The following is a 47,907-nucleotide window of genomic DNA, read 5'->3' on the forward strand; positions in this document are numbered from 1 at the left end:
TCAGACAACCCATTATTACCGAAACATTATAACCGAAAGGCCAAAATGCTTCTTGATGAAGAAATGTGCTTCCATACTCTTCCTGATGCTGTATTATGCCGCCCAACTGTATGCTAACCACATTCGAGGAGGAGAATTGTATTATAAATACATTGGCCCCGGGAACGCCCCAAATTCTTCAAGATATGTTGTCACTTTAAAATTGTACATCGACTGTTTTCAAAACAATCCCGGACAGAACGATGAGGCCGAAAATTTCTCCATTTACGAGAAGGGCCAAACAACCCCGTATACTACAGTAAATGCGCCTAAGATAAAAGAAGAGCAAATAAGATACGACCCCGCTTCAAACCCCTGCATTACGAACCCTCCAACAGATGTTTGCTATAATTTACGCTATTATGAAACCACAATAGAAGTACCTGATAGCAGAGTTGGTTACACCATTGCATTTCAGCGCTGCTGCCGCCTTGACGGTATTCAAAACGTGAGCAACAGTGGTCGTACCGGAGTTACCTACTTGTGTGAAATACCGGGAACAGATGTATTAGCGGGTGCTCAAAAAAACTCCAGTCCAACCTTAATCGCCGGTGATGCAGTCGCCATTTGTATGTCTTCTGCATTTCAATTTAATTTTGGCGCCACAGATCCTGATGGTACAGACTCACTATCGTACGCATTGTGTGATGCCTATGACGGCGCCGGCGAGAGACAAGGAACCTGTTTTACTTGCGTAACACCTAACCCCGCACCTCCTCCGCCATACAGCGCACTGCCTTACAGACCTGGTTTTTCAGGAGGCGTGCCGATGGATCCTTCTGCCTCCATAAATCCCAAAACAGGCTTATTTTCAGGCATTGCCCCTTCCGCTATTGGCCAATATGTTGTTACCGTTTGCGTATCGGAGTACAGGCAGGGAGTACTTATCAATGTGCATCGCAAAGACATTCACATAAAAGTTTCTGATTGTGTTCCACTGAACGCATTGCTTTCTCCTGAATATCATTTCTGCGACGATTTCAAAGTAGCGATCAGAAACAATCAGAACAATCCGCCCGGCACCATGTATGTATGGAACTATGGGGACAAATCAAAGCTTGATACTTCCTACGACCCGATGGGAAATGTCACACATACGTATGCTGACACAGGCGTGTACCAGATAAAATTAACCGCGTTGCTTTCTGCAGGCCAGTGTATTGATTCAACCACCGCCATTGCAAAAGTGTTCCCCGGTTTTTTTGGTGGCTTTACATCGGTTGGAACGTGTTTACTGAATCCAATACATTTTGTCGATACCACGAAAGCGAAATACGGCGCTGCAAACAAATGGACATGGGCCTTTGGAGATGAAACGGCCACCAACGACAGCTCAAATCTTCAAAACCCATCGTGGAAATACAGTACAGCCGGGTCAAAGCCGGTACAACTTATTGTTGAAAGCAGCAAGGGCTGTATTGATACGGTGCTCAGCGCAATAGATGTGAAGGAAAAACCCACCATCGCTTTGCCTTTCAGGGATACGTTGATTTGCAATATTGATACGCTACAACTTTCGGCAACTGGTTTTGGCATTTTTAACTGGACGCCGAATATTATCAATCTTATGCGAAATGGTAATACCGCCACGCCGCTCGTTTTCCCTAAAGCAACAACTGTCTTCTATGTACAACTCAACGAAGATGGCTGTATCAACACTGATAGCATTAGAGTAAGAGTTGTTGATAGAGTAACATTAAATGCCGGAAATGATACAACCATTTGCCTGACTGATGCGATCGTATTGCATCCACAAACTGATGGCTTACGGTATGCCTGGACGCCAGCTGGAACGCTTAGCGACAGTACAAAGCTAAACCCGACTGCAAGGCCAACGGGAACAACAACATATCAAATCACTTCGATAATAGGAAAGTGTACAGTAAAGGATGATGTGGTAGTGACTGCCGTTCCTTATCCTCTGGCAAATGCAGGACCTGATACAGTTATCTGCTACAGGGACACCGCATATCTTCACGCAACAGTCGACGGAATTTCCTACACGTGGTCACCAACAACCACGCTTGTTAATCCTCAATCGCTAAATCCGCGGGCCTACCCGATCAGAACGACTGTTTATACGCTAACGGTTCGCGATAACAAAGGCTGTCCAAAGCCTGGCATCGGAACTGTAACAATAACAGTTCGTCCGCCAGTAATTGCATCGGCGGGAAACGATACTTCTATCGTAATAAATCAACCATTACAATTGAATGCGACAGGGGCCGAATTTTACCAATGGACTCCAGCAACCGGATTGAACAATCCCAACATTCAAAATCCTGTTGCCAGTATCAATCAGAACATGACTTATGTAGTTAAAGCATACACAGTAGATAAATGCTATGACTATGATACCATCAACGTAAAAGTATTTACTTCACTTCCTGATATTTTTGTTCCGAATGCCTTTACTCCCGAAAGAGCATCCAATAACTTGTTCAGGCCAATTCCTGTGGGCATAAGCAAGTTGGATTATTTCCGGGTATATAATCGCTGGGGGCAGCTGGTATACAACAATGCTGATCCTGGCAAAGGCTGGGACGGAACAATCAACGGCAATCTGCAGGGACCAGATACATTCGTCTGGATGGTGCAGGGCACTTCTTACACGGGGCAGGTGATTTCCAGGAAAGGAACAGTGGTGTTGATGCGATGAAAGAGGGAACGCAGATTCTCATGATCGTCATGATTTTGATGATTTGAGATTTGAAATTTCCAGTGCGTTGCTCACCACTGAATAGAGAACTAAAAGTACAAGTGTGCGACGCAACAATGCTCAATAGTAGCACTATCGCCTGGTTCATAAAAACCATCGCGCAACAAGCAAACGCCAAATTTCTTATCGGAGATGTAGACAAATTTCAAAATCATAATCTGCGTTCCGTCTCACAAACTGTTTTACCTTCATCAAAACTTCGAATAACATGAGCAAGATTGTTTTGGTTACGGGCGCCACTTCAGGCTTTGGAAAAGCAACAGCGGAAATATTTGCATCGAACAAACACAATGTGATTATCACAGGAAGGAGAAAAGAAAGACTGGACGAACTGAAAAATGAACTTGAACAGAAATACGGCATAAAAGTGTATTCGCTTAGTTTTGACGTTCGCAACCGGGAAGAAGCATTTTCATCGATAAACAGTTTACCGCAGGAATGGAGAGCTATTGATGTACTGGTAAACAATGCCGGTCTGGCGGCAGGAAGAGATCATTTTGACGATGCTTCAATGGAAGATTGGGAGAACATGTTGGATACCAATGTAAAAGGACTGTTGTATGTAACAAAAGCAGTGTTGCCTTTTATGACGGAAAGAAAAAAAGGGCACATTATCAATCTTGGCTCAACGGCGGCAAAAGAAGTATATGAAAAAGGAAATGTTTACTGCGCCACGAAACATGCGGTAGATGCCCTGAGCCAGTCGATGAGAATTGATCTGCTGAAACACAAAATAAAAGTGACCGCCATCCACCCTGGAGCCGCCGAAACGGAATTTTCGATGGTTCGATTTAAGGGCGATAAGGCACAAGCCGACAAAATATATGAAGGTTATCAACCACTTAGCGCCGAAGATGTGGCAAATGTTATCTATTACACCACCAGTTTGCCTGAACATGTTTGCATTAACGACCTTGTTTTAACCTGCCTGGCGCAGGCCAATTCTTTTTATACGCACAAATAATTTTTGCACTTATGCAATAGTCTGAAAAAACATGCGTTATTTCTAGAGAGATTACGTAAATTACAGTAGTAGTTATACAACTCTCTTAAACCTATTTTCCTATTAGAAAGATTAACCAGTTAGTTAATATCTTAATCCAGTCCAGAGACCATTACCATGAAAAAAGTTAAATTTTTCAGGTTCTTAACCTTATTACTATGTTGTTGCATGTCTTTTGCAGTAATTCATGCACAGGAAGACGTGATCAAACAACGCAGTTTTTTGAATGAATCTTTTAAGCCACAAATAGATAGCTTAAAAAAGTTATACGCTTCACAAGGTTTTGCCCTCGTTCGTGAAGCCTCGATGGCGATGGAAAGTGAATATGAGATGCCGGTGATTATGCCACTACAGCAAGGAGGAAATTATCAGTTTGTTTTTATTGGCGAGCCCGACTCCAAACTTTATGAAGTAAGGATGTATGATTGGAATGAAAAGCAGGTTATTTACAAAAAGAATTTGTGGGGAGATGTTGACGGTAATATAATCTCTTTCAATTACACATCCCAGTTCTCGGAATATCACATGCTCAAACCCGTACAAGTGAACAAGAACAAGAAAAAAACATTGAGCGGTTATGTGATGATGTTCAGGAGAACACAATAAACAGTCTCTGGTAAATTTTAAGATAAAAAAGAACAACGAGGTGATAGGTCTCTATCGCCTTTTTTTATGCCCATAACTGAGTACCTGAATGACTGAAGGTCACATTCGATCAGTCACGACAGACTTTAACCACTCAGTCATTCAGTTACTCAGTTATTTGTATTTGCTCCCTCCAGCCACAATGTAAACAACTTATACCCCAAAGACATTACTACGGCTCCTGTAAACAATCCCATAAAGCCTGAAAGCACGAAGCCGCCGACAGCTCCGAGAAACACGACCAACATTGGCACCGGTGCGCCTTTACCCAACAGCAATGGTTTCAACACGTTATCAGATAAGCCCACAAGTAACAGCCATATTGTAAGTAATGTAGCCGTGAGCGTAGTACCGGTGCTCCAGATATACACTATGATGCAAATAGAAATAGGCAATATCCCTATTTGAATAATGGCAAAAATCAAACACAACAATGTCCACAAGCCTGCGGCTGGAATGCCGGCTAAAACAAGACCCACGGCAGCAAGTATTGATTGAATAAATGCAACCCCGAGGATGCCTTTCACTACGTTTCGAATGGTTACAACTGCAATCGAAGTAACGTCGATGGTACTGTTATTTCCCATCAGCCGGCTAAAAAGACTCCGCGCAAACCGCCCGGACGCTTCTGCATAGGACAGAAACACACCGCTGATAATGATGGAAAAAGTAAACAAAAGCAAACCCTTGCCTGTACTTGCCAGCAGCCCGATAATAGATGCAACTGCAGAACGTGTTTGCGCCGGATATTTTTTTGCAACCTTATCGAGTCCTTCTGATGCCTGTGACCATAACTCATGTGCCTTGTCGCCAATGAACGGCCAGCCTTTCACATCTTCACGCGGTGGCGGAAGCTGCACGTTGCCCGCCCTGTAGTCTGCGACAAATTGCTTCAATTCGTCAACAGTAGTGAAGCTTAACCATACCGCGGGCACTATAAGGACACATAATAACAGTACTGTAATGATGACCGCTGCACGTGTGGATTTCCCATTCATTTTTTTTGTGAGTTTTTGATGCACAGGGTATAAAACAACCGCCAGTATTGCGGCCCACGCAATGGGATTTACAAACGGGCTCAGTATGCGAAAACACCAACTTATTAAAAGCGCTACAAGCAATAGCTGAATAATGGTGTTGAACAACTGTGAAGTTGAAACAGACTTATCAGGCCTGGAAGTATCGTTACTCATATCCATTTATACCGGTTTTATAAGAGAGTTGTTAGTTGATGGCGGTTAGTTGTTAGACGAAACATGCCAGATGCACTTCTGGTAAAAAGAGCGATAATCAAATAAAAAAAGGCAGCCGCACAAAAAAGCCTAACAACTACGAACGAACAAAGCCCACAAACTAAAACTACAAAACACGCGGGAAAGCAAATTGGTTCGGGGACATGTAACCGTTAAATGCCGGGTTAAATGCCTGAGCAATGACTGAATAACTGGTGGTTGTTAAAAATAGTTCTTAGCTGATAGTTGTTGGTTGTTAGAGAATTACTGATTGTTGATGTGGATTTATAAGTATGTCAGATATTTGTTCTGAAAAATGGTTAGAAAGTTTAACAACTAACAGCCCCAATAACTAACAACTACACTACACATGAAGAAAGCTCTCATTCTACTTACATTGTGCATTGCTGCAGTAACGCTGCGGGCACAAAAATTCCCTACTGTATTTGAAACCAGTAACGGCGAACAAACTGCTACTTATTTTGAAACAATTGGCTACTATAAAAAATTAAAAGCCGCATTCCCTACTCTTTCCATTAAAACATTTGACACTACGGATGCTGGTTATCCTTTGCATCTTGTGCTTTTTAGCAAGGATAAAAAATTTGATCCAAAGCAGTGGCACAGCCAACACAAAGTGGTGGTGCTGGTGAATAACGGCATACATCCCGGCGAGCCCGATGGAATCGATGCCAGCATGATGCTGATAAGGGACCTGGCAGCCAATAAAATTGCGGCTGCCGATAATGTTGTGTTTGCCATTATTCCTGTGTATAATATTGGTGGTTGTCTTAATCGTGGGAGTTCTTCAAGAGTCAATCAAAATGGCCCCGAGCAATACGGTTTCAGAGGCAACTCGGAGAATCTTGATCTCAACCGCGATTTCATTAAAAATGACTCACACGATGCCGTTTCATTTACCCATATTTTTCAATGGTTACAGCCGGATATCTTCATTGACAACCACGTGAGTGACGGCGCAGATTACCAACACACGATGACCTTGCTCACTACACAATACAACAAGCTAGGCGGAGAAACAGGAGCATTTGTTCACGCTACATTTGAACCGGCCCTGTACAAAAGCATGTCAGCAAAAAAATGGGACATGATTCCCTATGTGAATTTTGAAGACGGTAATCCTGATAAGGGTTGGGATGCTTATTACGATCCTCCCCGCTACAGCAGTGGTTATGCGGCGCTTTTTCAAACCATTGCATTTGTTCCGGAAACACATATGCTAAAACCTTACGCGGACCGGGTAAAGAGCACTTATGCATTTATGCAAACCATCATGGAGCAATCATCTTTATACGCCAATGATATTGTTGCAAAAAGAAAAACGGATATAGAAAATAACAAAAAGAAAAACGACTTTGTCGTTAGCTGGGCCGCTGATACGACTAAGTTTGAGCAAGTGCTTTTCAAAGGCTATCTGACCAATACCAAAACAAGTGATATAACAGGACAACCCCGCATGTTCTACGATCACACAAAACCTTTCGAGAAACAAGTTAAATTCCACAACACCTTTAATCCAGTTGTTACCATACAAAAGCCTTCTGCGTATATCGTTCCGCAGGGCTGGCGGGAAGCAATAGATCGTTTGAAAAATAACGGTGTAGAATTAAAACGATTAACAAAAGATACAACGATCACGGTGGAGTTCTATCATGTTGATGATTATAAAAGCATGACTAAGGCGTATGAAAAACACCATCGCAATTTTGATCTTGTGGTAAGCAAGCGCATGCAGCCGGTTCATTTTGTAAAAGGAGATTATATCATTTACACTGGTCAACGCTGCGACAGATACATTGTTGAAACGCTTGAGCCACAGGGCGACGACAGCTTCTTTAGCTGGAACTTCTTTGATGCCATTTTACAACAAAAAGAATGGTACAGTGATTATCGTCTAGAAGATGTTGCGGACTCACTTTTCCAACAACATCCCGAAATAAAACAAGCATTGGAAGAAAAGAAAAAATCAGACGCGCAGTTTGCAACAAATGCAAAGGCACAGTTGCAGTTTGTTTATATGCATTCTCCTTATTATGAACCGGCGCATTTGCGAATACCCGTGTTTCGGGTGATTTAGAAGGCACGCAGATGACGCTGATTAGGCTGATTTCCGCTGATTTTTCTAATGGCACACGGATGACACGGATTAGGCGGATTTACACGGATTTTTTGCTATCATTTTTCATAAAACAAAGAGGTTGTCTCAAAAGTAAAAATGAGAATCTGTGTAAATCCGCCTAATCCGTGTCATCCGTGTACTCTCTCTATTGAGCCAGCGAAATACGAATCTGCAAGCCGCCTCTTGTTGTCGTTATTGGAACAGATTGTGAAACCTTCGGTTCTGTTCTTCTCTGGTCGAAATACAATTTCACGTTTATACGATTGTTCAACACGTAATCTATCGACGGTGAAATGGTAATCACCTTCTGTCCTGATGTTGGCAAGGCCGTGTTCTGATCCAGACGGCTATTTGCGGTAGCATCATCACGAATACTGAAATCTATACGCAGGTTCAAATCATTCTGCAATTTCTTCGACGATTCTTTTTGGCCCGGCAATTTCAATTTGAATGGCATTGGCAGTCCTCTTTTTCTCCAACCAAATCCGAATGTAAATTCAGTTGAACGTGCTTCTGCCAGTTGATAATCCACAAGACTCAAACTGAGGCTGCGGCTCTTCTTATAACCGAAGCTCGTTGACACCTGGTTGACCATCTGCACATCAACATTGAACAATGGCGCAAACGCTTCCGAGATCGTAATATTAGGTACAAGGAAATAAGGAATAAAGTTTCCGCTCAAAGTATCAATAAATCCAGGATAATTAAAATTCCGTGGATCCTGGTACAGCAAGTTACTGTTAAAGCTGTTCATGCTTAGCGTACCGTTATAAGCATGGTTGATCGTAACATTTGAGAATATTTTTTCCAGCCCCGGAATACGTGTTAAACCGTTGTAAGTAACCGACCAATTTGGCTTTGGTATATAACCACCAAACGGATTCGATCGTATGTTCGGGTTGTCAGTTTTTACCAACGCGATACTCATAGGATCCTTTTTCGTGTAGGCGGCTACAAACGCTGGGATCAATACATCCTGTGAATATTTTCCGTACCCTTTATAATAACCATCCGGTTGCTGCGAACCAGAGTAAGGGTTTTCCGTACCCAAACGTTTTGAAATGATGATACGATTGTTCTCAAATGTTTGGAAGGCTTCGGTAATCTCATTCGGTTTAAACGGTTCGAACAACGTTTGAAACGATATAAACGAAACACTAAAACTACCGGAGTTGTATGGACTCAATCTTACAAAGTTTCCATTTCCTATTGTATCCTTATAAAGCTCGCTGTATGTTTTACCAAATGTTTTATTAAGGCTCACATCAATAACAAGATCACGCACTGGAATTAACTGCGCTGTAATATTCAATCGCTGGTTAAAATCCTGACGGTTCAAATTGTTGAATAGCGGATCTTTTGTAAACAGGCCCTTCTTCGCAAAATTATTCACAAAGGTTGTATCCGGCTGTTGACCAAACACAAATCCCCATCCCGGCGCAAAATTGTTCTTCCAGTTCATACCGAGGAATTGAGTGCTATCCGTATAACCTGCCAATGTTGTATTACCTATCTCAGAGTATTGAACCGATACCTTTTTAACAGAAGTAATGATTCTTCCAATCACTTTCACAAACGTGTTCAGTTCTGGCAAATCATTCTGAGCCGGTTTGTTTATCGTTCTTCTCCTCGTTGTATCATTTGGATTTCTCGGTGCCTGTGGTTTGTTATTGCCTGGTTTTGGCGCATTCCAATCCAGTGCCCGCAAGAATCTCGACTTACTGTAAAGCTTTGTAAAATCCATATCCCCGGTAAAGTTGATATCCTGCGTATTGGATATCATGTTACCCATGCTTTTTGCAAACGGATCGAGAGATGCAGCCAGCCAGTTATACTTGGCGCTGTAGCTGGCACGAACGGTTGTCCAGTCCAACGCAGGTATTTTAGCCATCGGCAAAGTATAAGTCAGCGTTGCTGCCTGGTTGTAAGAAGTGTTTCTTCCTCCTTTCCAGAAGTTGTTCCACATGCGCTCTCTTTCATATTTAGAAAGGCGTCCGCTATCCTCATCTACCCTTGCCCTGTTTACAGCAGAGAAGTCAAGATTCAATGATCGCGTAAAGTCCCAACGCAGATTATAATATCTGTCAAACGTAAAATATTTGTTGAAAGTCTCCGGAATCACATTCTTTGGACCACCCACGTTTCTCGGGCGGAACGCAGCAAATTGCCTGTTCACATCGGCTCTGAAACTTAACAAAGATGGAGTGGGGTTCAAATTGAAATCCCTGATCAAACCATACCAGTTGCTCTTAGAGCGGAACTCTTTTTTAAACGGCTCCCAATATTTCGGTTGTCCGGCATAGTTATATCCAAGTCCTGCTCTGTGTTTTATTACTTCGTCACTTTCTACAAGAGGACTATGATGTTCTTCCTGTGTGTAAGAATAACTTACGTCAAAGTTTTCAGGGCTCCATATATGTTGCTTCTTGCCGGTGAGGTTCATCCTCTTTACGTTGGTAAAGCTGATCGTTTTCAACGTTCGAACCTCTACGGCATCTTCTCTGATGGAATCTTTCTGTGCCGGTGCAGCTGCCCCGAGTTTGTCTTTCAGTTTTATATCAAGATCATAAGGATCGTATTCCGGCATGCTCACTGTTTGCGAATAACCGGCATATACAGGAATTGACATGGCCGCTTTTTTCGGCAGCATTTTACCCAACTCAAGATTTGTGGCGGCATCAAACTGTGTCGTCTGGTTCATTGATCGCTCATTCACTCTTTGCTCCAATGTACCAAAGCCAATGCTTTTGACGCCTCCTGAAACAGACAATGTTCCAAGGTCAGCCAGTTTAATATCAACCCGTCCCAGGGCTGCATAACCACCTTTCTCATTTAATTTGGAAAGTCTTAATTCGTTTACCCAAACTTCCGTAGAAGCATAGTTAAGGTTAACGTTATTTACCCCAACGAAGAACCCTCTCACTTCACCTAAGTTCGGATTACCTATAATCGCATATACTTGTCCGTTAGCTTGCACCTCTTTGTAGTAAGTGTCAACGTTTGAGTTATTGTTTCGATTAATCTTAAGTTTGGTTAATGCATTAAGATCGATATCCAGATTATTCAGCGTTGGCCACACGAGAGAGTCTATTCCAGGCGTGGTTGCTGTTATACCCGGTTTTGTAATTTTCAACGGAATTCTTACTTCATAATAGTTGCTTACAAAATCGGCACCGAGTCTGATTACCGCGTACAGATCATTATCAACAACAGGTACGTTTTGAGAAGCTTCTGCGTGAATGAACATTTCCAGGCGACCATATTGACGCAAATCCATGTTCATTGTTTTGAAAACACCTCTGGATTCTCCTTTAGGCAGATTATAAACCTGCATGCTCAATGCCTGCTCGTTTTGTAACAGGGTCACGTTGTTGTTGCTCAAGGTTTGCTGACGTACAACCCCGGGAGGTGTTACATATGGAATGGGTAATCTGTTGCTATTTTCTTCCACGTTTACTGCCAGTACATTAAATACAGTTGAAGAGTTTACCGGCAAAGGATTGTATGTTCCTGTTGTGTCAATTACATAGGAGAATCCGCGCCATTGGTTACGTACCAATTCCAGTTTTGCAAAGCGGCAAACCAATGAATCATCAAAACCAGTCATGAACATACGAATGAAACGTATAGATTTGAAGTCAGGTATATCACCAACTTTTTGCTGATATTGGTCAATCGGAATGCGGAACAAATACCAGGTTTCATCCATTGAACCGGGAAGACCATTTGCTTTGACATTTCTTGTGTCTGTGATAAAGTTTTGTCCAACTACGAATGAACTTTTTTTCAAATCGACACGGTATTGGAAATATTCCTCCAGTTCATTCAAAGTGTTATCCTTGTTCAAATCTTCCTGATCAGGGGTAAGGGTGTAAGCCGCTGTGGTAGAACCGGTGGCGATCGGCGAGTTACCTTGCGGACTGTTGATATTTTTATAACGTGCAAGGATATCCGATTTCGCTTTATCATAATCGGCATCACGGTAAGCTTTAAAATTATCTCCCGCAGGATCATTGAATGCCATTTGGAAAACAGGAGAACCCGCACCAAATTGAGCCGCTAACTGGTCGAGATATGGCTGGAATTTTGTTCGTTCCTGATCATCTGTCAAACCGTCAAAACCAACATCCTGGAATGCACGGTCGTTGGGATCATTGCTAAACGCATTTGCAACCTGGATAGGATTGCCCGGAACATGTCCCCAATTACTTGAATCAAGCTCTGCAGGAATATTGGGTGTAGGTAAACCATTTTCGAAGAAACGTTTACCATCTTTCAAAACATCTTCTGAAATATTACCAAGGTTAAAATACAACTGACCGCCGGCACTTGTAGGATTTTTAAGGAATGGGTCCTGCATCCAGAATTCAATGTATTCAACGTTACCTGTTTCAAAATCAGTTTGATCAATACTACGCATGATGCCACCCCAGCGCTGTTTTGGATTCGGCAACTTGCCGGCAGATGTCATGTTTGGATCGAAGTTATAAGGACCTTTATCAGTTGGGTAATAGGCAACATCGAAAGTGATCAATTGAGATTGGCCAAAGTCAACCGTTTTTGCCGGATAAATATCGCCTTGTAATACGGCACGCACTGTCGGGTCGCCAAGAGCAGTTCCTTTCACCGGATTATTTGCGGCTTTCGGATCCTGCAAATTTGGTTCAATATTATACCATGCCATTTTTGCGCGGTTATATCCGTACCTGAGATCGTTTGTCAAGCCTGATTCAGGGAACAAATTATTTCCTTGCGGCGTAGAAGCCAATGCCCAGTTGGTTAAAGGGAAACGCAGGTCAATGCTGTTGCGTGTGCCTTCAAAGTCATCGATATAAATAAGTCCATTATTTCCTTTACCAATTTGCGGCGGGTGGCCGGGTTTCAATAAAGCACCTTCTCCATAAGCTGTAATGGTACTCATTTCATTACTGTTATAGAACGGCAGCTTATTCAGCCACTTGGTTATCTTAGGAACTTCGGATCTGTAGTTAAAGTCGAGTCCGTACATGGTATTTCGTATCGGATCCTCACTGTAGGTCATTTTATTAAAATATGGACGCTCACCCAATCGCACCAACGAACCTCCAATGTTGAAAGATTGCTTGGCGGTGTTTTTCACCTGGTAATCCAAACGCAAACCAAGATAATTCCGCTGTTGTAATCCAAAGTTGGCGTTGTTCTCAAACTGCACATTTACCGGAATACCGGAATTGGTAATGGCATTATTGATAACCTTAACCGTTCCAAGATTGTAGTCTACGACATAATCGACATTTTCTACCAACGTACGACCACCGGCGGTTACAGTTACCGAACCTTGCGGCACGTTGAACGCACCCAGCGAAATGTCTGATGAAGCTGACCCTTTTGCCGAACCACTAATGAGGAAGCGGTCGAGGTTTGCATACGTTTTTGCAATTTCTTTGATCGTATCGTACAGTGGTTTGAAAATGTATTTATCCTTCATCTCCTGCGGGGCACCTTGAAACGCAATGCTATCCAGGTCACGACCAAAAGGCTGAAGGAATGGGAAAATAATCCTTGCCTGGCTCGAAATAATGGTAAATCCTTCGATATAGTCAAACATACCATCTGGTTGCGGATCGCGGTTATTGTTTAATCGATCGAGGTTTAGCAAGGTAATAAGTGGCAAACCTGATTTGGGACCTTCGGGCAGATATCTTTTCTTACCCAAACTTGGTTGCTCGTACAAAACGTTCAGGGCAAAGTCAGTCGGTTGCACGCTCGACAGATAGCTTCCGTCTTTTGTGCGCAGCGCATAAACGTTTTTCATCATCAACTGCCACAAAGGAATATTTGTTCTTTGAGAAGTTGCTTTCAATAATTTCAGGAACAAAACTTTCTGGTTGGCCTTTCCTGCAGTTGTATCCGGAGGAACATCTGTAGAAAATTCACCGACCTGGTAAGTTTTTCCGTTGTAGCTATATTGGAAAGCCAGACCCAATACTTCGTCCGCCTGCAAGGGTTGATTTAATGACAAAAACCCAACTTGCGGGTTGAAGAAATATTCGCTTGAATTTAGTTTACGGGCAAATGTTTTTTCAAAATCCTGAACCGGCTGCAATCCCATTCCGGATAAAACAGTGGTTACTGTTGATGAGTTCCGGCTGTTTGGATTATTTATGATATCTCGGTACAAATTGTTGGCATCGTTATAAGGCAAACTGTCGGTAGAACTTGGAATAGCTGGATAATGATAAGGATGTCTTTCTGCAAGGTCGGCCAGGCCAACGATATCACGAGTGTCTGTGGTGGAACCGTTTTTATTGGTTACCCAAACTTCTATTCTTAAGATCTGAACGAGTGAATTTACCGCAGGCAAACTCGCCATTGCCACATTATACCGGCTGCGGAAATATTGCGCCATCAGGAAGTGCCTGTTTTCCTCGTAATCATCTGCACGGAATTCGTAAGTGGTTGTTGCGGCGCCGCCCTGCAAACCTAGTGACTGGCGTTGTGATCTTTCGTTTGCCAATACTCCGGTTACAAAGAGTTTACCAAACTGCAGTTGGGTTTTGATACCAAACAATGATTGCGCTCCCGGAATCAAAGTTCCTTTAGAAGAAAAGGATACGTTACCTGCTTCGATCTTTTTAATGATCTCATCGGGGCCGCCGGTATAATCTAGTTTTAATTGGTTTTCAAAATCGAAGTTTGCTAGCGTGTTATAGTTGATGGGCAATTTCAACTTGTCACCAATGTTTGCGATAACGCTCAGGTTGGCATTCATGTCAAAATCAAAACCACCATTCTTTCTTGCATTTTCCGGCAGCGTGGGATTTTTGATATTTTGTCCCTGGTAACCTGCAAGGATGTCGACGTTACCTTGTGGACGGATATCTATTTTTCCGTTTCCAAAAATGCGGTTGAAAAGATTATCGGTTACACTGAGCTTGGGTCTTGGTAATTTCTGGTTAAGCCCAAAAAGAACGTTGGCTCTTTGTCTGAAATATTCGTCTTCCTGCTCCTTTGCTTTTATTTTCAGGTATTCATCAAAGGTGAGTTCAGTTGGAGTACGATAATAGTTCTCTCCTATCTTTTCAATGATATAATATTTCCTTGTAATAGGATCATACTCCACCGTTCTTCGCAGATTGGCTGGATCTTTAAGATTGAAAGCATTTTTTTCCGGGTTGGTGATTTTATCACCACGTCTGTCTTTAATTGGGAAAGGGAGGGTATCAGGAGTTCTGGGCACCTGTGTTTGAGGCACCGACTGCGGAACTTGTTGCGGTTGCTGTGGTACAGGTTTCGTGGGAACCTGAAGAGCAAATGAATTTACTGTACCGGATGCAGTGAACACGGCAACGCCAACAATGATCCGAAGTCTCCGTATGATATTAGAAAGAAGAGTGCGCAATGCTTTTCTCACAAATTAGTTAGGTAGATAAGGTTCTATAGGCTATAAGGTTTTTAAGGCTTTTTTAATTATATCTTCGATTTTTTCTAAACCTGATTCTGCAGCAATTACTTTCTTCACAGCGAGCTCAGCATTAGGGCGGGATATGCCAAGGGCAACTAGCGCATTTAACGCGTCTGTTTCCAAACTATTGTTTGCGGTATTCAAAATATTAACAGATGCTGCCAGCGATTGTTTATTCAGTTTGTCTCTTAATTCCAGGATAATTCTCTCAGCAGATTTCTTGCCAATTCCTTTTATTCCTTCCAATTGTTTTGCATTTCCGTTTACAATAGCTCTCACAATTTCCTCGGGACGCATTGATGAAAGCATCATTCGTGCAGTGCCTGCACCAACGCCGCTAACACTTATTAATTGTATAAACAGTTCCTTCTCCGCCACTTCATAAAAACCATAAAGTATGTGTGCATCTTCCCTGATGTGTAAAAAAGTATGCAAAAGTCCTTTATCAAGGGGTTCTATACTGGAAAATGTATTCAGGCTTATTAACACCTCGTAGCCTACGCCATGCACATCTACATGAACCACTGCTGGAGTTTTATAAACGAAATCGCCTTTTACATATGCTATCATAGAGTGCGAAAATAAGGGAATATATGTATGAATCCGATAACGTTTTTTAGAATATGGCGAAAAACATCAGTTATAGTAACAAAATCATTGTCAACTGTTTAGTAAATGAAATTAGCAAATGAAATGAGGTATTTTTTTTGCACAAAAAGCCATTTTTTTGAACCATCAATCGTGAATCGTGAATGGTCGTTTATTGTCTACGTCTCAGATAAATAGCCGGCTCATTCACGATTGACGATTGTCGTTTCGCGATTGACCATTCACGATTCACCCGTTACAACCTATCAATCTGATAACATTTTCCCTTACTTTTACGGCCCAATTAGAATAAGAAAGATCATGATTTCAAAAACAATAGCCGCTGTTACAGCCGTAGCGGGACACACTCCTGAGACCGTACTCACAAATTTTGACCTGGAGAAAATGGTAGAAACAAATGATGAATGGATCAGAACAAGGACAGGTATTTCCGAAAGAAGAATTTTAAGAGGCGAAGGAAAAGCGACTTCTGACATGGTCGTTCCTGTTATTCATCAAATCTGCGAAAAAAGAGGTATCAAACCTACTGATCTTGAGTGTGTAATTGTTGCAACAGTTACTCCCGATATGGTTTTCCCTTCTACAGCTAATATTTCCTGTAATAAAGCCGGAGCAACAAACGCATGGAGCTTCGACATCAGCGCAGCATGTTCGGGTTTTCTATATGCACTGGCCACCGGCGCAGCATTTATAGAAAGCGGCCGTTACTCAAAAGTGTTGGTTATTGGCGCAGACAAAATGAGCGCCATTATCGATTATACGGACCGCAACACTTGCGTAATTTTCGGCGATGGCGCTGCGGGTGTTTTGCTCGAACCAAACAATGAAGGTTATGGTGTAAAAGACAGCATTTTGAAAAGCGACGGTAGCGGCGCAGCATATCTGCACATGAAAGCAGGTGGTTCACTGAAACCTGCTTCTATAGAAACCGTTACAAAAAGAGAACACTTTGCTTACCAGGAAGGTCAAACCGTTTTCAAATTCGCGGTTACAAGAATGGCCGACGTGTGTGAAGAACTGATGCAAAAACACAATCTTACTGCAGATAACATTAACTGGCTGGTGCCTCATCAGGCTAACCTGCGCATTATTGATGCCACAGCAAACCGTATGGGATTGCCTAAGGAAAAAGTAATGATCAACATTCAACGTTATGGCAATACTACTGCTGCAACCATTCCTTTGTGTCTTGCAGATTGGGAGAGCCAATTGAAAAAAGGCGACAACCTTGTGTTGGCTGCTTTTGGTGGCGGGTTTACGTGGGGCTCTACGTGGTTGAAATGGGCGTACTAATTCAATTAATAATTAATAAAGAATAATTAATAGGGTCGCGTTCGTTAGTGAACGCGACCCTATTAGATTTTCGGGATTACAAAATTCCATTTCCCTCGCATTGGTGCTGCACTTATTAATTCTTAATTATTAATTATTAATTTGTACTCGAACATTACGATAGAGCACATTGTTGTAAAACCCAATGAAAAAACGCCTATCAGCAATCTGCTTTATTTTCTTGCTCCGTACCTCCGGGGGATTATTTGCTCAGGCAACCAAACAGGTTACACATCAGTATCAAACATGGCTGGGATATATGACATCTGCGCAAATCAGTGAAAAGTGGTCACTGTGGAACGATGCGCATTGGGTGTTTAATCACGGCTTTTTTATTGTTCGGACAGGGCTCACTTACAACTTTCCTAAAACCGCCATTACTGGCGGTTATGCATATGCGAGATTACCCATTAGCGGTCAGGATGGATTGCCCCGCCAGGAGCACCGACCCTGGGCGCAGGTTGTTTTCACCGTCCCATTGTCGCATAACTTCTCCCTCACAGAACGAGTTCGGTATGATGCAAGATTCCGGCAAGATGTGGAAAATGGAAAGACAACTGACAGTTACTCGTTTGTAAATCGCCTAAGATTTCAAATCAATCTTCGCAAATCTATTCCCCAATGGAAATTTGATGGAAACGAACCTTTTGTTGCATTAGCAGACGAAGTATTAATCAACTTCGGAAAAGAAATCGTGTACAACACTTTCGACCAAAACCGCATTTCATTGATGGTGGGCCTTAAGAGAAAAAACATTCAGTACATGACCGGCTATATGAGCAGATTTGTGCAAAACTCAAGTGGTAATTCTTATACTCAAAATAATACCTGGGTGGTGTGGGTGGTGCAAAAATTCTCCTTCCGCAAAAAGAAACCGAACGACCAGATGGATATGCCAGGCGCAGACTAATTGAAAATTGAAAGGATGCTTTAGACTGAGTGCATCATAGAAAACAACCATATTCAATTTTCAATTTTCAATTAAACTTAGCTTTCTTCCTCATAGTACAACTTATAAAATTTCTTCCCTACCATTTCATCGTAACCTTTTTCCATCAAATCCTTGCGGCCGTGAATGTAGAGATGGAAGTTTTTATCGAGCTTGATAACGCTTTTGAAATTTTTGTCTTGTTTTTTTACAGCAGATAAATTGATATCGAACTCGTCTTCTATTTCGAAGTTTCTTGACTTTTGATATTGCTGCTTGTACTCCATGAAAGTATCAACCACTTCCGGGTGGTGAATCACTTCTTCCGCAAACTCCTGGATATTGAATTGATCCTTGGTTTTAAAATATTCCATCGAACGGTTCATCAGATCAACCTGGTCGCTTTTACTTACATCAAATTTTTCTGCATACTCGTTATCAATGAAAAGCTTACACAATCCAAGATATTGATCAGTATTATGATAATCGTTGGCTGTTGGTTCCACCTGCAGGAAATCTGTAATCCAGTAGCGTGTATCGTTTTGCTTATTTGTTTTATCTACCACACAAACGGTATAACCCTCATTTTGATTGGTGTTGAAAATAAGACAACCTTTATCGAGCTTGTTGATATCGATACCTTCATCCTGTATCACTTCCCAGCTTTGACCATGCGGAAATACTTTCAGGAAGGTTTCTTTTGTTTCTGATTTAAATAAACCAATCGCCTTATGCGTTTCGTTGCCCAACATCACATTATCAAAAACAGCTACATATAACTCTCCTTCTTTTACTTTTACGTGTGTTGATTTGCTATACAAAAAGCTCGCTATTTTTATAGATTCTTCATTAAAACTTTTGGAGTCTTCAAAAATATTGGTGACGTAATTGTACACTTCATTCATGCTCAGATCGCTCAGGTGAGTGAAATGATAATGTTCATTTTCGTTAAAGGGAGACAGAAAATATTTTGTCAGCATCGCACTTACCACATCATCATTCAGCGTCAATGCATTGGCAGAAAATTTCAACTCCTCATTGCGGCTGGGGTTACCCACTTTGTGCACGATAACTTGCTGTAACGTTACGTTTTCAATTCCGGTCATGCGGCAAAAGTAATTGAAAATGGAAAATTGAAAGTTGAAAATGAGGGTTTCCTGGCCAGTTGTTAGTTGTTTGTTGATAGTTGTCAGGATTTATGTGTACAACGCGAAAGGGCTAATGCAATTCGCCCCTACCATTTTCAATTTTCAATTTCTCATCATCTCATTGCTAACACTCTGCCATGAAGGATATGCTTCATCCGTTCCCAAAACTTTTTTTGCTGTATCAAGGAACGCTGGATGGAAATATGCTGCCAATAGCAACACATTTACGCCATGCTTCGGATCAAACGGAGCGCCTATTTTAAATCCTCCTTCATTGTTGGCTGCACGCTTTCTGTCAAACTCTACTTTACTGTTGGTGTATTCACCGTGCGTTTTCTCGCCTGTAACGTAGGGCAGCAGCCATGTAACAGACTTTTCCACAGATGTTCCTGAGGGAGACGTGAATGAATAATAGTCTGTATTTGTCGCACGCCTTAGCACGATGCAGAGCTTTATTAGAGGTTCCAGATCATACACGTGATAATGCAACGCATCACGTTCTTCAAAGTCTATGCTTGAACCATCAGCTTTAAGATTTACTTCAAGATGTTTCTTGAAACCCTCGATGGCATATTGTTTCAAATGCTCATCATTAATCGACCATGCTATTTCTCCAATTATTTTCAAACGATGTGCGTTCCAGTTGTTTTTGGATGTCATTCTTTCCGGGTTGTTGTACTTGGCGGTAATTTCCAGTTCGCCGGTTTTTCTCCACCATTCTTTTATAACAGCAGCATCACTTCCCTTTATGTCTTCTTTTATTAAATCATATCCTTCTATTGCTCTGTCCAAATTCGTATCATCAATAGGATCTCCGTTGGGCGTAGTTTTCGTGGCCCATGCTTTAAAATACTCTATTGCTTTCGCAAGATATTTTTTGTCACCATTTATTTTATAGACAAGACTAAGCGCATATATTTTCGGCATATCCTTCAATGCATTTTGCGTAGCCGTTTTTTTAGGATCGCCTTGTAGCAGCCCTTCCGAGCGAATAGTATCAATAGGGTTGGGAGATTCATTCAATGCAGCATTCGCCGCGTTTTGAAAAGACACATAATACTTTTTAATTTCTGCATTACTATTGATAGCAGATTTCAAATTGGATATTTCCTTTCTATTAAAAGATGTGTACTGTGCATTGGAAGAAATTCCGGCGAGCAATACAAAAGCGGATAAAATTAGTTTTTTGTTCATGTAAATGTGTTGTATTCAAATGTAAGGAAATAGTTGTTTGTTGCTAGTTGATAGGCTTCATGTTCTGTTTTCCTCCTAATAACGAACAACTATTAACTAATAACTTTTCAATAATTTGCACTCATGAGCATAACAATAAGAAGGGCCGTTAAACAAGACTGCCCGCGACTAATGGAACTTATACGCGAACTCGCTTTATTTGAAAAAGCACCGGATGAAGTTACAGTTACATTGGAGCACTTCGAAGAAAGTGGATTCGGCGCAAACCCTGTTTGGTGGGGTTTTGTGGCAGTGGAAAATGGCGTTATTCAAGGATTTGCAATGTATTACATACGTTACTCAACATGGAAGGGGCAACGCATGTACCTGGAAGACTTAATTGTTACGGAAGAAATGCGCGGTAAAGGTGTTGGCAGTTTGTTGTTTGATGCACTTATTACAGAAGCAAAGGAGAAAAAATTCAACGGCATTGTGTGGCAAGTGCTGGAGTGGAATGAGCCCGCAATTAAATTTTATAAAAAGCTGAACGCGAGCTTTGATGCGGAGTGGGTCAATTGCGCGTTGTCAATTGAAAATTGAAAATGGAGGAACGAACAGTATTCGCCATTAATAAAAAAAGAAGTCGCACCGGTATGATGCGACTTCTCTTTTTATCTTTTTGCGTTGAAAATCATTTTCAATTTTCAACTTTCAATTTTCAATTAACTAACTCCTTCTGTAACCGCTTTCTTATCAATCTTCACAATCAATCCCTGCAATACTTTGCCAGGACCAACTTCAGTGAATTTAGATGCTCCGTTCGCGATCATTGCCTGAACGCTTTGCGTCCATCTTACCGCGCCGGTTAACTGATCAATAAGGTTGTGTTTAATTTCTTCTTTATCAATTACCGCTTTTGCTACCACGTTTTGATATACGGCGCAAGTAGGCTGATGGAAAGAAATGCTTTTTATGGCGGCTTCCAATTCTTCTTTTGCCGGCAGCATTAGTGGCGAGTGAAAAGCACCACCCACTGGCAAAATCAAGGCACGTTTTGCGCCGGCTTCCTTCATTTTTTCGCAAGCAATTTCTACTCCTTTTACAGAGCCGCTTATTACCAATTGTCCGGGGCAGTTATAATTGGCTGGCACCACCACTTCGCCGGTTTCGGCCTGCACTTGTTTGCAGATCTCTTCTACTTTTTCATCATCCAATGCCAATACCGCGGCCATTGTAGAAGGCTGTAGGTCACAGGCTTTTTGCATGGCTTTTGCACGAACAGCTACCAATTTTAATGCGTCATCAAAGCTCAATGTGCCGTTTGCTACCAACGCAGAGAATTCACCCAAAGAGTGTCCCGCAACCATGTCCGGACGAGCATTGTCTATACTTTTGAAGGCAATAATAGAGTGTAAAAAAACTGCGGGTTGTGTAACGTTTGTTTGTTTAAGGTCTTCTTCTGTTCCGTTGAACATCACATCGGAAATGCGAAAACCAAGCGCTTCGTTTGCCTGTTCAAATAACTTTTTTGCGAATGCACTTTTTTCATAGTGGTCCTTACCCATACCCGGGAATTGCGAACCTTGACCCGGAAATACAAAAGCATGCTTCATGATATGTGTAGTTCAGTTTTTAAAAGCGTTAGAAAAGATTACAATCGTGTAATTATCAACAAATTAACAAGAATCCCAGCCCCACTTTTTCTTTTCAAGTGGGCAAAAATATAAAAGTTAGTGGCTGGAAAATCACATGTACTAAAATAGTTGAAATGCCGTTGCGCAAGTTTACAAGGGTGGCGAACGTGGCCTAAAGTAATATATCTTTTGGTAAAAAAGAAAGAGATTTATCAGGCGATAAATCTCTCGGCGTATCTAAATTTTACAACGATCCGACAGTTATAGTTCAGTTTTCAGCTGAATGTATTGCAGAAACTCTTCTTTTACACCCGCGTTCTGAAATTTTCCTCCGTAAAAAGAAGTAACGGTGGAGGCATTCGTATCCTGAATGCCACGGCTGGAAACGCACAAGTGCTTTGCGTCAATTACCACTGCAACATCTTCTGTATTCAGCACCTTTTTGAGCTCGGTAGCAATTTGAACAGTTAAGCGTTCCTGCACTTGTGGTCTTTTTGCAAAGTATTGAACAATCCTGTTCAGTTTGCTTAGCCCGATCACTTTTCCGGATGAAATATATGCCAGGTGGGCCTTACCAAAAATAGGCACGAAGTGGTGCTCGCAGTTGGAGTAAAAGGTAATATCCTTCTCCACCAGCATTTGGTTGTACTTATACTTGTTGTCAAACAAGGCAATTTTCGGCTTATTTGCAGGATTCAGACCGCTGAAAATTTCCTTAATATACATTTTCGCAACGCGGTGAGGTGTTCCTTTCAGGCTATCATCTGTAAGATCCAAACCCATTATTTCCATGATAGATTGAAAGTGTTGCTCGATCTTTTGGATCTTCGTTTCATCATCCATTTCAAATGCGTCTGCACGCAAAGGAGTGTTCATAGATGTTGCCAAATGATCATTTCCTACTTCTTCTGAGTTGAGCATGTTTAGATCGATTGTGTCCTCATTCAGCAGGGAATTCAACGTAATTTCTTTCTGTTTCATATAAAATAACTTTTACGTCCAAAGATTCATCTATTTCGCGGCGCAATATTTCCCATATAACAATGGCAATATTTTCGGCCGTTGGATTAAGACTTTTAAATTCTGCTACGTCAAGGTTAAGGTTCTTGTGATCGAACCTGTCCATGATGTTCTTTTCAACAATATGGCCAAGTCTTTTCATGTCCATCACATATCCCGTCGTTTTATCAACCTCGCCTGTCACCTTAACGATTAGTTCATAGTTATGGCCGTGATAGTTTTCATTATTACACTTACCAAAAATCTTTTTGTTTTCCTCTGCAGACAAAGAAGGATTGTGCAACCTATGGGCAGCATTAAAATGCTCTTTCCTGTAAACTGACACCTTTTTCGCCATGCTGATTTACTTAAACGACTTTCTTTAAGTGCAATTTTAAATTAAAAATGTTTTTAAGATTAACCGCCTTAAAACTGAAACAGAAGTCTGCTGTTCAAGTACTTAAGACTCACGTGCGGCTCATAAGTTAATCTTCCGTTTTGCATGTTTTATGGACATGCAAGACAACAAAAATATATTAAAAAGTGGATTTCCTAGGTATTTCTTTTGTCATTTTTAATGAGGAGAATCATAACGAGAATGGTGGCCGAGAATCGTCAGTCGTGAAAGTGAATCGTGAATAAAGCAGCTCTCCGATATTCACCATTCACATTTCACCATTCACCTTAATTGCCGACATTTGTTCCGTTAAACAAATAATAATGAACTACTTACTGGTAGCTGCCACACCTTTTGAAATTGCACCAACCGTAGAATTAATTAAGCAAAAAAAAATAAAGGTTGATGTCCTCATTGCGGGAATAGGAATGCTTGCAACAGCTTATCATTTAACAAGAAAACTTGCAGAAAAAAAATACGACTTCGTTATCCAGGCAGGTATCGCAGGATGTTTTGATAAAGATTTTCAATTGGGTGATGTGGTAATTGTGAAAGATGAAATAGTAGGTGATTTAGGTGTAAAAGAAAAGAAAGAGTACAAGGATCTGTTTGATATGAATTTTCTAAAACCAAACGACTTCCCTTATTCATCTAAAGTTTTAAAAAATAAAAATAAGGACGCATTGAAGCTTTTGAAACTGCCGAGAGTTTCAGGTGTTACTGTAAACCAGATAACAACTGCTAAACCGGTAATTGATTTATACGTTAGAAAATATAACGCAGTTGTTGAATCGATGGAAGGCGCTGCATTGCACTATATTTGCAGCCAGGAAAAAACACCGTTCCTTCAACTCCGCAGTATTTCAAATTATGTGGGTGAGAGAAATAAAAGCAAGTGGAAAATTAAGGAGGCGATTGTGAATTTGAATGAGGAAGTAGTAAGGGTTTTGAGTAGTGAGTTTTGAGTTATAGGTAACGCTGCAAACTTTTGACTTTTAATTTTTTACTTTTTACTTCCTTCTAACAACAATCAACTATCAACAAACAACTATGAAACTAACACTCGGAATATCTCCCTGCCCCAACGATACTTTCATTTTTGAAGCGATGATCAATCATAAAATTGATACAGAAGGTATTGAATTGGATGTACAACTCGAAGATGTGCAAACGCTTAATCAGTGGGCATTACAAGGCAAGCTTGACGTCACTAAAATAAGCTACGGAGTATTGCCTTTGTTACAAAAAAACTATTCACTTCTTGATAGCGGTGGCGCTTTAGGCAAAGGCGTTGGCCCTTTGTTGATCGCGAAAAAACAAATTGACCATTCAGCAATTTCAGCCTGCACTATTGCAATACCAGGGGAAAATACAACGGCTAATCTTTTGTTCTCGATGGCTTTTCCAGGTGCGAAGAACAAGAGGTATATGTTGTTTTCAGAAATAGAAAATGCGGTGCTAAATGGCGATGTAGATTGCGGTGTGATCATTCACGAAAACCGTTTTACCTATCAGCAAAAAGGACTCCTAAAACTGATGGATCTTGGCACTAATTGGGAAGAAAAAATGAATTGTCCTATCCCTCTTGGTGGCATTGTGATGAAAAAATCTTTCAACGAAGAAACCTGCGAAAATGTAAACCGCGTAATTAAACGCAGCCTTGAATATGCATTTGCCCACTACCCTTTTCTTCCTGATTATGTGAAACAACACTCACAAGAAATGGAAGAGAATGTAATGCGCCAGCACATTGAGTTGTATGTAAATGATTATTCGCTATCTCTTGGGGAAAATGGAAGAAAGGCCGTGAGTACTTTATTGGATGTGTACGAAAGAAATAATCAACCCGCTCAGGTTTAATAAACTGAATAAACTGAGTAGTTGAAAGTAATACACCAAAATCGAAACCAACCATTCAGTCTATTCAGTTTATTCAGTTATTTGCCTTCACCGCTTTTGCATATTCCTCCAAACATCTCTTTCTCGCAAATTCGTGCTCAACAATTGGGTCTGGATAACTGAATTCATCTAGCTCAGGCACCCACTTGCGAATGTATTCGAGGTTGGGATCAAATCTTTTTGTTTGCAATGATGGATTGAAAATGCGAAAGTATGGAGCTGCATCACACCCGCTTCCCGCGGCCCATTGCCAACCACCATTGTTGGCAGCCAGGTCGAAGTCAAGTAATTTTTTTGCAAAGTAGGCCTCACCCCAGCGCCAGTCGATCAGCAAATGTTTTGCGAGAAAAGAAGCCGTTATCATTCGCACACGGTTATGCATGAAGCCCGTTTCATTTAATTCACGCATACCGGCATCCACAATGGGATAGCCGGTCTTTCCCTCGCACCAGCTTTTAAAATCCCTTTCACTATAGCGCCATTTGATAAAATCATATGCAGGCTTGAAAGCCTTTCCTTGTCCTACATGTGGAAAATTGAAAAGTATCATTTGAAAAAAATCCCGCCATATCAGTTCATTTAAAAAAGTGCCATTTAATTCAATCGCGTCTTTTATCAACTTGCGAATGCTAACCGTACCAAACCTCAGATGCACGCCCATTCTTGTTGTTCCATGCAATGCAGGAAAATCACGATCACCGGTATAATTTTTCACAACATCATGATCAAGAGATTTGGATGGCATGTGTTGACTTGACTCCGTAAAACCAATCGTTTTGTATGATGGAATTTTGACTTCTTTCTGTTTGTAAAAATTGTCGAAGTACTTTTTCGTGGGGTATGCTTTGTATAGATATTCTGTTAAGGCTGCCTTCCATTTTTTACTATACGGAGTAAATACCGTGTAGGGCTCATCATTGTCCTTTACAATTTCCTTCTTCTCAAAAATCACCTGGTCTTTATAACTATGAAAACTAATGTCTTTTTCTTTTAGCAACTGCTGAATTTCCTTATCACGCTTGTTGGCATAGGGCTCGTAGTCTGTGTTGGTAAAGACTTTTTCAATTGTATATTTTTTAAGTAAAGTTTTGAAAACTTCTGCCGGTGTTCCGTAATATACTTCGAGTGAAGATTTGATGCTCACCAATTGCTCCTGCATTTCTTCCAATGCGCGATAAATAAAAGTGATCCTGCTATCATCTTTTTCTTCTAAGTCATCCAGAATATTTTTGTCGAAAATAAAAACCGGAACTATTGCACTGTTGCTTTTCAATGCATGATACAAAGCTGCATTGTCTGTTAGTCGTAAATCCCTTCTGAACCACATTATATTAACCGGCATAAACATCACATTATGACTGAAGCCGGCAATATTACCGGCTTCAAACAAATTTACGCTTATGCAAACAAATTGCCTTCTTAAAATCTGACCATTATGCAGTTATCTCTTCATTTACATTCAACGGTTGAATGCAACTTTCAAATATTTTTTTTGCGATCTTATTGCTATAAATTTTTCCTCCGCATTTTTCTACCCATTGCAATCCGTAAATAGAATTGGTGAGGAATACTTCATCTGCGGTCAACACGTCATTAGCCTCCACTTCATTTTCTTTTACCTCGATGTCTATTGAAGGAAGACATTTAAGCAACCATCTTCTCATCACGCCATCTACACAGCCCTCTTGAAGAGATGGTGTAATTACCGCACCGTCTTTTACAAGAAATACATTGGCGATTGTTGTATCGCAAATGCGATCTTTTGTGTTAAGAATAATGGCATCATTTAATTGCTGCTTTTTAGCATACAACGCTCCCATAATATAAGGCAAGTAATTGTTGCTTTTGCAGTTGGCAAATGAATCGATCGCTTTTCTTGCATTTTGATAAATGTCAATCGACAATCCTTCATTGTTGAACTCATTAAAATTATCCGTCAGCTTCCAGGTCTGGATAATATAGTTAGGAAAGTTGTTTTCCATTTCATACACGGTTCCATTTCCTCTAAAAACCATTAGTCTTACACGGGCAAGCTTGTGCTGCTGATTTTGCTGGCACAGCTCGGTTATCTGCTTTGAAAAATATTCCGGTGAGAAGTAGGAAGGCACGTCAAACTGCAAAAGCTCTATGCCTTTGAGTAGCCTGTCAAAATGATATTCTTCCAGCTGTATTTTCCCGTCGATCACTTTCATTGTTTCAAATAAACCATCGCCATATCTGAAACTTCTATTATCAGCAGTGATAATTGCTTTATCGTCTTTTAATATTTTTCCGTTGTGGCTTATGAAGTGTAGCATGGTATCAAAATTAAAAAAGCCTTGTTAAACAAGGCTGTATTATACGTTAATTTATTGTTCGGCGAAGAATGTTCGCTTGGGTCTGTTAGGTCGTATATAAAAAACGCAGCCTGATTATTTCATTGTTGGTTGTAATAGGAGGCGCTCTTCGAATATTTTGGTGTAACGGGTTTTGGGGTGCAACAGGGCGAACGCGGTTTCATTCCGAAAGACGCATTCAATGCGTCTCTACCCTTCTACAACAATGCCGTTCTTAATGGCGTACATTACCAAACCCGCCATCGATTTTGCGCCGGTTTTCACTTTCAATTTATCACGTATCGCCTCAACTGTTCTTGGGCTAATTTCTACTATATCTGCTATTTCTTTGGTTGTTCTCTCTTCGCACATAAGCTTCAGAATTCTTATTTCTTTTTCGCTTAATTGTGTTTCCTCGTTTTGCTGAACTTCTGTTTTGCGAGTTCTTAATCCGGTCAACAATGCTTTGTTAGTTAACTCATTAAAGAAAAACTCCTGTTCGTAGCAAGTCCTGATCGCTTCGTATATCGTCTCGGAATCTGAATTTTTAGTCAAATAGGAATTGGCGCCTATTTCCATTAAGCGGGAAATGATAGAATGATCATTGTGCATGGACAACATGATCACTTTGATGCCCGGATAAAGTTTCCGTATTTCAGGCAATGTAGCAAGCCCGTCCATAATAGGCATTTGAATATCTAATAAAATAACATCAGGTTGAATGTGCTTAAGCAGGTTCAAAAGCTGCATGCCATTATCGGCTTCTGCGATAAGTTCTACATCACTTTTCACAGAAAGTGCAGTTTTTACGCCGGCCCTGAAAAGGGTATGGTCATCGGCTATAACTACTTGAATCACTTTTTCTTTTCCTAGATTTTTCATAAAGGTAATTTGGAATTTTCTGCGGTTACTAAAACCCAGCCTGCAAATTGAACGATTTTTTTGGAATAATACTATTGTATTTTTACTAAATTAATACATTTCGGAATTCTACAATGCACTTTCTGAATATAGTAAAACTACTATATATAGTATAGTAAGGACACTATATATCTAATAGAATTTATCCGACGGTGGGTGTAAAATCCGTACATTTTAAATAGAGCAGTTTCGCTCTTGTTCACATTCTTATTCACATGTACTTTTGTTACAAGTTGATTGACGAGGGATTGACACCTCATTCCAATATCCTTGATACCGTCCAGTAAGTTTTTTCAATATCTATGAAACCAAATGAAATCCAATGTCAATCAACTTCCTTTTTATCCAATACCCCGCAGCTTCTATCCAAAACTATGAAAACGCCCCTGACTGTTCTTATATAAAGGTGACCGTAAATTAGTTTTTTAAGTTTTAGTAAAAAATCCATATCTATTGAAGCTTTAATCCAAGATCCTAAGCCGGCGATTATCCGGAAAGTAAAAATCCAATTCTAGAGAAAACCTTATCCTAAACTTGACAAGATCTTTTTACTTTATAATTGCCTGCATTTTATGCAACTGGAAACAAAGTAGCGGTGGCAGCTAGCAGATCGTCATTAATGATTAAAGAAACCTGGCAAAAGGATTTAATTAAAAACGATTGCTGTCATTAAGGTTTACTAAACAATGTTGTTATTAAAAGCAGGCATTTTTTTAAAATTAAAAAGTAAAAAATAAAAAGTCAAAACCCAGTGTTATCGTCTGACTATACTGCGTTTTGACTTTTGACTTTAAGTTTTTATTTTTACTTACAACTGCATTTCAGGAATCTCTCCTTCTATAATTAAACGTCCCGCGGTTTTTGATTGTATTTCCGCCACTGTAACGCCTGGTGCTCTTTCCAGCAATTTAAAGCCGTTTGGAGTAACATCCATTACAGCAAGTTCAGTTACCACTTTATGCACGCATTTTACGCCTGTAAGCGGCAAAGAACATTCTGGTAATAGTTTTGATTGTCCCGCAGTATTGGTATGCATCATTGCTACCACAATTTTTTTGGCCCCGGCTACAAGGTCCATCGCTCCCCCCATTCCTTTAACCATCTTGCCTGGAATTTTCCAGTTGGCAATGTCGCCGGTGTCACTCACTTCCATGGCACCTAAGACAGTTAAATCAATCTTTCCTGCGCGGATCATTCCGAAACTTTCAGCGCTGTCAAAAAAAGAGCCGCCCGGTAATATGGTTACAGTTTCCTTTCCTGCGTTGATAAGATCAGCATCTATATTTTTTTCTTCGGGATACGGCCCCATGCCCATCATCCCGTTTTCACTTTGAAGCATTATTGTCATGCCGGCAGGAACATAGTTCGCAACCAGCGTTGGTATACCTATTCCAAGATTCACGTACATCCCATCTTTCAATTCTTTTGCGATGCGACGTGCAATACCAAATTTATCGAGTGCCATAAACTAGAGATTAGAAGTTAGGAATTAGAAATCAGGGACGCCAAGTATGGAGTTTGCTTTTTTGCAATTAAAGCTTTCGCAAAAGTGTTCCCTAGTTTCAGATTGTATTGTTTTAAGAATTCAAAATTTTCTGCGAGATAATCCAATGCATTTATCACGCCTTCACCGCCCACTCCAAAATCTGCAATAGAGTTTTCTTCGCCATTTTTTTTGTCTTCCTCCAAATCCATTACATCATCCATTAATAAAAAAGATGGAACAAGGGCCTGCCATCCTCTTACCAGTTTGGTTATCGTTTCAGCGTCTGTATCCAAAACACAAAGACTGAACAGTAAGCTGTCTCCCCTGTTCAAAGCGGAGCTTACAGTACCAATGTTCTTGTATGGCTTTAATAAAGGATCGCTGAAAAAAGTCAACAGGTCGTTGTAAAGTTCCTGTTGTTTAATTTTTCCGTTTACGAGAGCTTTGCAGTTTTCGACATGCTCTTGCAATGAAATTTTGTTCATTTCATGTTTTGCTGCGCTACCCAAAATTGCTTCAGTTAGTTGTACGTAGTCTTCATTCAACAACAGATCTTTTGCAATGCCAATTCTGCATTGCAGATCAAACCAAAGTGGTATAAAAAGATAGCCGGTTCCGCTTGAAACATATAACAATCTTCCCTTCCAGTAATCGTTTTGATCAGGGACTTTCCTGTCAACAAAAAAAGCTGCAATATCTTTATCCACGCCAAAACGCTCTACAAGGGTATGCTTGCTGGTGAACATACTAAGGATAATATTTTGTGGTTATAATTGCGTAGTTCTTTTCTCAATGCGTTTTTCGTAATCAATGCCCTGAAAAATTCGATGCACGTAAACGCCTGAAACATGTATTTGATCGGGATCAAGCATACCTGGCTCAACTAATTCTTCTACTTCAGCTATTGTTATATCTCCTGCCTTGGCCATTGACGCGGAAAAATTACGTGTTGTTTTTCGAAAAATAAGGTTGCCTGCTTTATCCCCTTTCCATGCTTTTACAATGCTGAATTGGGCATGCAGGGCTTTTTCCATTAAGTAATGTTTACCGTCAAATTCACGAACCTCTTTGCCCTCAGCAACTTCGGTTCCGTATCCTGCGGGTGTAAAAAAAGCAGGGATTCCCATACCGGCCATGGCAATACGTGTGGCAAGCGTGCCTTGAGGAATAAGGTCCACTTCTAGTTCTCCGCTTAAAAGTTGGCGTTCAAATTCGTCGTTTTCTCCAACGTAGGAACTCATCATTTTCTTGATCTGTCTCTTTTTCAGAAGCAAACCAAGGCCAAAATCATTTACTCCAGCGTTGTTGGAAATGCAGGTGAGGTTGATTACATTTTTTTCAACCAAAGCATTAATGCAGTTCTCCGGTATTCCACATAACCCAAAGCCACCTAACATGATGGTGGTGTTGTCTGAAATGTCCTTTATTGCCTCCAGGGCATTGGCAACTACTTTGTTCATATAGCAAGCTTAAAATTATTTCTGATTAAGTTTTTTGAATCGTCGTAATATGGCTGTGTCTGCTCTGAATTTGAGACGGGGTAGAGAGTCGGCTCTGTTTATTTTTCCGGCAGCGGTATCATGCTTAACGACCATTGCACTATCAGGTTTTAAAGGTTTGAGATGATTCTTAGCCGTATCAACCTTAACCGTGTCGCGAGTGGAAACAGAATCAAATATATCTTTGAGCATTTCGGGCTGTTCCCTGTAATAATCAAGACTTTTTTTAAATTCAGGTTGTGATGTTTTGTGCAAGGCAAATACTTGCTCGTACCTGCGCAGGCGTTCCAATTTTTGATTTTTTGAACTATCCTTGCCAACATATATAGTTACAAATTCGTCTACCCTCATCAAATCTTTTATCACACTCTGCATGCTATCTTTCTGCAAAACTCCGGAAGGCACTTTATTCTTACCACCGCAAGACCCCAGAAATATAACCAAAGCGAAAAGCCAGTATTTTGTTTTGTACATGGAAATTATTTCAACTCCGTTTTATAGTTATTCACGTTTGTAATATCCAGCTGCGACAGCAGATCAAGCGCCCTTGATTTCTCGTCGGCAGGAGATTTCTTAAATATTTTTATTAACTCATTTGATTTTCCCTGGAAAAAGAATTGGGTAATCATCAGGTTCGGATTCTGAGTATTTAGGTTGCTCAGAAAATTTAAAGATGCCAAAATACCTTTTCGTCCTGCAACGTCATCTTCATACATCTTGTCCATGCCCGTTCTGTAATAGCTATAAAACGCATCGTGGATGATAGAGTAACGGTTGTTTGTGAGATTTTCCATTAACCAATAGCGGTTTCTTTGGCCATCGAAAGCTTTCCATCCGGCCAAGTCTCTTCCATCGGGAGCATTGCTAACTATATTCTGTGCCTTTTGAAAGTAAGGATCACCACCTCTGAGAACATAGCTATCGTAGTCTAATCCCAATATGATATACACGTAGTATGCCAATACAGCCGTAAGATTTGCTGCTGCCGCATCGTTTCCTGAAACACGATTTTCGTTAAAGTCTAGCTGCTGAAATTCCACATATCTGAATGTAAGGTTATCATCGATAAAATTGATCAACGGACTATCGTAGCTCGAATTATAGATTGGTCTCGCAGCTTGCACTGTAAGGCTTGCAGAAAACATATTATTCTCTCCTGCGCTACTGATATTCACCAAAAAATTACAAACGACTTTTTCATTTTGCTGATAAACATCGTTTGTCCATTTACGATTGTTCAGGAAATTATTGAGCGAGGTTTGTAAAGTTTGGAAAACTTTTTTGTCAACCGTGGAACCAACACGGTTTGATGCAATACTTACTTTCGCCTGCAACTCCTGCGCATTCGACAGCTGTAGCGACAACAATAAAACCGAGAGGATTAAATAAATTTTACGCATAAATATTTTTTACAATTACGTCTACAATATCTTTCGCAACAAGTGCTTTATCCTTTTGGTCATAGGTAGTGGCAGCGCCGCTTTTTTCAAAAATAGTTATCTTATTGGTATCTGTTCCAAAGCCTGCTCCTTTATCTCTTAAAGAATTCAAAACAATGATATCAGCATTTTTATCTTTAAGCTTCGACTTTGCGTATTCAGCTTCATTTTTCGTTTCCAGGGCAAATCCAACCAACAGCTGTTTCTCTTTTTTAATTTGGCCAAGGCTTTTCAAAATGTCTTTTGTCTTCTGCAATTCCAGTACAAGATTACCGTCATTTTTCTTAATCTTTTCCGAAAATGTGTTAACGGGAGTATAATCTGCAACTGCCGCCGCCATCACCGCCAAATTCATTTCGGGAAATTGTTTAATACAAACCTCATACATTTCTTCAGCCGAGGTTACATGAAACGTTTTTATTTTCTTTTCATCCACTGAAACATTTGAGGGTCCTAATACGAGGGTTACTTCAGCTCCTCGTTTTACCAATTCATTTGCAATGGCAACGCCCATTTTACCGGAAGAATGATTTCCAATGAACCGGACTGGATCGAGTAATTCATATGTTGGCCCCGCAGTAATTAAAGCTTTTTTTCCTGATAGCTCTTTTTGATAATTGAAGTGTGATTGAAGCGTAGCCAGAATAGTTTGAACTTCAGCCATTCTTCCATCACCAAATAAACCGCTTGCTAATTCGCCTTTTTCAGCAGGAATAATATGGTTGCCAAAATCGTTTATTTTTTTCAGATTCTCTTTCGTTGAAGGATGATGCCACATATCGTCATCCATTGCAGGAGCAACAAAGACAGGGCATGTTGCGGAGAGGTAAACTGCCAGAAGCAAATTATCACATAAACCATGGGCCATTTTGCCTAATGTATTACAACTCAAAGGCGCTATAACCATCACATCGGCCCATCTACCCAACATTACATGATTCGCCCAGGAATCATTTTCAAAAAGATCTGCAGTCACTGAATTTTTAGAGAGTGTAGACAGAGTAAGCGGCGTTACAAAATCTTTCGCAGCCGAAGTCATTACTACCTTTACTTCCGCTCCTTGCTTCACAAGCTCACGCACAAGTAGAACAGTTTTATAGGCTGCTATGCTACCAGTTATTCCAATCAGAATTTTTTTTCCTTGAAACATGGGTCTAAAATTATGGTTTATTTGCCGTTTCAAAAGAGAAAAAAGAAAAGCGACAAGCTATGAACCTGTCGCCTAAATATATTAAAAATTAAGCACGTATTAGAAATACCAAAAGCCGTAGCTCATCAAATTTGACCTACGGCTTTAATTTATTTTAGAAAATATTACTAGCTAAACAGGTTGTCTTCCTGGTTCTTTCTGTAATAGATTTTCTCTTCTAGAAACTCCTGTGTAGCGATAAGAGCAGGATTCGGCATTCTTTCGTATGCACGTGAAATTTCGATTTGCTCTTTGTTCTCATGAATTTCCTCAAGGCTATCTGTATGACTTGCAAATTCGTCAAGCTTGTTGTGCAATTCTTCTTTCAAACCAATATTGATTTGGTTTGCTCTTTTTGCTATAACAGCAATTGATTCATACAAATTGCCGGTTTTACCTTTAATCTCAAGTAAATTTTTAGTTTCAGCAGTATTTACCATGCTTGAACTAAGATGCTTTCTTAACTTGCTCATTTTTTATAGCTTTAATATTGTTTTGAGCCAGAGTTGAATATTTCTCTACCTCTTTGATAATTTTGCTTTCAGGAAAACGATCTGAAAATTCATTGCATTCTGTCAATACTTTTTCAAATCTCTCTTCCTGCTTCGTTGCAATACTCAACACAGCGTATTCGTAAAAGGACTTAATTGAGAATAATTTATATTCATCACTTTTTTGTGAATCAGGAAAATCGTTGATCAGGGTTGTAAACGCAACAGAAGCTGCTTTATACTGCCCCATGTTGTAATACAAAAACGCACTTAAGTATTCTTTCTCTTCCAGTTTCTGACGGCATTTATCTACAATTTCCATCGCTTCTTTCGAACGTTCTGACCTGGGGTGTGTATTGATAAATGTCTGCATCAAACCCATCGCTTTATAGGTATTGGTCTGATCAAGCTCTGTTTTCGGAGACTGCTTGTAAAAGGTATATGCACGCATATAGTCCATTTCTTCAGCTTTCGGACTTGTAGGATACACTTCAACAAATCCTTTAAAAAGATTTTCTGCGTTCTGATAATCCTTTAAATAAAAGGCACTGTACGCAGATTTATAATACATGTCTTCAAATCTGGGAGTCCCCTTAAATATAGGAAATAATTCTTCATATAACTGCTGTGCGTAGTTATAATTCTTTTTCGCGTAGTACTGCTCAGCCATACGGTACTTGTACTCGTAGTCGTTGCTCTTTTGCACTTTAGACAAAGAAGAACACGCTGAAAATGTGATGATTATGGTAAATGCTATTATTAAAAATCTCATAAAGGCTGGCAAAGTTAACTGTTTTATACAAAAAAATGCGTAAAAAATCAGGTCGCCAAAAAGAAATAGTTAATATAATACAAAAACCCTCCAAATGGAGGGCTTTGTAGTTATTGTGCAAAAAGTCATCTTATTTTTTTCTAAGATTTGGATGCGGAGCAGGAACAGTGTTAGGTCCTTCTTCGTTTGAACCATCTCTTAAATCTACAGTGCTTGCATCACCACCGCCTTCACCATATTTGAAGATCAAACGGTCTGCGTTGATACCTTCTTTTTCAACAAGGTAGTTGATCACTGCATTTACACGATCCCAGCTTAATTGCTGAGCAGCTTTGCTAGACTCACCATAACCAACTACAGCTACTTTACAATTTGCGTTGTCTTTCATTTTTTGAGCAACGGTTGCCAATACAGCTTTAGCGTCTTTGCTCAAGCTTACTGATTTCGCGCCAAAAGATACACTTGGCAATTCACCGATACCACAACCTGCTGGTTTAGCCATCATGTTGTTTCTCAGTTCTTTACAGCAGTCTGGTTCTGGGCATTTACCTACGCCATCAGCGTCAACTGGTTGACATTGTGTTGGAGTGATAAGTTCTTTATCCTTGTAATCAGGAACGCCATCACCATCTGTATCCTTGCTAACACCATGAGAGTCAACAGGAGCACCAGCCGGAGTATTTGGTTCAAGATCGAATTGATCAGTTACACCATCGCCATCAGCATCATCCAAAACTGGTTTTGGAAGTTTCATGTGACGAGGAGCGTTGATTTCGTTGTAAGCGTAATCCAATGGGTTAAGCCACCACAATGGTTCAACAGATTTGCCACCAAGGTTGAAGTTCAAACCAACTGAAAGGAAGTTGTAAGAATCGAAATCGCGAGTCATCACACCAGCAGGACGGCTTGCACCCTGAGGAATAGTAGAAGCCTGCCATTGTTGACCATCGATCAGGTCAGACTTAACGATAGTATATTTGTCTTCAAGTTGAAGGTTCATCTTCTTAGACAATTTAAACTGAACGCCTGCACCCAGTACCAAAGCTGGCTTGAACGATTGGCCAAACAATTTTGGTTGAGCCGGATCAGTTTCAGCGTGCGTTTCATAAGATTTGTCCATACCAGCCTTCAAATCTTTCCTGATGTCTTTTCTGTTTGCATAAGTGAATCCGCCACCAGTTCCACCGTATTTATTGATAACGTTCTGGAAAAGGGAAGTATAAGGATTTCCGTTTCCGTCGAGTGCGTCCACTTTTGTATCATAGATCATACCTGCTATACCACCGAAGCCATATACGTTAAATCCAGTTTTAGCTTTATGGAAACGGATGTTGTTCAAAGTAACAACACCTTGAACGCTCAATTCCTGTATAGTTGTTCTGTAATTATAAAAAACTGCTGCACCTGCCGGGTAAGCAGCCCATGCACTGTTGGTCGATGTAGGAATTGAAGGAGAGAAGTTAAGACCTCTTGATCTCATCCAATCGTATTCGCCTCTGATAGAGAAAACATAACCCAATGCTTTTCTTGCACTTACACCAAAGCCACCTGTCATTGCCTGGTAACGAACATCACCAGCTACTGCAGGCCAACCAACCTTAACACCAAGTTCCCACTGGTTTCTTGGCTTAGCAGGGTAAGGATAGGCATTGTTCAAAAATTCGTTGTGCTGAGGTAAATTTTTCTTTGAAATTAAAGAAGAGTCTTTAACATCGTAGCTTGCTCCAAGCTGGGCAAAAGCTCCGGATGCTGTAAGGCATAGGAGTGCCGTTAACAATTTAAACTTTTTGCGTACCATAACTCAGTTTTAAGTAAATTTTAAGATAAAAAAGAAACACTAGCCACAAAAGTATTAATTGGCCGCTAAAAACCAAATAATTTTTTGCTTTATTCGGTATATTAAGTTGCACAAAATCAATTAAAAGGCAATAAAAATTAAAAAACTGCTGCATTGTCCGTTTTATTTAACCAATGTATTAATTTGCCCCGATTAACCTTTTTGCATGGAGCTGTCATTACCTGTCATAAACGAAGAATTAGCTATTTTTTCTACAAAGTTCAAGGGCTCTGTTAAAAGCGATGTGGCATTGCTAGACAGAATCATGAGTTTCATCGTGAAACGAAAAGGTAAACAACTAAGACCAATGTTTGTTCTGCTTGCAGCGAAATTGTGCGGGGAAGTCAATGAATCTACCTACCGTGCGGCATCATTGGTTGAAATATTGCATACTGCTTCCTTAGTTCATGACGATGTTGTGGATGAATCGTTTGAACGAAGAGGTTTCTTTTCTACTTATGCCTTGTGGAAAGCAAAAGCTTCCGTTCTTGTCGGTGATTACCTGTTTGCAAAAGGCCTGCTGCTCTCTTTGGATAACAACGAATTCAGAATATTACAGATCCTTTCAGAAGCAGTCCGGAAAATGAGCGAAGGAGAATTATTGCAGATTGAAAAAGCAAGAACATTGAATCTTAATGAATCTGTTTATTTCGACATTATCACTAACAAAACAGCCTCTTTGTTAGCTTCTGCATGTGGCGCGGGTGCCTACTCTACCAGTCAAAGTGATGAGACTGCGGAGAAAATGCGTTTGTTTGGAGAAAAAGTAGGTATTGCATTTCAGATAAAGGATGACCTTTTCGATTATGGCAGTGAAGACGTAGGAAAACCTACGGGAAATGATATCCAGGAAAAAAAGCTTACTCTCCCTATTATTTATACGATTAATAATGCGGACAACGCTCTAAGAAAGAAGCTAATTTACATCGTTAAAAATCAAAATAAAAAGAAAGAAAAAGTTCAGGAAGTAATAAGCGAAGTAGTTAAAGCAGGCGGAATTCAATACGCAACTGAAAAAATGTTTCAGTACAGAGATGATGCCTTGGAGATTTTGCATACTTTTCCGGAATCGGAAGTAAGAAAAAGTTTAGAACAGCTTGTTAGATATACCACCGATCGAAAATATTGACTTGTCATGATCAAAAAACGATGGAAAATATTGCAGGCAAATAATGCCACGGTGGAGGCTTTGCATACTTCCCTGAAAATTAACCCCGTTCTCTGTAAACTTCTTGTTCAAAGAGATATCAGCACTTTTGAAGAAGCCAAACAATTCTTCAGACCCCAACTTTCTGATTTGCATGACCCCTGGTTGATGAAGGACATGGACAAGGCGGTAGAGCGTATCATTAAAGCCATGCAAAACAGGGAAAAAATACTGGTGTTTGGCGACTACGATGTGGATGGAACAACTTCTGTCGCCTGCATGTACCAATTTTTTCAAAGGGTTTATGAAGCAGACAAAACTGATTTTTACATACCGCACAGATACAAGGAAGGTTATGGCGTTTCCAAACTTGGAATTGATTATGCCTTTGAAAATGGTTTCACATTAATAGTTTCGCTCGACTGCGGTATTAAGTCGATCGAACTGATTGCATACGCAAAAACCCTCGGAATTGATTTTATAGTGTGTGACCACCACCTTCCTGATACAATTTTACCGCCGGCGTACGCTATTCTAAATCCTAAGCAGCCAGACTGTGAATACCCATACAAAGAGTTATGTGGCTGTGGAGTTGGATTTAAGCTGATTACGGCACTTACAAAAAGCATCGACTTACCAGAAGATGAATACTTACGCTACCTCGATTTAGTGGCAACGGCAATCGCAGCGGATATTGTACCGATAACAGGAGAAAATCGAGTCCTTGCATACTTTGGCTTAAAAAGAGCTAACGAAAATCCAAATGAAGGAATTAAAGCTTTAAAGGAATTAAGCGGCTCCGAAAAGGAGATGCATATCAATAGCCTAGTCTTCATGATTGCACCCCGTATCAATGCAGCTGGCCGAATGGATGATGCATGTAAAGCAGTACAGCTTTTCGTTTCCAAGAACAAGACGGAAGCTATGAGCTATGCCGAAATGCTTCACTCTGACAACACGGATAGAAAAGAAGCTGACAAATCCATAACCGAGGAAGCTCTGGCGCTCATTCGTGGCGATGAAGTTATGGTCGGCAGAAAGAGTACCGTTGTTTTCCAGCAGCACTGGCACAAAGGTGTAGTGGGCATAGTTGCATCAAGATTGATAGAACATTTTTACAGACCCACTATTGTATTAACTCTAAGTGGCGATGTGGTTGCAGGCAGTGCAAGAAGTGTAAATGGTTTTAATTTATATGAAGCAGTGCATGCATGTCGAGAACATTTAATCGGCTACGGTGGACACTTCGCTGCAGCAGGTATGACGATGCTTCCGGAAAAAGTTGCTGACTTTAGCAGCAAGTTTGAAGAAGTAGTTGCTACTACCATTTTACCAGAATCGTTGGTTCCCGAAATTCTGATCAACGCAGAAATTTCATTCGCTGATATCAAACCAACGTTCTATAACATCATTTGTCAAATGGAGCCTTTCGGGCCTGAAAACATGCGTCCTGTTTTTGTAGCCAAAAATGTTTATAATACATCTTACTCCAAAATTGTAAAAGAAAGCCACATCAGATTTGTCGTTAAACAAAATAACATAACGCTTACAGGCATTGGCTTTGGTATGGCTGATAAGTTTCCTTTACTTCAAATGAATCGCCCGATTAATATTGTTTTTACACTCGATGAAAATGAATGGAACAATACCAAAACTATTCAAATGAAGGTGATCGATTTTTGTGTTGCGGACGAAGGTGGTGAATCGTGAAAGGTGAATCGTGAATGATTGATATGCGTTCATTCACGATTCACAATTGATCATTCGTATTATTGCCCGTTATTCATCAATTCCACACTTCTGTTAATAAATGCGGTCAAATCATTTCCTTTTAACAGCCCTTGCGATAGTAACGCAAGGTCAGCAAGATTTCTTACCACTCTTTCTTGTTTAGATTTATTATGCTGCTTTAATACTTTCTGATAAATATTGTGATTCCCATTTATGGTCAACGTTACTTCATCGGGCATATTTGCATAGAAATTTCCCATCGGTCCGCTAACAGCAGCCATGTCTTTCATACGACGCATGAATTCCGGACGTGTTGCTACAACCGGTGGAGCATCTGCACTTAAGCCTTTTACTTCAACGGCAACATGCAAAGCAGGAATCTGGAAACCAAACAATTCTTTCAATGTAGTTTCCTCATCTTTGCTCAATACACTATCAGAAGATTCACTTTTGTCGATCAGGTTATCGGTGATATCCGCATCAACTCGTGTAAACATTACATCGCTCCACTTCATTTCCATATTATTGATGAAAGCTGCATCTACAAGCGTTTCCATCTTCACTACGATATAACCTTTTGCTTTAGCGGCCTGTATGTAACTATCCTGTTGAATCGGATTGGTTGTGTATAATACTACAATCTTACCTTCTTTATTTTTCTGAAGTGTTTCAGTTGCAATTTTATATTCGTCAAGCGTATAGAATTTTCCGCCCTCAACATCTTCAAAAATGTGGAACTTGTTTGCCTTGTCTAAGAACTTGTCATCCGTCATCATTCCGTATTTCACAAACAACCCGAGACTCTCCCACTTTTCTTCAAACTCTTTACGATTGTTGTTGAATATTTCTTCTAGCTTATCGGCGACCTTCTTTGTAATGTGATTATTGATTTTTTTCACATTCGGGTCTCCTTGCAAATAGCTGCGGCTTACATTTAAAGGAATGTCCGGAGAATCGATTACACCTTGCAACAGCATTAAAAATTCGGGTACAATATCTTTCACTTCATCTGTTACAAACACCTGGTTGCTGTACAACTGAATCTTGTCTTTTTGTATTTCATAAGATTGCTTGATCTTAGGGAAATACAAAATACCAGTGAGGTTAAACGGATAATCAACGTTTAAATGAATCCAGAACAATGGAGCTTCGTTAAACGGATATAACTCCTTATAAAAATTTTGATAGTCTTCAGCAGTTAACTCCGATGGCTTGCGCGTCCATGCGGGCGTTGGGTTGTTAATTTGATTGTCTTCAAAGAAAATTGGCACAGGCAAAAAGCGACAGAATTTTTCAAGCGTAGCTTTAATTCTTTCAGCACTAAGAAACTCTTCACTTTCGGCGTTGATATGCATCACGATATCTGTACCTCTCAATTCTTTAGAAGTTTCTTCCAGCGTATATTCAGGGCTTCCATCACATTCCCATCTTACCGGCGTGCTATTTTCTTTGTAGGATTTACTGAAGATCTCCACCTGGTCACTCACCATAAAAGAAGAATAAAATCCCAATCCAAAGTGCCCGATAATATTGGCTTCGTTCTGGCCCTTGTATTTATTCAAGAATTCCTCTGCACCACTGAAGGCAACCTGGTTAATGTATTTGTCTACATCTTCCGCAGTCATACCTATACCGCGATCGCTGATGGTGATTGTCTTTTTCTCTGTATCTAATTTCACATCAATTCTTAACTCTCCCAACTCACCTTTTGCTTCGCCAATTGAAGAAAGCGTCTTTAACTTTTGAGTGGCATCCACCGCGTTGCTCACCAATTCGCGAATAAAAATGTCATGCTCGCTATACAGGAACTTTTTAATAATTGGAAAAATGTTTTCCGTTTGTACACGAATACTTCCCTTTTGCATATTCAATTCTTTTATACTGGGTTTGAATAATTGTTTTAAGATGGCAAAAATACGTTCCGCTCTGTGTCAAACCGAGTGCCAATGGATATTTTAATTGTGGGATCGGAAAAATTGTCAGAAAAAATCCCGGCTCAGTGGCCGGGATCTTAGGTGCCGATCGAATTCATCCTGACAGAACATTGTTAAACAATCATCTATCGTTTCATGAATTTCTGTGTCAGGTTTTGTTTACAATTATTTAGTTCCAGTATGTAAACCCCGGGGGCAAAGCCTGAGAGCCTATTATTAACGGTGTTATTAACCTGCGACAAGTTTCCGGATGTATACAACATAACACGTCCATCCACTGAAGAAATCCTGGCCGAGTATTTTCCTCCATTATCTGAACCTTCAATTTTTATGTAACTGGTAACCGGATTCGGATATACGTTGACGAAATTATTACTGGCGAAATTAACCACTACAACAGATGACAAAGTAGAGCGTCCGTCAATATCAACCTGCCTTAACCGATAATAATTCTTGCCATTGTAAGGCTGTTGGTCAATGGTTTGATAATTTATCAACCTACTGCTGTTGCCAGTGCCTTTCACTGTTGCAATTGCAGAAAAACTCTTACCATCGACCGACCTCTCCACCACAAAATGATCATTGTTGATTTCAGTAGCGGTCATCCATGAAAGAACAACGGTTTGCTTTTTCGGCGTTGCAGTAAACTGAGTAAGCGTGATTGGTAAAGGCGTTGTTGACAAATCAAATCTTGCAAATACTGGCAAATGATCGGATGCCGTTGCTTTTCCATAGTCTACAATGTAAGTATTTGCGGGTTCTATTTGAATTGAATTTGTAAGGTAATTATTCGCCAACTCATTTGAAACAATGATGTGATCGATCATACCAGGATCGCCAGGGAAACTTGTTAAACCGGCAGCGTCAAGATCATATGTCAATACATCGTAATTGGCTGCATCGTTTTTAAAATTGATGTAAGGAGAAACCTGTCCGTTATAAATTGAAGTAAAAATCCTGTCGTTATAATCTCCTACAAATACAATATTATCGTTCTTGTAATAAGTGTCCAGCGTATCTTTCAAAACCTTCGCATCATACACTCTTCTGTTGTAAGTATCACCGTTAACATCGCCGCTGGCTGATTTTGCGTGAATATCAATGAACCTTATTCTTTTTGTCACACCATTAATATCAACATCAAACGTTGCCATAAAAGGCAATCGTCCCGATGACCAAAAACTCGAAGGAGAACCTGTTGGATAATCATCCAACGCATTGCTCAGCCCGTTTCTTGCATCGTCATAAAGCTTTTCAAACATAACCCTTTGCTCCACCAGGTGCATTGTGTTAGTGTTGTAAATAAATCCTACTTTCTGAGGAGGAAAGATTGGATCGGGGGGATTAAACGAATAAGACCAGCGTTGCGAAATCACGGTGTCATATCCCGGCAGATTATTCTTCAGGGCTTGTAATGCAGACGAAGTGGAAATTTCTTCTACTCCAACAATATCAACATTCATGCGCTGCATAACCGTAGTGATATTTGCCACCCGCAAATCAACGACCGATTGATCAACAGGCCCATCCGCGCTGGATCCAAAGAAGCTCAAATTATAACACGCGACATCGAGAGTCTTAGATTTTAAAAGAGATGACCCTGACAAATCCACTGCGTTTTTATTTAACGCCGATCCCGTGAAGCTAATCTTTCCTGCAATTTTGAGTTGTTCAACTGACGGTGTAAACTGTACATATACTGTTGTACCAACAGATGCCGCAGCCTCAGGAACGACCACACTAGTTGAAAAGGCGTTATTATCAAGCGATAGCTTATATCCGGCAGGTGCTGACAGCGTTATATCTCCACCGCCAATCACCTGTAAGATCACAGGCTGTGCTGAAGAAGTTGCGCCAGGAGCAACTTCACCAAAATTCAAACTAACAGGTGTAACCGAAAAAATATTTGTTTGATTGGTAATTGCAATATCATCCAGCGTCCATCTGGCAGCACCAATTGGAGGAGATGAAGTATATTTAAAAGCCAGATAAATTTTAGGAAAGGATTTGTAAGCCGACAAATTGATATTGTCAGACAAAGTAAATATAGTGGTTGAAGCGCCGGGAGGCGTTGGAAAGTTACCTTCCAGGGGCGTCCATGTGGCGGTCGATGGTGCGCTAAAACCATCATAATCTGTCGATACAAACAATTCAAGTTTTGGTCCTGAAAACTCTCCCCTGCTGTAGAAACTTAGCACTGGCATATTAGTGAACTGTGTTAAATAGACCGGCGGAGAAATAAGCCAATCCTCATTTTCCAGTGAACTTCCGGAGTAACCATTTATGTCCACACCATGTGTATTGTTACGTCCATAAAATGAACACGCCCATTTTTGTGCGCCGGTTACATTATAGGCTAAAAAGCCTCCCGCAGGCAACCCCGATAATGTACATGTATTAAAATCAAAATTCGTAACCGCAGGATCTACCGCATCCCCCTGAACATTAATCGTTTTTGTTAACGCGTTTGCACTTGTATTTACTACTGTTCCTGCAATGGTGCCTGCGACTGCAGGTGAAAATTTCACGTAGATTGTTTTATCAATTGCAACGTCCGCAACAGGAACAGAAATTGAAGTGCTAAAATCTGTCCCATTCTCTGATACACTAAATGGAGCTGCGGTTGTTATCGAAACAGGATCAGATAAATTTTCTCCTTTTAAAGTATAGGCGATCGTAGTGCTCGCATTTAAAGGCGTCGTGGGAAAAGTCAAACTTCCTGCATTAACAGTCAAAACCGGCGATCCTACAGCAGGAGTTGCCTCTCCATTAAATGTAACATTATCTATGCTGAATGTTCCGCCAGTACCTTCAGCGTTCCAACCATAAAAACGGAATGTAACGGGCGTGGCTAAGTTGGTAAAGCCATTAAAAGTGACAGTACTTCCGTTTTCGGCAACAGGAGTGGTGACATCAACTGTTTGAAAAACATTGCCGGCAACAACCTTCAGATTGTTATTAGTGGGAGAAATTGATGCAGAAAGGTTGTTGGCAAACCCATCAATACTCGACCTCACTGCGTATTGTCTGATGCCAGTTGCGGATCTCTGTGATGTGAATATGATGGACGTGAGAGATAAAGAAAAATTAGCTTGTGGAGAAAGTGTTACCTCATAATATTGGCCCGTGTTAATGCTACCTGTAAAAACATCAGACCCACTCGTGGCTCCAGTAGGCCAGCTTTGAAAACTAAATCGCCCACCTGCGTTTGGATTTGTGCCCATGCTACCAACAGCAGTGAAACTTCCGAATGTAACGCCTGCCGCTGTCGGCACGATAGAGGGATCTATTCTTCCTGTGGTCGTAGTAATGCTTGCAAAATCGTAAGTTTTGGAAAAAATCTGTGCCTCTCCAGTAAATGAGACCAGCGCACAGCAAAGCACGATTACAAAATGTAAAATTTTAAATTTCATACTTATTTTTTTAAGGTAAAAGATGGTCTAGACTTTGGGCAATCTGAAGGATGGATATTGGAAACCTTATCTATATGGAAAGCAAAATTAAATCGCGATGAAACTTCAAGATATTAACAAATGATTAATTTCCAAGTAAATATGTTAATAATGTGCATATTTGAGATGATTGTTATCTAACAGATGAAATTCAATCGCATTAAAGCTTTGTTATGTGTGTCATATCATGTACCTTTGCAGCCCAAATTATTTTTTAAATCTAAAAACAGGGAAATGAACAATTACGAATTGATGGTGATTTTTACCCCTGTGCTTTCTGAAGACGAATTCAAAGCGTCTCAGAAAAAATTCATGGATCTTGTTAGCGATAACAATGGCCAGATTCAGCACAACAATCCCTGGGGATTAAAATCACTGGCATACCCAATCCAGAAAAAGACTACCGGTTTATACTGGGTTCTGGAGTACAGTGCGCCATCCGACTTCAATGAGAAGCTTAAAATTCAGCTTCTTCGTGACGAGAACGTTCTACGTCACATGTTCACTGCACTCGATAAATACGCCGTCGAGTACAATGCTAAAAAGAGAAGTGGTGTACAAACAGGAAACGAAAAAGCAGTGGAGGCTTAATAGTTATGGCAAAAGCAAATGAAATCAAATATTTAACGGCCATTAAGACTGAAAAGCGTCAAAAGAAATACTGCCGTTTTAAAAAACTGGGCATCAAATATATTGATTATAAAGATGCAGAGTTTTTGAAAAAATTCCTGAATGAGCAAGGTAAAATGTTACCACGTCGTATTACCGGTAACTCTTTAAAGTACCAACGTAAAGTTGCAGATGCGATAAAGAAAGCTCGTCAAATGGCAATATTGCCGTACGTAACTGATCTTTTAAAGTAAGGAGGAAGCCATGCAAGTAATCTTAATACAAGATGTAGATAACCTGGGAGGTGCTACTGAATTGGTAACTGTAAAAAACGGTTACGCTCGTAACTTCCTTATTCCTCAAAAGAAAGCGGTTGAAGCAAATCCTTCTAACTTGAAACAATTGGAAGAGAAGCTGAAACAAAAGCGCAAGAAAGAGGAAAAAATGCTCGCTGAAATCAACAGCGTAGTAGCAAAACTTAAAGAAGGTGCTTTAAAAGTAGGTGCGAAAACTGGTACTAGTGGTAAAATTTTTGGTAGCGTTACAGCTTTGCAAATTGCACGTGCTATCCGCGATCAAAAAGGTTACGAAATTGACCGCAAACGCATTAACATTGTGGACGAGGTTAAAGAATTAGGTACTTATAAAGCAACTATCGATTTCGGTAATGGTAACACAACTGAAGTTGAATTTGAAGTTGTTGCAGAATAAAATATTCAATTTTATTTTCAATAAAACCCAGCCCAAAAGGCTGGGTTTTTCTATTTAAGAAACAACTTAAAAATCATCAATTTGTATAATATAAAATTGTTTAGAATTCCAAAATAAATATTATACCTTCGTAGGGCCTCTTTAATGATCTTTACAGTTTCGCAATCTTCCGTTGAGCGTTTCAAGTAAATGTTTCTTGGCTTATTGTTACTGTGTTCATTATGGGTATTTTTTGTATTACTTAAATTAAAAACAATGAACATTTACGTTGGAAACCTCAGTTGGAGTATGACTGAGCAAGATCTTCTTGATCTATTTGCACCTCATGGAGAAGTGGCATCAGCAAAAATCGTTACAGACAAATTCAACAACAACCGCAGTAAAGGTTTTGGCTTTGTTGAAATGTCAAATGACTCTGAAGGTCAAGCTGCAATTGATGCATTAAATGGTACTGAAATTTCAGGTCGTAACATCGTAGTAAACGAGTCTCAACCTAAGCAAGGTGGATCCGGCGGTGGCGGCGGATTTAAAAAGAAAAGCTTTGGTGGCGGCGGCGGCGGAAGCCGTGGTGGTTACGGTGGTGGTGGTGGAAATCGCGGTGGCGGTGGCTACGGCGGTGGTGGAAACCGTAGCGGTGGTGGATATGGTGGTGGAAGAAGAAACGACTACTAATAAATCACTTCTTAATAGTAAAAGAGCATCAAACGATGCTCTTTTTTTATGGGTGCAGGTTTACTAATTAAATAACGCGGTGATCTACGTCCGGTTTTATTGGGTCGGCTGAGGATTTGCTATTAAGCATCGTTGCGTCGCACACTTGTACGATAGTAATTCTATTGATCGATAAAGCATTGGCTGCTCAATCCAGTTGAACTGGTTCAGAAGAAGAAGAAACGATTATTAATTAAATCGCTTTATAATAGAGAGGGCATCACAATCAGGGGCGCTCTTTTTTTGTTCCTGCCAGCAGTGGGGGTCAGTGCTGCTTAACGCATCTTCGATGATAAACCAAGAGGCCGCCAGCGTAAAACTG

At 40.3% G+C, this 47,907-nt stretch carries 37 protein-coding genes; 15 read left to right on the forward strand and 22 right to left on the reverse strand.

Features of this window, described 5'->3' with window-relative positions:
• The first annotated feature begins 55 nt into the window (after nt 1-55).
• The 3 genes from QJ048_RS09660 to QJ048_RS09670 all read left to right on the forward strand — a co-directional run bounded on the left by QJ048_RS09660 (nt 56) and on the right by QJ048_RS09670 (nt 4,367).
• Nucleotides 56-2,698: a PKD domain-containing protein gene (locus QJ048_RS09660; RefSeq protein ID WP_282334135.1), complete on the forward strand. Its 2,643-nt coding sequence runs from the start codon at nt 56-58 to the stop codon at nt 2,696-2,698.
• 268 nt (nt 2,699-2,966) lie between these two features.
• A complete protein-coding gene (locus tag QJ048_RS09665) occupies nt 2,967-3,722 on the forward strand; it encodes an SDR family NAD(P)-dependent oxidoreductase (RefSeq protein WP_282334136.1) in 756 nt (251 codons plus the stop codon).
• A 207-nt stretch (nt 3,723-3,929) separates the two neighbouring features.
• Nucleotides 3,930-4,367, forward strand: a complete 438-nt coding sequence (locus QJ048_RS09670; protein ID WP_282334137.1) for a hypothetical protein — start codon at nt 3,930-3,932, stop codon at nt 4,365-4,367.
• A 149-nt stretch (nt 4,368-4,516) separates the two neighbouring features.
• Here QJ048_RS09670 and QJ048_RS09675 read toward each other — a convergent pair whose 3' ends face one another.
• The gene (locus tag QJ048_RS09675; protein ID WP_282334138.1) at nt 4,517-5,599 is read right to left on the reverse strand and encodes an AI-2E family transporter; all 1,083 of its coding nucleotides are present in this window, start codon (nt 5,597-5,599) and stop codon (nt 4,517-4,519) included.
• Between the two features lie 409 nt (nt 5,600-6,008).
• Between QJ048_RS09675 and QJ048_RS09680 the strand changes: the two genes are divergently transcribed.
• A complete protein-coding gene (locus QJ048_RS09680; RefSeq protein ID WP_282334139.1) occupies nt 6,009-7,736 on the forward strand; it encodes a M14 family zinc carboxypeptidase in 1,728 nt (575 codons plus the stop codon).
• A gap of 187 nt (nt 7,737-7,923) precedes the next feature.
• On the opposite strand, the gene sov is transcribed toward QJ048_RS09680, so the two are convergent.
• Both sov and ruvA read right to left on the reverse strand, forming a co-directional pair.
• Entirely contained in the window at nt 7,924-15,171 is a 7,248-nt protein-coding gene (gene sov, locus QJ048_RS09685; protein WP_282334140.1) for a T9SS outer membrane translocon Sov/SprA, read from the reverse strand.
• Between the two features lie 30 nt (nt 15,172-15,201).
• On the reverse strand, nt 15,202-15,792 hold the full coding sequence (ruvA, locus tag QJ048_RS09690) for a Holliday junction branch migration protein RuvA (protein ID WP_282334141.1): 591 nt from the start codon (nt 15,790-15,792) through the stop codon (nt 15,202-15,204).
• A gap of 339 nt (nt 15,793-16,131) precedes the next feature.
• Here ruvA and QJ048_RS09695 point away from each other — a divergent pair, with 339 nt between their 5' ends.
• The gene (locus QJ048_RS09695; protein WP_282334142.1) at nt 16,132-17,124 is read left to right on the forward strand and encodes a beta-ketoacyl-ACP synthase III; all 993 of its coding nucleotides are present in this window, start codon (nt 16,132-16,134) and stop codon (nt 17,122-17,124) included.
• Between the two features lie 184 nt (nt 17,125-17,308).
• A complete protein-coding gene (locus QJ048_RS09700) occupies nt 17,309-18,073 on the forward strand; it encodes a DUF2490 domain-containing protein (RefSeq protein ID WP_282334143.1) in 765 nt (254 codons plus the stop codon).
• A 77-nt stretch (nt 18,074-18,150) separates the two neighbouring features.
• Here the strand turns inward: QJ048_RS09700 and QJ048_RS09705 are convergent, their stop codons facing one another.
• Complete coding sequence (locus QJ048_RS09705; RefSeq protein ID WP_282334144.1) at nt 18,151-19,197, reverse strand: nucleoid-associated protein; 1,047 nt, start codon at nt 19,195-19,197, stop codon at nt 18,151-18,153.
• A gap of 144 nt (nt 19,198-19,341) precedes the next feature.
• Nucleotides 19,342-20,433 carry an alginate lyase family protein gene (locus QJ048_RS09710; RefSeq protein ID WP_282334145.1) on the reverse strand — a complete coding sequence of 364 codons (1,092 nt, stop codon included), beginning with the start codon at nt 20,431-20,433 and terminating at the stop codon, nt 19,342-19,344.
• A gap of 123 nt (nt 20,434-20,556) precedes the next feature.
• On the opposite strand from QJ048_RS09710, the gene QJ048_RS09715 reads away from it, so the two are divergent.
• Nucleotides 20,557-21,012 (forward strand): GNAT family N-acetyltransferase, encoded by a 456-nt coding sequence (locus tag QJ048_RS09715; protein WP_282334146.1) that lies wholly within the window; start codon nt 20,557-20,559, stop codon nt 21,010-21,012.
• A 122-nt stretch (nt 21,013-21,134) separates the two neighbouring features.
• Here the strand turns inward: QJ048_RS09715 and fabD are convergent, their stop codons facing one another.
• The 3 genes from fabD to QJ048_RS09730 all read right to left on the reverse strand — a co-directional run bounded on the left by fabD (nt 21,135) and on the right by QJ048_RS09730 (nt 23,403).
• The gene (gene fabD, locus QJ048_RS09720; protein WP_282334147.1) at nt 21,135-22,025 is read right to left on the reverse strand and encodes an ACP S-malonyltransferase; all 891 of its coding nucleotides are present in this window, start codon (nt 22,023-22,025) and stop codon (nt 21,135-21,137) included.
• Between the two features lie 282 nt (nt 22,026-22,307).
• A complete protein-coding gene (gene folE, locus QJ048_RS09725) occupies nt 22,308-23,027 on the reverse strand; it encodes a GTP cyclohydrolase I FolE (protein WP_282334148.1) in 720 nt (239 codons plus the stop codon).
• Nucleotides 22,987-23,403 carry a 6-pyruvoyl trahydropterin synthase family protein gene (locus tag QJ048_RS09730; RefSeq protein WP_282334149.1) on the reverse strand — a complete coding sequence of 139 codons (417 nt, stop codon included), beginning with the start codon at nt 23,401-23,403 and terminating at the stop codon, nt 22,987-22,989. The genes folE and QJ048_RS09730 overlap by 41 nt, the downstream gene beginning before the upstream one ends.
• A 362-nt stretch (nt 23,404-23,765) precedes the next feature.
• Here QJ048_RS09730 and mqnB point away from each other — a divergent pair, with 362 nt between their 5' ends.
• On the forward strand, nt 23,766-24,407 hold the full coding sequence (gene mqnB, locus QJ048_RS09735) for a futalosine hydrolase (protein WP_282334150.1): 642 nt from the start codon (nt 23,766-23,768) through the stop codon (nt 24,405-24,407).
• 85 nt (nt 24,408-24,492) lie between these two features.
• Entirely contained in the window at nt 24,493-25,302 is an 810-nt protein-coding gene (locus tag QJ048_RS09740; protein ID WP_282334151.1) for a 1,4-dihydroxy-6-naphtoate synthase, read from the forward strand.
• Nucleotides 25,303-25,375: 73 nt separating this feature from the next.
• Here the strand turns inward: QJ048_RS09740 and QJ048_RS09745 are convergent, their stop codons facing one another.
• From QJ048_RS09745 to QJ048_RS09800, 12 genes are all read right to left on the reverse strand, one after another.
• A complete protein-coding gene (locus QJ048_RS09745; protein ID WP_282334152.1) occupies nt 25,376-26,683 on the reverse strand; it encodes a cryptochrome/photolyase family protein in 1,308 nt (435 codons plus the stop codon).
• A gap of 91 nt (nt 26,684-26,774) precedes the next feature.
• Nucleotides 26,775-27,638, reverse strand: coding sequence for an aminotransferase class IV (locus QJ048_RS09750; RefSeq protein ID WP_282334153.1), 864 nt, complete (start codon nt 27,636-27,638; stop codon nt 26,775-26,777).
• Between the two features lie 228 nt (nt 27,639-27,866).
• A complete protein-coding gene (locus tag QJ048_RS09755) occupies nt 27,867-28,538 on the reverse strand; it encodes a response regulator transcription factor (protein ID WP_282334154.1) in 672 nt (223 codons plus the stop codon).
• Nucleotides 28,539-29,385: 847 nt separating this feature from the next.
• On the reverse strand, nt 29,386-30,042 hold the full coding sequence (locus QJ048_RS09760; protein WP_282334155.1) for a 3-oxoacid CoA-transferase subunit B: 657 nt from the start codon (nt 30,040-30,042) through the stop codon (nt 29,386-29,388).
• Between the two features lie 17 nt (nt 30,043-30,059).
• On the reverse strand, nt 30,060-30,809 hold the full coding sequence (locus QJ048_RS09765) for a hypothetical protein (protein ID WP_282334156.1): 750 nt from the start codon (nt 30,807-30,809) through the stop codon (nt 30,060-30,062).
• Between the two features lie 21 nt (nt 30,810-30,830).
• On the reverse strand, nt 30,831-31,523 hold the full coding sequence (locus QJ048_RS09770; RefSeq protein ID WP_282334157.1) for a CoA transferase subunit A: 693 nt from the start codon (nt 31,521-31,523) through the stop codon (nt 30,831-30,833).
• A gap of 15 nt (nt 31,524-31,538) precedes the next feature.
• A complete protein-coding gene (locus tag QJ048_RS09775; protein ID WP_282334158.1) occupies nt 31,539-32,036 on the reverse strand; it encodes a DUF4296 domain-containing protein in 498 nt (165 codons plus the stop codon).
• A 5-nt stretch (nt 32,037-32,041) separates the two neighbouring features.
• On the reverse strand, nt 32,042-32,962 hold the full coding sequence (gene porD / locus QJ048_RS09780) for a type IX secretion system protein PorD (RefSeq protein ID WP_282334159.1): 921 nt from the start codon (nt 32,960-32,962) through the stop codon (nt 32,042-32,044).
• On the reverse strand, nt 32,955-34,151 hold the full coding sequence (coaBC, locus tag QJ048_RS09785; protein WP_282334160.1) for a bifunctional phosphopantothenoylcysteine decarboxylase/phosphopantothenate--cysteine ligase CoaBC: 1,197 nt from the start codon (nt 34,149-34,151) through the stop codon (nt 32,955-32,957). Before coaBC ends, porD begins: the two co-directional genes overlap by 8 nt.
• Before the next feature lie 167 nt (nt 34,152-34,318).
• Nucleotides 34,319-34,663: a DNA-directed RNA polymerase subunit omega gene (locus QJ048_RS09790; RefSeq protein ID WP_217791819.1), complete on the reverse strand. Its 345-nt coding sequence runs from the start codon at nt 34,661-34,663 to the stop codon at nt 34,319-34,321.
• Nucleotides 34,638-35,453 (reverse strand): outer membrane protein assembly factor BamD, encoded by an 816-nt coding sequence (locus tag QJ048_RS09795; protein ID WP_282334161.1) that lies wholly within the window; start codon nt 35,451-35,453, stop codon nt 34,638-34,640. Before QJ048_RS09795 ends, QJ048_RS09790 begins: the two co-directional genes overlap by 26 nt.
• A 130-nt stretch (nt 35,454-35,583) precedes the next feature.
• Entirely contained in the window at nt 35,584-37,251 is a 1,668-nt protein-coding gene (locus QJ048_RS09800) for an OmpA family protein (RefSeq protein ID WP_282334162.1), read from the reverse strand.
• Between the two features lie 205 nt (nt 37,252-37,456).
• Between QJ048_RS09800 and QJ048_RS09805 the strand changes: the two genes are divergently transcribed.
• Nucleotides 37,457-38,419, forward strand: a complete 963-nt coding sequence (locus tag QJ048_RS09805) for a polyprenyl synthetase family protein (RefSeq protein ID WP_282334163.1) — start codon at nt 37,457-37,459, stop codon at nt 38,417-38,419.
• A 6-nt stretch (nt 38,420-38,425) separates the two neighbouring features.
• Nucleotides 38,426-40,147 carry a single-stranded-DNA-specific exonuclease RecJ gene (gene recJ, locus QJ048_RS09810; protein ID WP_282334164.1) on the forward strand — a complete coding sequence of 574 codons (1,722 nt, stop codon included), beginning with the start codon at nt 38,426-38,428 and terminating at the stop codon, nt 40,145-40,147.
• A gap of 59 nt (nt 40,148-40,206) precedes the next feature.
• Here recJ and htpG read toward each other — a convergent pair whose 3' ends face one another.
• Together htpG and QJ048_RS09820 are read right to left on the reverse strand one after the other, a co-directional pair.
• Nucleotides 40,207-42,033 (reverse strand): molecular chaperone HtpG, encoded by a 1,827-nt coding sequence (gene htpG / locus QJ048_RS09815; protein ID WP_282334165.1) that lies wholly within the window; start codon nt 42,031-42,033, stop codon nt 40,207-40,209.
• Nucleotides 42,034-42,227: 194 nt separating this feature from the next.
• Entirely contained in the window at nt 42,228-45,515 is a 3,288-nt protein-coding gene (locus QJ048_RS09820) for a T9SS type A sorting domain-containing protein (protein ID WP_282334166.1), read from the reverse strand.
• A gap of 273 nt (nt 45,516-45,788) precedes the next feature.
• Between QJ048_RS09820 and rpsF the strand changes: the two genes are divergently transcribed.
• From rpsF to QJ048_RS09840, 4 genes are all read left to right on the forward strand, one after another.
• Nucleotides 45,789-46,145 (forward strand): 30S ribosomal protein S6, encoded by a 357-nt coding sequence (gene rpsF / locus QJ048_RS09825; protein WP_282334167.1) that lies wholly within the window; start codon nt 45,789-45,791, stop codon nt 46,143-46,145.
• Between the two features lie 5 nt (nt 46,146-46,150).
• Nucleotides 46,151-46,417 (forward strand): 30S ribosomal protein S18, encoded by a 267-nt coding sequence (gene rpsR, locus QJ048_RS09830; RefSeq protein WP_217791812.1) that lies wholly within the window; start codon nt 46,151-46,153, stop codon nt 46,415-46,417.
• A gap of 10 nt (nt 46,418-46,427) precedes the next feature.
• On the forward strand, nt 46,428-46,874 hold the full coding sequence (gene rplI, locus QJ048_RS09835) for a 50S ribosomal protein L9 (protein ID WP_217791811.1): 447 nt from the start codon (nt 46,428-46,430) through the stop codon (nt 46,872-46,874).
• A 255-nt stretch (nt 46,875-47,129) separates the two neighbouring features.
• Entirely contained in the window at nt 47,130-47,546 is a 417-nt protein-coding gene (locus QJ048_RS09840) for an RNA-binding regulator (RefSeq protein ID WP_282334168.1), read from the forward strand.
• Nucleotides 47,547-47,907 lie beyond the last annotated feature (361 nt).

It is taken from the genome of Pinibacter soli, assembly GCF_029961145.1.
GTDB lineage: Bacteria > Bacteroidota > Bacteroidia > Chitinophagales > Chitinophagaceae > Pinibacter > Pinibacter soli.

Bases quoted from the DNA above. Each gene is read 5' to 3' on its own strand.
- QJ048_RS09660 (WP_282334135.1), top strand. From the start codon at position 56: ATGAAGAAATGTGCTTCCATACTCTTCCTGATGCTGTATTATGCCGCC.
- QJ048_RS09665 (WP_282334136.1), top strand. From the start codon at position 2,967: ATGAGCAAGATTGTTTTGGTTACGGGCGCCACTTCAGGCTTTGGAAAA.
- QJ048_RS09670 (WP_282334137.1), top strand. From the start codon at position 3,930: ATGTCTTTTGCAGTAATTCATGCACAGGAAGACGTGATCAAACAACGC.
- QJ048_RS09675 (WP_282334138.1), bottom strand. From the start codon at position 5,599: ATGAGTAACGATACTTCCAGGCCTGATAAGTCTGTTTCAACTTCACAG.
- QJ048_RS09680 (WP_282334139.1), top strand. From the start codon at position 6,009: ATGAAGAAAGCTCTCATTCTACTTACATTGTGCATTGCTGCAGTAACG.
- ruvA (WP_282334141.1), bottom strand. From the start codon at position 15,792: ATGATAGCATATGTAAAAGGCGATTTCGTTTATAAAACTCCAGCAGTG.
- QJ048_RS09695 (WP_282334142.1), top strand. From the start codon at position 16,132: ATGATTTCAAAAACAATAGCCGCTGTTACAGCCGTAGCGGGACACACT.
- QJ048_RS09700 (WP_282334143.1), top strand. From the start codon at position 17,309: ATGAAAAAACGCCTATCAGCAATCTGCTTTATTTTCTTGCTCCGTACC.
- QJ048_RS09705 (WP_282334144.1), bottom strand. From the start codon at position 19,197: ATGACCGGAATTGAAAACGTAACGTTACAGCAAGTTATCGTGCACAAA.
- QJ048_RS09710 (WP_282334145.1), bottom strand. From the start codon at position 20,433: ATGAACAAAAAACTAATTTTATCCGCTTTTGTATTGCTCGCCGGAATT.
- QJ048_RS09715 (WP_282334146.1), top strand. From the start codon at position 20,557: ATGAGCATAACAATAAGAAGGGCCGTTAAACAAGACTGCCCGCGACTA.
- fabD (WP_282334147.1), bottom strand. From the start codon at position 22,025: ATGAAGCATGCTTTTGTATTTCCGGGTCAAGGTTCGCAATTCCCGGGT.
- folE (WP_282334148.1), bottom strand. From the start codon at position 23,027: ATGAAACAGAAAGAAATTACGTTGAATTCCCTGCTGAATGAGGACACA.
- QJ048_RS09730 (WP_282334149.1), bottom strand. From the start codon at position 23,403: ATGGCGAAAAAGGTGTCAGTTTACAGGAAAGAGCATTTTAATGCTGCC.
- mqnB (WP_282334150.1), top strand. From the start codon at position 23,766: ATGAACTACTTACTGGTAGCTGCCACACCTTTTGAAATTGCACCAACC.
- QJ048_RS09740 (WP_282334151.1), top strand. From the start codon at position 24,493: ATGAAACTAACACTCGGAATATCTCCCTGCCCCAACGATACTTTCATT.
- QJ048_RS09745 (WP_282334152.1), bottom strand. From the start codon at position 26,683: ATGCCGGTTAATATAATGTGGTTCAGAAGGGATTTACGACTAACAGAC.
- QJ048_RS09750 (WP_282334153.1), bottom strand. From the start codon at position 27,638: ATGCTACACTTCATAAGCCACAACGGAAAAATATTAAAAGACGATAAA.
- QJ048_RS09755 (WP_282334154.1), bottom strand. From the start codon at position 28,538: ATGAAAAATCTAGGAAAAGAAAAAGTGATTCAAGTAGTTATAGCCGAT.
- QJ048_RS09760 (WP_282334155.1), bottom strand. From the start codon at position 30,042: ATGGCACTCGATAAATTTGGTATTGCACGTCGCATCGCAAAAGAATTG.
- QJ048_RS09765 (WP_282334156.1), bottom strand. From the start codon at position 30,809: ATGTTCACCAGCAAGCATACCCTTGTAGAGCGTTTTGGCGTGGATAAA.
- QJ048_RS09770 (WP_282334157.1), bottom strand. From the start codon at position 31,523: ATGAACAAAGTAGTTGCCAATGCCCTGGAGGCAATAAAGGACATTTCA.
- QJ048_RS09775 (WP_282334158.1), bottom strand. From the start codon at position 32,036: ATGTACAAAACAAAATACTGGCTTTTCGCTTTGGTTATATTTCTGGGG.
- porD (WP_282334159.1), bottom strand. From the start codon at position 32,962: ATGCGTAAAATTTATTTAATCCTCTCGGTTTTATTGTTGTCGCTACAG.
- coaBC (WP_282334160.1), bottom strand. From the start codon at position 34,151: ATGTTTCAAGGAAAAAAAATTCTGATTGGAATAACTGGTAGCATAGCA.
- QJ048_RS09790 (WP_217791819.1), bottom strand. From the start codon at position 34,663: ATGAGCAAGTTAAGAAAGCATCTTAGTTCAAGCATGGTAAATACTGCT.
- QJ048_RS09795 (WP_282334161.1), bottom strand. From the start codon at position 35,453: ATGAGATTTTTAATAATAGCATTTACCATAATCATCACATTTTCAGCG.
- QJ048_RS09800 (WP_282334162.1), bottom strand. From the start codon at position 37,251: ATGGTACGCAAAAAGTTTAAATTGTTAACGGCACTCCTATGCCTTACA.
- QJ048_RS09805 (WP_282334163.1), top strand. From the start codon at position 37,457: ATGGAGCTGTCATTACCTGTCATAAACGAAGAATTAGCTATTTTTTCT.
- recJ (WP_282334164.1), top strand. From the start codon at position 38,426: ATGATCAAAAAACGATGGAAAATATTGCAGGCAAATAATGCCACGGTG.
- htpG (WP_282334165.1), bottom strand. From the start codon at position 42,033: ATGCAAAAGGGAAGTATTCGTGTACAAACGGAAAACATTTTTCCAATT.
- QJ048_RS09820 (WP_282334166.1), bottom strand. From the start codon at position 45,515: ATGAAATTTAAAATTTTACATTTTGTAATCGTGCTTTGCTGTGCGCTG.
- rpsF (WP_282334167.1), top strand. From the start codon at position 45,789: ATGAACAATTACGAATTGATGGTGATTTTTACCCCTGTGCTTTCTGAA.
- rpsR (WP_217791812.1), top strand. From the start codon at position 46,151: ATGGCAAAAGCAAATGAAATCAAATATTTAACGGCCATTAAGACTGAA.
- rplI (WP_217791811.1), top strand. From the start codon at position 46,428: ATGCAAGTAATCTTAATACAAGATGTAGATAACCTGGGAGGTGCTACT.
- QJ048_RS09840 (WP_282334168.1), top strand. From the start codon at position 47,130: ATGAACATTTACGTTGGAAACCTCAGTTGGAGTATGACTGAGCAAGAT.